The sequence below is a fragment of the Haloarchaeobius sp. FL176 genome, assembly GCF_024609245.1.
GTDB lineage: Archaea > Halobacteriota > Halobacteria > Halobacteriales > Natrialbaceae > Haloarchaeobius.
Map to the genome: position 1 here is coordinate 493065 of NZ_JANJYH010000002.1, position 54077 is coordinate 547141.

The window sequence follows — 54077 nt, forward strand, 5'->3', positions numbered from 1 at the left end:
ATTGGACGGCGGGCGGACGGCCGCGGTGTGTGCCGGCCCTACGTCGGCGTCGCGTCGAGGTCCAGCGTCTTCCGGAGCAGCTGGGTGAACCCCATCGAGCACAGGAAGTACCAGACGATCCACGCGGGCATCGGGCCGACCGCGCCCTGCATCCACTCGCGTTCGCCGAAGATGGGCAGCACCATGCCCTGCTCGGCCGCCACGAGGTGGCCGCCGTCGAGGATGGTCCAGTACATCCAGAGGAAGGCGGGGATGGTGAGGAGCATGATCCACGCCATCGGGCGGAAGTTCTCCTTCATCATCTCCCCCTGGTCGCCGAGGGCGTCCATCTTCTCGTCCTGGATGCGGTCGAGCGCAGCGTCGTCACCGCGCTCCTTGGCGGCCTCCTCGCGCTCGGTGATATCCTGCATCTTCTGTTGAATCTGCTTGACCTTGCTCCGGTCGACCATGTTCGCCTGCAGGAGCGTCGAGTAGAGGCCGGTGATGAGTGCCAGCGAGAGGATGACCGCGTAGAACGGAAGCACGTCGTTGAGTGGCTCGAAGACGACGTTGATGGTGCTCCCGACAGCGTTGCGGATCGGGTTGTAGTAGTAGCCGGCCATCATGCCGAGCGCGACGACCGCCGCGAGCTTGTCGCGGGTGTGCCAGCCCGAGCTCTCGCTGTCGACCTCGATGCTCTCGCTGGCGACGGTGATGTCGTCCTCGAGTACGTCGGTGACGGCGTCCGGGTCGACGACCACGAAGCCGTCCTCCTGCTCGCGGAGGATCGCACTCTGGATGAGTCGTCCCCAGCGGCCGCTGTCCATGCCGTCCTCGTCTTTGACGTCCTTCCACTCGACCTCGCCGTCCCCGTCGTCGGAGGCGTCCATGACGACCTGGAGCGCCTCCGACGTCCCGGGGTTGTCCGAGAGGAAGTCCTGTATGTCTTCTGCCGTCCAGGCCATATGAGAGCCTCTAGGCAGTCGTGGGATAAGAGTCTTTTACTCTGTGACTGCCTCGATGGCGGCCTTCACGTCGCTCCAGACCTCGTTCGGGGCCTGTTCGCCGTCGACGGCGACGAACTCGTCGGTGCCCTCGTAGTACTCGACGACCGGGAGCGTGTTCTCCTCGAACACGTCGAGGCGGTTCTCGGCGGCCTCCTCCGTGTCGTCCTCGCGCTGGACGAGCTCGCCGCCGCACTCGTCACAGACGCCCGGCTCCTCGGGCTGGCTGTACTTCACGTGGAAGTTCGCGCCGCAGTCATCGCAGACGCGGCGGCCCGTGAGCCGGTCGATCAGCTCCGAGCGGTCGACGTCGAGGTAGAGAACGAGGTCGAGGTCGGTCATGTCCGCGAGCTCCTCGGCCTGCTCTAGGTTGCGGGGGTAGCCGTCGAGGACGTAGCCATCGGCCGAGGAGAGCGCCTCCTCGACGATGGCGTTGACGACCGCGTCGGGGACGAGGTCGCCGGCGTCCATGTACTCGCCGGGGGTGTCGTACTCGAAGTCCATGTCCGAGATATCCATCTCCTTGTTCGAGCGGAGCGCGTCGCCCGTGGTGACGTGCTCGACGCCGAACTCGTCGACGATGTTGGCGGACTGGGTTCCCTTGCCTGCGCCCGGTGCACCGAGGATGAGGATGTGCGGACTGCTCATACGTGGCTGCTCGAACCCGGCACGTAAAGAGTTAAAGAAAACGGCTGGCACGGGGGGGGGGGCGACCGCAGCGGACCGCCCGTCGGGTTGTCGAGGGGACCGACCGACGGCTCGTCGCGCGATTACTCGTCCCGGTGATGGTCAGCTCGAAGCTGGCCGAGCCCCAGTAGCCCGACAGCGAGTCCGAGACTCTCACTCGCTCGATGGCCCCACGGAGAAACCCGCAAATTCAGCAAAAAATACGCGTGAACGATTGGTTCGATGGCTCGATGCGGTGGCGCGCGTTACTGGCCGAGCTCCTCGACGTTCACCGTGTAGCTCCCGGAGCCGGAGTAGGAGTCGACGAGGACGCCGATCTCCTGACCCGAGCTCACGTCGTCGAGCGTGATCTGCTCCTGGCTGTCCGGCGTGATGGAGCGCTTGTCGTAGTCGCTGGTCGTCGGCGTCCGACCGTCAGTCGTCACGTACAGGTCGAAGTCGGACCAGTTACCGCCCGACAGCGAGATGGTGACCTGGCACGGATTCTGCAGGTCGTTCGTCCACGTGTAGTCGTCCGAGTCGTAGTAGCCGTACAGGTAGCCGTCTGCGGAGCCGGTCGAGGACTCGTCGCCGCAGCTGCCGCCGTCCTCGGATTCGACGGTGATGGCGACGGAGTCGGTCGTGGTCGCGCCGTCGTCGTCGGTGACGGTGAGGCTGGCGCTGTAGTCGCCGGCCTCGCTGTAGGCGTGCGCGACGGTCTGGCCCGTCGCGGTCGCACCGTCGCCGAAGCTCCACTCGTAGGCGCTGATGGAGCCGTCGGCGTCACTGGAGCCGGAGCCATCGAAGGTGACCTCCTGGCCGACCGTGACAGTTGCCGCGGAGGCGTCGATGGACACCGTCGGTGCCTCGTTCTCCGGCGGGTCCGGGTCGTCGCCGCTGCCGACGAGGTTCGCTGCGTCGACGCGGCCCGCGCCCTGCTGGTTCTCCGGCAGTCCGACGTCGACGGCCGTGTTCTTCAGCTGGCTGCGCAGCTCGGTGTTCGACCAGCCGGGGTTCGCCGCGAGACCGAGTGCGGCGACACCGGCCGCTGCCGGGCACGCCATGGACGTACCGGAGATCTTGTTGTACGGCGAGTCGGTCCACGTCGAGAGGATGTTCACGCCCGGTGCGACGACGTCCTGCTTCTCGCCGTAGTTCGAGAAGCTGGCGAGGTTCTCGTTCTGGTCGATGGCACCGACCGCGATACACTCGTCGTACGCGGCGGGATAGGAGACCGAGCCCGACGAGTCGTTCCCGGAGGCACAGATGATAGTGACGCCGTTGTCCGCGGCGTAGCTGACGGCGTTTTTCATCGTGTTCGTGTAGCCGCCGCCACCCAGGCTCATGTTTACGATGTCCGCACCCTGGTCGGCGGCCCACTGGACGGCGTCCGCGATGTCGCTGGTCGAGCCGCTGCCCTGCTCGGAGAGCGCACGCCCCGACAACACCGTGGAGTTCGACATCCCGGCGATGCCGTCCCCGTTGTTCGTCGTCGCGGACGCGATGCCGGCGACGTGGGTGCCGTGGTACTCGTCGGCCATCGAGTCCGGGTACGGGTCGCCGTCGCTGTCGACGAAGTCCTTGCCCTTGTTCGACCCGAACTGACCCGTGAGGTCGGGATGGTCGTACTTCACGCCCTGATCGATCACGGCGACGGTGACGTCCTCGCTGCCGAGCGTGGTGTCCCACGCGGCGGGTGCGTTGACGAGCTGTGGCGCGTACTGGTCGCCGAAGCGCGGGTCGTTCGGCTCCGCGAGCGCGTGCAGCGTCTCGTTGAACTCGGCGTAGCGCACGTGGTCGAGCGACTCGAGGGTCTCGATGATGTCGTCGTCCGACATCGTGGTGACCTCGGGCTTCGACAGTGCCATGTAGCTGAGGTCGTCGTTCTCGTGCGTGACCGACATCCCGTCGGGGAGTCGCTCGTCGTTCGCGGTCGCCGACGCCACGTCGGTCACCGAGTACGTGTTCGTGACGCCCACGAGGATTTCGTTCGGCCGTGTGCCCGGTTCTCGCGTCGGTGTCGCGGACGACAGTCCCGCGAATGCTGCTGCCGCCCCCACGGCACCAGTTGCTTTCAGGAAGGTTCGTCGTCCCCAGTCGTCGCTGATATCGTCTGTCATGAGACAGCTCTACCGAGGACACGTTCCCTATTTAAATTTTTGTAGACTCAGATGCTAATTTTAATGCCTAGACAAATTGTATGCTGGTTGTCTGGAGTTGTTGAAAGCGCGTTCGTGCGAATCGTCACGGCTTTGAGCGGCACCGAGAGAGGGGAGGTATGGACGAGCGATTCAGGCGGCTCCTCCCGGGCACCGAGCCGCACCCCCGGGCACGCGTCGGACTGTTCGTCGACGGGCCGAACGTGCTCCGCGACGAGTTCGACGTCGACCTCGACGACGTGCGGACGGCCGCGACGGACGTGGGCGACCTCACGGTGGCACGGCTGTACCTCGACGAGCACGCGACCCCCGGCCTCATCCAGGCGGCCGAGGCACGCGGCTTCGAGGTCGTCATCACCAGCGGGGACGTGGACGTGAAGCTCGCGGTCGACGCGACCGAGACCGTCGTGACGGAGGCCGTCGACACGCTGGCTATCGCGTCCCGTGACACCGACTTCAAGCCGGTCCTCGAACAGGCGGGACGCTACGGTATCCGGACGCTGGCCATCGCGCCGGGCGAACACGGCCGCTCGGACGCGCTCCGGAACGCCGCCAACGACGACATCGTCATCGAGGAGTAGCGCCGCTGTCGGGGGGACGAACGGGAAAAAGGAGGCTGGGATGTGGGAGCGATCCCGGCGGGTGGTCCTTACTGCCCGATCTCTTCGACGCTCACCGTGTAACTGCCGGAGCCGGAGTAGGAGTCGACGAGGATGCCGATATCCTGGCCGGCGCTGACCGCGTCCGCGATGACCTGCTCCTGGCTGTCCTGCGTGATGGAGCGCTTGTCGTAGTCGCTGGTCGTCGGCGTCCGACCGTCAAGCGTGACGTACAGGTCGAAGTCGGCGTTGCTCGGCCCGGTCAGCGAGACGGTGACCTGGCACGGGTTGTCGAGGCTGGTCGTGTACGTGTACGACTTGGAGTCCCAGTAGCCCGACAACGAGCTATCGGCGGAGCCGCCCGTGGACGTGTCGCCACAGTTGCCGCCGCCGTCCTCGGATTCGACGGTGATGGCGACGGAGTCGGTCGTGGTCGCGCCGTCGTCGTCGGTGACGGTGAGGCTGGCGCTGTAGTCGCCCGCGGCGCTGTACGTGTGAGCGACGGTCTGACCAGTCGCAGTCGTGCCGTCACCGAAGCTCCATTCGTAGGAACTGATGGAGCCGTCGGCGTCACTGGAGCCGGAGCCGTCGAAGGTGACCTCCTGGCCGACCGTGACGGTCGCCGAAGAGGCGTCGATAGAGACTGTCGGCGCGGTGTTGCCGTCACCACCACCGCCGACGATGTTGAGCGCATCGACGCGGCCCGCGCCCTGCTCCTGCTCGGAGAGGCCGATGTCGACGGCCGTGTTCTTCAGCTTGCTCCGGAGCTGGGTCGCGTTGAGGCCGGGCTCGACTGCCTTGCCCAGCGCTGCGACGCCGGAGGCCGCCGGACACGCCATCGACGTGCCGGAGATCTTGTTGTACGGCGAGTCGTTCCAGGTCGAGAGCACGTCGACACCGGGTGCGGCGACGTCGAGGTTCGGGCCGTACTGCGAGAAGTTTGCGAGGTTCTCGTTGCTGTCGACCGCGGAGACCGCCACACACTCGTCGTACGCCGCGGGGTACGACACCGAGCTGGAGCCGTCGTTCCCGGCCGCACAGATCGGGAGGGTACCGTTGTTGACTGCGTAGGAGACGGCGTTTTTCATCGTGTTCGTGTAGCCGCCGCCACCGAGGCTCATGTTGATGATGTCCGCGCCCTGGTCGGTCGCGTACTCGACGGCGTCCGCGATGTCGGCGGTGGAGCCGCTGCCGCCACCGAGTGCGCGGCAGGCGAGCAGCGTCGAGTCCGACATCCCGGCGACGCCGGTCCCGTTGTCGGTGGTCGCGGACGCGATGCCAGCGACGTGGGTGCCGTGGTTCTCGCCGCTGGGTGCGATTGGGTCGCCGTCGCCGCCAGCGAAGTCGCTCCCCTTGTTCGAGCCGAAACGGCTCTGGAGATCGGGGTGCGTGTAGTCGACACCGGTGTCGACGATGGCCACCGTCACGCCCTCGCTGCCGAACGTGGTGTCCCACGCCGACGGCGCACGCACCTGCTGTGGTGCGTACTGCTGGGCGAACTTGGGGTCGTTCGGCTGGGCGAACGCGTGGTGCGTCGTGTTCTGTTCCACATAGCGGACGCCCGACTGGCGCTCGATCCGCGAGGAGACGGCGTCCATCGTCGAGGGTCCGTCACTGCGGACCTCGACGGCGATGTAGCCGAGGTTGTCGTTCTCGTGGACGATGTTCGCGTCCGAGGGTAGGTCTCGCTCGACCTTCCGCTGGACGGATGCCATGCTTGTCGAAGACGAGATGCCGACGAGGAGCTCGTTCTCCTTCGCACCCGGCTCGCGACCAGGGGTAGCCTGTGTGAGGCCCGCGAAGGCGGCCGCGCTCGCTGCGACACCGGTCGTCTTCAGGAAGGTACGTCTGTTCGTACCGCGTGGGGTATCATCTGCCATGCCCACCAATAGCAATTACCGCTGACCATTTATATTTTGGCAACGCGGAACTCAATTAATCGGCAGTGAACAAGATCAGTTGCCAGCCCCGCTTCCCGGGTGCTTCTCGGCTGCTGAGACCCACCGGTCCAGCGCGCAACAAGACGGGAGATAGTATTTACTTACGCGTTCACGCACACAGGTGAGGCCAGAGCCATGGACGACCTCGACACCCCCGTTCTCGACAATCACATGCACCTCGACCCGGACCACGGCCGCGGGATGGCGGCTGTCGACGACTTCGCACGGCTGGGTGGCACCCACCTGCTCGTCGTCAACAAGCCGTCCTGGCATCTGGGCGACCTGCCAGCCGACCGCGAGTCGTTCCGGCACGTGTTCGAGACCACCCTCGGTGCGGTCGCGGCCGCGACCGAGCGCCTCGACGGGCGCGCGTGGCCCGTCCTCGGCGTCCACCCCGGACTCGTCTCTCATCTGGTCGACGACGGCCACACACCCGCGGAGGCACGTGACCTGATGCAGGCGGGGCTCGACCTCGCCGCGGAGTACGTCGCCGACGGCCCGGCTCTCGCGCTGAAGTCCGGCCGCCCGCACTACGACGTCGACGACGCCGTCTGGGCGGCCTCGAACGAGGTCATGCGCCACGCGTTCTCGCTCGGGGCCGAGGTCGACTGCGCCGTCCAACTCCACACCGAGGCGAGCGACGACCTCACCGAGGTCGCCGAGTGGGCCGAAGACGAGGGTCTGGACCGCTCGCAGGTCGTCAAGCACTACGCGGGCGGCGAGCTCGCGGGGCCCGTCCCGAGCGTCATGAGCGAGAAGGACCGCCTCGAGGTCGCCGCCGCCTCGGACGCCGCGTTCCTCATGGAGACGGACTTCGTCGACGACCCCGACAGACCCGGTGCGGTGCTCGGCCCGAAGACGGTGCCACGCCGCGTCCGCTGGCTGCTCGAGGAGGGCCACGACGAGGCCGTCCGTCGCGCCCACGTCGAGACGCCCGAACTCGTCTACGGCATCGACACCGCCGCGACGCTGTAACCGCATGGAGGCCGCCACCTCCAACGGGGTGTCCGTGGTGTGTTCCGGCCACCACGCCGTGTCGTGTCCACGCACGGGTGTCTCGCGCCGGAACCGGTCACTGTAGAGAAAGGCATTTCACTACGCCGGGGTAGGTTGTGGTATGAGCAATCCCCCGACCGAATACTACTCGGCGGAACGCTGGCAGAACTGGATCGACCGGGTCGAAGCGGAGGACATCGACGCCGAAGACGAGGAGTCGATGCGCGTGTTCGACCTCATGCAGGACGACGCCGCTATCGCCGTCGCGAAGATCGTCTCCGCGGCCGACGACGGCGAACTCGACGAGGAGTCGGCCTCCGAGAAGATCAACGAGATCGGCGACATCGTCTTCACCGAGCCCGAGTTCGACGACGAGGATAAGCTGTTCCTCGTCGGCAGCGTTCAGGAGAGCCTGAGCATCGTCCTCCACGCTGCGATGGAGTACATCCACGCCGGTGTCGCCGACGAGGCTGCCATCCCGGAGTACGTCTCCGCCGCCGCCGAGGCCGAGGACGAGGAGGACATCGAGAGCGCTCGCGGCTATCTGGTGAAGGCGGGGACGCTCATCATCGACGGTGAAGAGCTCTCGCCCGAGCTCGGCGAGGAGCTCGAGTACGGCCCGGTCGCGCAGTGGCTCAACGGTCTCGCCAGCCTCCAGTCCGCGATGGAGGATCCCGAGGTCGTCGAGGAGGACGAGGACGCCGAGTAATCGGGGGTTATCCCTTCGGTAATTCGGTCATAAGGGTTTTACTCGCGCCAATCGAATCTGTGCGTAGAATGGAGTTTCTCGACGACGAGCGGGGGGTGAGCGTCCAGGTGGGCGCAGTGATTCTGCTCGCATTCGTCGTCATCGCGATCTCGACCTACCAGGTGCAGGTCGTCCCGAACCAGAACGAGGAGGTCGAGGTCAACCACAACCGCGAGGTCCAGGAACGCATGCAGGACCTCCGCGACACCGTCGGTACGGTGCCGGCGCGGGGTGTCGGCGGCTCGGTCGCCGTCCCGCTCGGCACGCGCTACCCGGCTCGGAGCATCTTCGTGAACCCACCGCCACCGACGGGCCTGTTGCAAACCGTCGGGACGACGAACGGGTCGGTCGGGTTCACCGTCGACAACGCCTCGGCACTCGACGGCGAAACTGCGGACTACTGGAACGGCACCGCTCGCTCCTTCTCGACCGGTGCCATCGTCTACGAACCGCGCTACAACGTCTACCAGAGCGCGCCGACGACGGTGTACGAGAACTCGCTGGCGTACAACCGCTTCCGGACCGCGAACATCACGCTGACACAGCAGGACGTGTTCGACGGGAACCGCATCACGCTCACCGCGCTCGACGGCGAGGTCCGGCAGGAAGGCCGGACTGCATCACTGACAGTCCGGTCGGCGACGAACGAACCACGCACCGTCACCGTCGAGGGCAACGCCAGCGACCCAGTCACGGTGACGATTCCGACCACGCTGTCTGACGACGAGTGGGAACGCATTCTCGAAGAATCGGGCCAGTACGACCAGGCACGGACGGACCCGAACGCGAACGTCACTGACGTCGATCTGGTCCGTCAGCTCAGCACCGACGGGGCCGTCCCGCTCTTTCTCGTCACCTTCGAGCTCGAACCCGGGACCTACCGCCTGCGACTCGCGAAAGCCGGCGTCGGGACCGGAGTCACACCCGTCGACGGCGGCTCCTACCTGACCACGCCCGAGAGTACGTCTCGAAGCGTCCCGGCCGGTGGGAGCGAGACGCTCACCGTCGAGGTCCGCGACCAGTTCAACGGCGCACAGAGCGGCGTGGAGGTCGCGGCGAGCGTCGACGGTGACGGCTCGCTCCAGGGCGGCGGCACGGAACGGACCGGCGACGACGGTCGCGCACGGTTCACGTACGACGCTCCCTCCAGCAGCAGCTCCGCGACCGTGACGGTGAACCTCTCGACGGGTGCGAACCGCTCCCAGCAGGTCGAGTTCGACCTCACGGTGACCGCGAGCGGGGGCGGGGGCAGTGGGAACGGCGCGTACAACGTCACGTGGCACGACCCCGAAAACCGGACCGCCTCCGGTACCGCGACGGTCAATTGCTCGCCGCGTGGCCAGTGCACCATTCAGGGCAACGGCGAGTCCGCCGTCGACCTCCCGATGGTCATGTTCACCGACCCCGTCGCCGACGGTGCCAGCGTCACCTACTCCGTGAGCAACAGCACGGTCGGGAACTTCTCGCCGACCAGCGGGACGACGAACAGCACCGGAGAGGACCAGACGACGCTGACAGTGAGTCAGAACGGGACGGTGACGACGTACGTGACGAGCGGTGCGGGCGGTGATCGGGTAGAGTTCACCGTTGCAGGCGTGGCAGGCGGCCCGGATTTCCAACCGGGAATCGTCTACACTACGCCATCCGATCAGTACCTCAGAAGTGTCGGACAGAACGGTGTAATTAGATCCTACGACTCCGCAGTTACTGGCTCGGTCTCTGCAGTCGGAGCGATGGAAGTCGACTTCGATGGCGATGGGAGAGAAGAGATTCCCTTCGTCGATGAGAACAGTAATCTCAAATTAATCGACATTGAGGGGGAGACACAGACTCTCATCGGCGGGTCGACTTTCGGACCGGGTTACACCCAGACCAGATTAGGCGTAGGGACCTACCGTGGTACCGGCCCATACGTCTTCTTTGTCGACGGCAATAACGAACTCCGTACCGTCGACAGTGCAGGAAACTTGGGAACAGTTTATCGAGATCCGACCAAAAACAATCCAAAGCCGATTACGGTTGCAAGCGTTGGGGGGACAGGTGACATAGATGGTGATGGACAGAACGAAATCACAGTCGTTGGGAGTAACAACGACAAACTCGGATGGGTTGATCCGAACGGCCAAGAGAACCAGCTTCAGGAACGTAATACCAAACCGACATCGGCGAACTCGATAAGCGATCCTGCGGATTTCATCGGGGCTGATGGGACCGTTGAGTTCGTCGTCAGAAAGGGAGCGAACAGCGTGTACACGGTGAACGCCACCGACGGTTTCTCGTTCACTACTGCTAATTCCTCCATTGCAGACGGTCCCCCGCTTGCGACAGTCGACATAGTTGGAGCTGCAACCGAAGAAGTGATTTACATCGACCAGAGCGGTTACCTCCGGTATATTACTGCGTCCGGAACCGAAGGCTACGTTCGAGATGATGATGGGAACCGAATCGGGGTAAATCAAGGTACCAGTGGGGTGGCATGACGTGGATAAAGTTCGGTCTCACAGGAGTACCGGCCCCGACCGCTCCCAATCGACCGTCGTTGCGGTCGTCCTCCTCTTCGGCTTTCTCATCCTCGCGGTGACGGCGTGGCAGGTGAGCGTCGTCCCCGCACAGAACGAGGAGGTCGAGTACGGTCACAATCAGGAGGTCCACGAACAGATGCAGGAGCTCCGCAGCCGGATGGTCTCGGCGAGCGCCGGTGGGCGGGGCGGCAGCGTCGCCATCCCGCTGGGGACGACGTACCCGGACCGGACGATCTACCGGAACCCGCAGCCGCCGGTCGGCCAGCTGCGGACGGTCTCGGGAGGTGGCGTAGTCACGATGAACGTGTCCAACGCGACGCCGGTCGACGGCGAGACGGCCGACTTCTGGGGGACCGAGCTGAGCTACGACACCGCGCTGGTCACCTACCGGCCGGGGTACCACGAGTACGAGGGCGCGCCGAGGACCGTGCTGGACAACACGCTCCTGTACGACCGGTACGACTCGACCACCCTGGTCCGTTCGCCGCAGTCGCTCGTCGATGGGAAGCGGCTCTCGTTGCTGGTCGCGTCGGGGAACGTGAGCGAGACGCGGTCCGGCGTCACCGCCGACCTCTCGCTCCAGGTGACGCCGACGAGCAGTTCGACGAACACCGTCCGGGTCGAGAACGACTCCGGGCCGGTGACCCTGACGGTGACCTCCTACCGGTCTGCCGAGTTCTGGAACGAGACGCTGGCCGCGGACGGCCAGCTCGAGAAGGACGGCGGCTACGTCGCGGGCGTGGTGAACGGGAGCACGCTCACCGCGCCCGACGGCGAGCCGCTCCACCGGGTCGGTATCACGCTCGTCGCGAACGAGACGTACACGGTGCAGACGACGCAGGTCAACCTCGGGACGGCGTCGGAGCCAGACCCGAGTCCCCCCGAGCCGGCGTACGTGACCGTCGTCGATGGGAGTGGGGGAACGGTTGAGGCCGGCTCGTCGCGAGAGTTCACAATCGAGGTCCGCGACCGGTACAACAACCCGGTTCCGGGCTCGACGGTGAACCTCTCGGTCGACGGCAGCCGGGGCGACCTGACGGTCGACGGGACCTCCAAGGGCGAGTTCGACGACCTGGTGGTCGGCGACGACGGTCGGGTGACGGTCCGGTACGACGCGCCGGACTCGGTGACGACGGCGACCGACGTGACGGTGAACGTGAGCCTCGACGCGGACCCCCAGAGTGGCTTCGACCCGAGCGCACCGCTGAACGCGACGGTCGAGACGACCGTCACCCCCGGGGGCGGTGGCAGCGGTAGCGGCGGCGGGAGTGGTGGTGTGTACACCGTCGAGTGGGACCGCAACAGCACGGTCACGGTCGACAGGACGGCCTCCCCGACGCGGAACTTCACCGCCCGCATCGTCGAGGGGCTGGCGAACCAGCCGGTCGAGTTCAGCGTGAACGACACGGGCGTCGCGACCATCACGAGCGCCGACGGGCAGACCAACACCTCGGGTGCGGCCGACGCGGCGTTCGACTTCCAGAGCGACGGCACCTTCCTCGCGTACGTCACGAGCGGGGGCAGCGGCGACCGACTGGTCGTCGAGGTCGTCAGCGGCGCGCTCTCGCCGCTCGTCTGGCAGACCGCCGCGGACTGGGACGCCGCGACGAGCGAGGAGGGCGTCGTCCACGCTGACCGCGGCGACCACGACGCGGGTGCGGTCCAGTTGGGCTATCCGACCAGTGGGTCGGGGCTCGTACTGTACTATCCGTTCGACGAGAATACCGGCTCGACGGCCGCCGACGCAAGTGGGGGCAACGACGGGACCGTCGACGGCGCGACACAGGGCGTTCCGGGCGTGTTGAACACCTCGGCGTACAGCTTCGATGGCCTCGACAACTCGGTGCAGGCCCCGACGGACCTCTCGTCGTCACTCGGCGACAGTGGGACGGTGTCGGCCTGGATCAAGACCACTCAGAGTGGAGACGACACGATGTGGCAGGCTCCGGGCATCACCGGCGTCGAGAGCAACGGCGACGGGAACGACGTGTTCTACGGCTGGATCGACGCCTCGGGCAACATCGGTGTCCAGGCCGGTGACAACGAGAGTGCGCAGAGCACTACGGAGATCAACGACGGCACCTGGCACCACGTCGTGCTCGTCCGGAACGCGAACACCGGTGAGACGCGGGTGTACGTCGACGGAGTGCTGGAAGACACCGCGACATCCGACAAGGGGGCGAAGACGAGTTCGTTCTCGGGTATCGGCGTCATCGAGGACACCGGCAGCTCGCCGGAGTACCTCGACGGTCGGCTCGACGACGTACGCCTCTACGACCGTGCGCTCACCAACGCCGAGGCGCTGGCGCTGTACGAGACGACCCGGAACGGCAGCATCACGACCGCCGAGAAGACTACCCCGGTCACGGTCGACCCGCGCACCATCCGGCTGGAGAACGTCACTGCCGACGTGCCTCCGGGAACGAGCCTCACCACCTACGTCGAGTCGGACCCCGAGGACGACGGGACGTGGAACCGGAGCGACCCGGTCTCAATCGTCGACGGACAGCAGTCCTACGCTGTCGGCGACGGGAACTTCGGCACGTCGAGTGACCGGTTCCGCGTCGTCGTCGAACTCAACACGACCGCGCCGGCACAGAGCCCGTGTCTCGCCGGGCTGACCCTCGAACCCGACGGGGCGAGCGGCGTGGCCGTCGTTGGCGACTGCCCAACGTACGACGGCGGAGGCACGCAGCCGACCGCGTCGTTCACCGCAACGCCGTCGAGCCCGACCACGGGTGACACGCTCTCGGTCGACGGGTCCGGCTCCACGGACGTCGATGGCTCGGTCAGCAGCTACGAGTGGACGTTCGGTGACGGCACCACCGCGACCGGTGCGACGGCGAGTCACTCCTACAGCCAGCCCGGCACGTACACGGTCACGCTCACGGTCACCGACGGCGACGGCCTGACCGACACCACGACCCGTACGGTGACGGTCCGCCCCGCCGCGCTGCTGACCGCCGTCCAGCCGAACCCCGACGCGCTTGGCGATAGCGACGGCGAGTTCATCGCCGTCGAGGTCGACGGCCCGCTCAACACGACGGACTGGGTCGTCCGCGACGACGAGAACGGGACTGGCGAGACGAGCGCCGAGTTCCCGGCGACGACGAACGGCACGGTCTGGTTCGTCCGGAACACCACCGCGTTCGAGAACCAGTGGTCCGTCCCGGCGGACGTGACGCTCGTTGAGTTCGACCCCGGTAAAACCGGAGTGCTTGCGAATACAGCCGGCGAGCCGCTGGAACTCGTCAACACCTCCAGCGGGCGGGTGCTCGACGAGTTCGCCTACGGCTCCGCGAGCACGAGCAACGGCTGGAGCTACACCTACAGCAACACGACCGCCGTCGCGGTCCGCGACAGCAACGGGAGCGGTTGGTACGTCGACACGGACGACCCGAGCGACTGGTCGGACGTCGCCGAGACGGCGTTCTTCGACCCCGCACCGAACGCGTCGTTCGACTACGCGCCGGAGACTGTCCACTCGAACGAGTCGGCTACCTTCGACGGATCCGGGAGTACGGTCGCCGGCGCCGGGAGTTACGAGTGGGAGTTCGGTGACGGGACGACCGCGACAGGTCAGAGCGTCAGTCACAGCTTCGACTCTCCCGGTACCTACACGGTGTCGCTCACCGTCACCGACGCCAACGGCGCGACGGATACCACGACCCGTACCGTGAACGTCGGTGGGCCGGTCAGAGACGGCGACGCTGAGACGCTGACCGGTGGTACGGCCGACTCCGTCGTCACGCTCTCGCTCGCGAACAACGCCTCGACCGACTTCGACGTGACTGGCATTAGCGTGGAAGCGACGGGTAACTCGACGCAGTTGCGGGAGCCGTGCTACACGCTCGGCGGGGGCTACGAAGCGAGAGAAGTCATGATCGACCAGAACTTCAGCAACGGGTTCACCGACCCGAACGACGGGTACGCAGCGCAGTTCGAGATCGATTTAATCGGGTGCCTCTCCGACGGGTTCACCCACGGAAATAAAATCAACGAGACCAGCGCATCCGACTGGAACACCCCGGTCGTCCCGGCTGGGCAGAACACGAGCGTCTTGCTCGTCGAGTTCCAGGATGGATTTGACAATCCGGTCAGCATGGCCGGGGAAGAGGTCACTGTCACCGTCACCGTCGAGTACGCCGACGGGACCACCGATACGGAGACGTTTACCTACACCCTCTGATTTTCGACGACCGTCGAAATATTCATCGACACCCACAAATACCAGGTCGACTGAGTGTGGCCTATGACAGCAGTCGGTATCGACGCGGTCGAAGTCTGGACTGGAAACCTGAAACTCGACCTGGCGGAGACGTTCGCTCCGGAGAAGGGCGACGACCCGGAGAAGTACACGAAAGGTCTCGGCCTCCGAGCGTCCTCGTTCCCCGACTCCTACGAGGACATCGTGACGATGGGGGCGAACGCGGCGAAGCGCCTGATGGACCGGAAGGGGCTAACGCCCGACGACATCGGCCGCATCGACGTGGCCACCGAGTCGAGCTTCGACAACTCCAAGCCGATCTCGACGTACATCGCGGGCTGTCTCGAGCAGGTGTACGACGGGGACTTCCACCACGCGAACAAGGGCGAGCGGAAGTTCGCCTGCATCGCGGGCACCCAGAGCGTCGACGACGCGTACAACTGGATCCGCGCGGGCCGGAACCGCGGCCGGAGCGCTATCGTCGTCGCGACCGACACGGCGCTGTACGCTCGCGGCGACGCGGGCGAGGCGACCCAGGGTGCGGGTGCGGTCGCGCTGCTCATCAGCGAGGACCCAGACCTCGTCGAGATCTCGACCCATCAGGGCTACGGGAGCGCCGACGAGACGGACTTCCTGAAGCCGAACCAGCAGTTCCCGAGCGTCGACGGCAAGCGCTCCGTGCAGGTGTACCTCGCCCGGATGCGCGAGGCGCTGGAGGACTACGAGAGCGTCGCCGGCGACGTACACATCGACGACTTCGTCTACGCGCCGTTCCACACGCCGTTCCCGGGGATGGTCCGGAAGGCGGCCGCACTCGCCTACCGTCACGTCACCCGCGACACGGGCGTCGAGGAGGAACTCGCGGAGGGCATCGGCCGCCAGCCCCGTCGCGAGAGCTTCGACGACGACGCCCAGTACGAGGAGGCCGTCCGCGAGTACATGGACGCGCTGAAGGAGACCGGGCGGTACCAGGACTGGTACGCGGCGGCGGTCGACCCGACGCTCTCGATCGCGCGCGACGTCGGCAACTGGTACACCGCGTCGGTCCACCTGGCGCGGGTCTCCGCCCTGAAGACCGCGCTGGAGGCCGACCGTGACGTCACCGGCGAGTCGATGCTCGTCGCGTCTTACGGCTCGGGCGCGCAGGCGGAGATCCACGGCGAGACCGTTCAGGACGGTTGGGCGGAGGAGATAGCCGCACTGAACATCGACGAACAGGTCGCCGACCGGTACGACCTCTCGTGGGCGGAGTACGAGGAGGTCCACGACCGACACAACCACGACATGGACTCAGAACTGGAGGAGTTCACCGCGCCCGAAGCGGAGTTCGTCTTCGACGGCTGGGGCCGGATGGGCGAGCGGAAGTACACGTACGTCGAGTGAGCGAACGAGTGCGGCCGGTCGCGGTGGTGGCGGCCGGTCGCGTCAGCAGGGAACCCAGTCGGAACCGGTGGAGGCTGTCTGCGGGCGGTGGAGTCGGAGCCGGCCGGGGGTGGGCAGGGGATGGGCAGGGGCCGGCACCGACTTCGGGTGGGGTCGATGGATGGCGACGGTGGGTTGCGGGGTGGGCGGCCGTCGCCACTCTATCCTGTGGCCGGGACACATAAAAATCGGACCGCAGGTTTTCTGACTCGGAAACAGTGGTCCGAGCGGAGCTACGGCAGCGACGCGAGCGACTCCAGCATCTCCTCGGTCGAGGCGTTCGTCACGGCCAGCGAGAAGCCGTCGGCGCGCGCGAGCTTCGGCGCGTGCTCCCAGAGGTCCGCTTCCTCGATGCCGTGGAGGATGACGGCGTTCGGGGTGGGGGTGACGACGCGCATCGCGACCAGCGGCGATTCGCCACGGGTGATCTCGGTGAACACGAGCGCCCGCGAGGTCGACTGGCCGTAGAGACGGTAGAACTCCTCGGAGGAGAGACGCGTGATGGCCGCGATGGAGTCGATGACGGTGTGGCCGGAGACGCTGGTCGCGTGGCCCGACTGCACCTCGGTCGCGTCGATGGCGTCGTACAGCCGGGAGAGGGAGACGGTCGTCGGGTACTCCCGCAGGTCGCGGACGATGTCGCTCTCGAAGCCCGCGGAGAGCACGCGGGCGTACTGGCGGATGTGGTCGCCGCCGCGCGACTCGTCGATGGTCAGCAGTGCCTCGACGATGCGGCTCACGACGCCGATGCCGGGGTTCTCGCGTCGGCCGCTCTCGTAGTCCGAGATGACCGAGGACGAGACGTCCAGTTCGGCCGCGAGGTTCGTCTGGGAGACGTCGAAGTCGGTGCGCCACTTCCGCAGGGTCGAGCCGGGGTCTTCCGAGAGTGTGACCTCGCCGGCGATCTTCGTCGCCAGCTGTCGGCGTGGGCTGTCGCTCATCGTCCGGTGGTGGCGGACGCGGCGCAAAAACGTATCGAAAGCCCCCTTCGACAGGTGACGAACCCGAAGGGTTTTGCTCCGAGCGACGATGCCTCCCGTATGCCCTCGACAGTCGTTCACGTGGCACTCGCCGGAATCGTCGGGTGTGCCCTCCTCGGTCGCGCGTTCTCCTGGCGCGCGCTGCTCGCGGTGGTCGGCCTGACGGTGCTCGTCGACCTGGACGTGTTCGTCGGGTTCGTCGTCGTCGGCGCGCACCGCGCGGCGTTCCACTCGCTACTGTTCCTCGCCGCCATCGGCGTCGTACTGCTCGCCGACCGCTCGCGCGGCGACGACTCCAGCCTCCGGAACCGGTTCGGCCCCACCGCTCACCGCGTCGGCGCCGTCGCGGTCGTCGCCGCCCTCTTCGGTGCCATCGGCCCGGACCTGATGACCAACGGCGCGAACCTGTTCTGGCCCGTCCACGACCAGTTCTACGCGTTCAACGGCGAGATGTACCTCTCGGACCGGAAGGGGTTCGTCCAGACGTTCGTCGAACTCGAGAGCGAAGAGCCCGCGAAGTCGGTCTCGCGCGGCTCCACGCAGGAGACACAGTACCACACGGGCGTGGACACGAACCCGGACCGTTCGGGCGACGCCGACGTGCAGGAGCGCGTGTTCCCGCTCGCAGACAGCGGCGAGCAGCTCCTGCTCGTCGTCACCGGGGCGTTCGTGATGGCGAGCCGGCTGTTCGACGAGTACGCGAACTGAGGCGGTCCCCGCCGACCGCGACCCGGACGACTGAAGCCGACCGCCGACGAAGCCGGCTCATGGTCAGATCATACGACGCCGAGACGGACGAGGCGGCGCTCTGGCAGGCAAAGCGCGCGTTCGAACTCGGTCTCGGCTCCGGTACCGGCGGCGACGACAAGGAGGCGAAGTACGAGGGCAAGCTCACCGCGGCGTACCGGGAGTCGTGGTTCGAGTGGGTGGACCGCTGCGTCGCGGCCGACGAGCGCTGCGTCCTCGTCGAACCCGGTGACGGGAGTGGCGACGGTGCGGACGCGCTTGCGGGCTACGTGTTCGTCCTCCCCGAGCGACTCGCTCACGTCTGGGACGCGGCGGTGCTGAACGAGCTGTGGGTCGACCCGGACCACCGCGGCACGGGCGTCGCGGACGACCTCATGAGCGAAGCGGTCGCCTTCGCGCGGTCGCAGGACCTGCCGCTCGACCGGCTGGTGCTCGACGTGGACCGCGAGAACGAGCGGGCACAGGCGTTCTACGAGCGACACGGCTTCTCGCACTGGGGCGAGATGGTCGCCCGCGAGCTTTAATCCTGCAGGAGGTACGCGCCGGCGCCGCCGAGCCCGCCGAACACGACCGGGTAGACGACCCCGAGGAAGGCGACGGTCCAGACGAGGGGGATGGTGAGGCTGTACTCGCCGGAGAACCAGAGCACCTCGACGGTCTCGGAATGGGCGAACAGGAACGTGCCCACGAGGGCGAACAGGACATACCCCACGAGGGTGAGTGCGCCGGCTGCGACCGCGTTCGCGATGTCGGTCGTCACGTCGCCGACCGAGACGCTTGCGAACCCGGCGAGCAGCAGGAACGCCGGCGGCACGACGAACGCGGCGGTGATGAGGCCACCGCCGGCCGCGTCGATGAGGTTCACCGAGGAGCTACCGGCCGGGCTGGTGTACGTCACGTCCACGAGGTTGGCGTTGTACAGCGCCATCCCGGCGGCCTTCCACGATGGGACGTTGTCGCTGACGAGCGCGACGAACGCCTCGCTACTGTTGTCCGGCTCCGGCAGGTTCGTCTGGGTCCACAGCAGGAACGTCAGCAGGTAGCTCGTCACGAACGCGACCGCGCCGGCTCCTGCACTGATGACGGCCGAGCGCAGGTCGACGCCGGTCTCGTTCGCCCGCGCGCCTCCGAGATTCGTGTTCGGTTCCATGACAGGAGTGGATTCTGGCCCAGATGGTAAAAATATGCGGCAAACACACGGTGGGTTGCTTCGGTTGCGTTAGCTGTATCACATTTCGTTCAACTATTGTAGGGGTCGCTTTCAAGTACTGGCTCCACGAACCGAATCCGACAGTCGTCGGGAACTGGTGGGTGTCGCTCCGTCGCGGACTCGGTCACGGGCGGCTGGTCCCAGCGCACGGTCAGGGCTGGCCCGTCACGTCGAGGTCGGCCTCGCTGGCTTCGTACTCCTCGCGGGTGATGCTGTACCGATGTTGCGTGACCGGTTCGCCCGCTTTCAGCGCCCAGTTGCGCAGGGTGCCCTCCTTCTGCCCGCCGAAGCGTTCGACGTACCGCTCGATGGCCCGTCGGGAGTTCTCGTTCCCCCCGACGTGCTCGACGGCGACGACCTCTAAGTCGAGACGTTCGAACGCGAGCGCGACGAACGCGGCGGCGCGCTCGCCGGAGTAGCCCCGACCCCAGAACGGCTTGCGGAGCCAGGTCCCGAGCGTGCCGGTCCGGCGATCCCAGTCGATGCCCATGCCCGCGCCGCCAGCGAGCACGAGGTCAGTGTCGGCGTACGGTCCGCAGGGCGTGGGGCCGTCGATGCCGGCGGGTGCGTCGGCCGGGTCGACGTAGAGCTGGTACGAGGCGTTCTCGTCCGATTCGAGCCCGTCACGGGTCGTCTCGAGGAACTCCAGGGTCTCCTTCGGGTGGGCGTGCGGGTCCCACGTGAGGTGTTCGGTCACCGCCTCGATGTCGGTCCCGTCCGAGCAGACCCGGTAGTACTCCAGCGGCTCCATCACTTCCGGGGTCGAGGGCAGCATGGTCAGGCGGTCGGTGTCGATGCGTCGCGGGAGCAGTCCCGCCCAGTCGGTGAACGTAATCGTCATGGCTGAATCTTGTTGTGCGTAGTGGTCGGTCGTTCGTGTTGGTCGGTCGTGTGGCGGTCGTCGTTCGAGTGCGGAAGTTAGTCCTCCACGTCCTGAAACGTGTGGTCGCGGTCGGGGTCGCTCGCCTGGTACTCCGCACGGCTGATGCTGTAGCGGACGGTGTCGACCGGCTCGCCGTCGAGCGTGATCTGGTTCCGGATGGTCCCCTCGCGCCGGCCGCCGAACCGCTCGACGTACTTCTCGACGGCCCGCCGGGAGTTCTCGTTGGCGTCGAGGTGGGTGACCGTCACCACGTCGAGGTCGAGCCGGTCGAACGCCAGCGAGACGAGCGCGGCGGCGCGCTCGCCGGAGTACCCCCGGCCCCAGAACGGCTTGCGGAGGCCGAAGGCGAAGTACGCGCTCCGGTGCTCCCAGTCGGCGAGCAGCTCGGCTTCGCCCGCCGGGGGTCCGGCCTCGTGGGCGTCGCCCGCTCGGCTGTCCGAGGCACGTCCCGCCTCGCTCGCCCCGGCCTCGCCTGCTTTCGGCCGGACGACGTAGGTCGCACCGATACCGTCCACCCAGCGCTCGTGGCGGCGGCCGAGCAGCTCCGCCGTGTCGTGTGGGTGCTCGTGGGGCGAGAGCGGGATGTACTCGAACCCCTCGGCGTCGACGGCGTCAGTCGAGAGGTGGCGGTACCGCTCGAACAGGTCCGCGTCGGCGGGGGACTCGTGTTCGAGGACCAGCCGCTCGGTCTCGATGCGGTCGGGGAACAGCTCACTCATCGACGGTCAGCTCGACGATGGCGTCGGCGGCCGCGTACTCCTCGTGGCTGATGCTCCAGCGGTGGAGGTCCCGTGGCTCGCCGTCGAGTGTGAGCCAGTTCCGCAGCAGTCCCTCGTACGTGCCGCCCCAGCGGTCGACGTACTTCTCGATGGCCCGCTTCGAGTTCTCGTTCCCGGCCACACAGCCCGTGCCGACGAGTTCGAGGTCGAGCCGGTCGAACGTCAGCGCGACAAGGGCGTCCGCCCGTTCGCCGGAGTAGCCCCGTCCCCAGAACGGCTCGCGGAGCCAGACGCCGAAGCGGGCCGTCCGGCGGTCCCACAGCGGGATGAGGCTCGCGACGCCGGCGAACTCGCCGGCACGGTCCTCGTCACCGGCCGGATACATCGCCCAGTTCGCACGGCTCCCTTCGTCCCAGCGCTCCGCGGACTCGGCCAGGTAGTCGGCGGTCTCCTTCGGGGTGTGGTGCTGGCCCGCCGAGATGAACCGGCCGACCTCGGCGAACTCGTCGGTGCTCGTGTACTCGTACAGCTCGAACGCCCCCATCGACTCGTCGAGGCGTTCGTACCGCAGTCGCTCGGTCTCGAACGCGGCGGGGAACAGGCCCATGCGCCTGCATCGTCCAGCCAGCTAAAAACGGTTCGCCAGGGATGTGTCTTCTTCACACTCTCCGTGGTGCTCCTCAGACCCGTTCGCGGAGGTCCCGCGCCGCCCGCTCCGCCGCGTTCGCCACGCGGGGCGAGCCCGCGCAGTCGCGGACCCACGAGAGGTAGTCGCGGTCGGAGTCGACGCCGACCGCACCGAGGGCAAGGGCGGCCTCCCGGACCGTGCGGTCGGGCTGTCGGGAGGGGTCCGCGAGGTCGCGCACTGCCCGACGGAGGTCACCCCGGTCCCTGCCTACGTCCAGGCCACCCGCCAGACAGTACGCGAGCGCGACGGTCGCGGCATCGGCGTCCGGCCCCTCACCGCCGGCGAACTGCCGGAGCCGGCCGAGCGCGTCGCCGACGAGGCCCGAGTCGTGGCGGGCCAGCACGCCGAGGGCGACGACCGCCCGGAACCGCGCGTCGGGGTCGTCGTCGCCGAGGTGTGCGCGAACCGCGTCGGCGACCGGCGCGACGGCGTCCGGCTCGTCGCGGGCGAGCTCCGTCAGCGCGAACAGCGCCCGGGCCCGGTTCCCGAAGGACTCCTCGTCGAGCATCGCCGTCAGGCGCTCGATGGCCGGTGGGGGCCCGCTGCCCCCGACGACCCGGTCGAGCAGCCCGCCGCCGTCGTCGTCCCCGTCCGCGACGAGGGCGGCCGCAGTCGGCGGGTCCTCCGCGGCCACGCCGACCGCAGTCGCGGCGCAGCGACGGACCCCGGCGTGGTCGTCGTCGAGCAGTTCGACGAGTCGGGTGCGGGTCTCGGCGTCGACCGTCGCCAGCCCGGCCAGCGCGGTGACGGCGGCCGTCGCCGGCCCCTCGTCGGCGAACGGGTCGGCGCGCAACCGGTCGAGCACGTCGAACAGCGCCGCGCGGGCCGGCTCCACGCGCTCTGGTTCCTCCCTGGCGACCCGTGCGAGTGCGGCTGCCGCGGCGGTCGGGTCGTCGTCGGTCTCCAGCCGGTCGACGCAGTCGGCCACGTCGATGGTGTCGAGGTCCGGCTCCGTCTCGGTCTCGCGCTCGACCGCCCGTCGGTAGAGCGCCCGCCGGTGGGGGTTGCAGATCTCGTAGTAGGTCCCGCCGACCTGGTCGACCGCGGCCGCCGTACAGCTGCCACAGCCGTCGGCGGTCCGCCGTGCGGTCGCCCGTAGCCCGGCGTCGTCGAGGAAGGTACCGGCACCGTCGTCCGGTTCGAGTCCGGCCCCCGCCGCGCCGTAGGCGAGGAACAGTCGCGTCAGGTCCGCGAGCTCGTCGGCGTCGGCCGGATGCGGCACCATCGTCGCCTCGGCGTCGGCCCACGAGAGCGTCGAGAGCAGGTCGCCGAGCGAGCGCACGTCCGAGGCGTCCGCCTCGCGGATGTCGACGCCGTAGCGCCGGAAGAACGCCGCGTAGTCGGCGGCGTCGATGGCGTGACGCGCGCCGCGGCGGCTCGCGACCGCGGGCTCCGCGTCGAACGCGACGAAGACGCTGTCGGGAAGCGCGAAGAACAGTGGCTCGTCCATACGTTCCGGTCCGCGTCCGGGCGTATAAGTTCGGCCCTGGGCCGCCGTCCGTCGCGCTGGCCCTGCCCCGGGAGCCGTCCCGTGCCGGCGGCTCTCGGCCTCAGGTCACGAACAGCTCGTCCGTCGCCCGCCCGCAGGCGTCCCGCAGCGCGTCGGTCCGCGCGCAGTCGGCCACCCAGTCGACGTGCTCGGCGTCGCCGGGGCCGCCGAGGTGCCCGAGCGCGAACGTCGCCTCCCTGACGACCCGGTGCGGCCGCCGCGTCGGGTCGGCGAACGTCCGCACGAGCGCGGTGAGGTCGTCCAGCTCGGACCCCACTTCCTGACCCGCGGCTGCGAGGACGCCGAGCCCGATGACGCCGGCGGCCGCGACGTGGCTCTCCTCGTCGGCGAGCCGTGCGAAGTCGGGCCGCCAGTCCGCCCCCCGTTCCGGGTCGGCGCGTGCGAGATTCGCGAGCGTGACCCCCGCGAGAAAGCGGATGCGCGGGCTCTCGTCCTCGGTCGCCGCACGGACCGAGTCCGCGTAGGGCTCGACCTGCGCGGGGTGGCTCCGCGCGAACTCCCGCAGCGCCGACAGCGCCTGCGTGCGACAGCGGGCCGAATCCGCCCCGAGCATCGACCCGAGCCGCCTGACGACGGGCGGGCGGCGCTCGGCGGCCGACCCCCCGAGGCTCTCCTCGTCCACGTCGAGCAACGCCTCGGGGCGCTCCCACGCGAGCGCGGCGATGGCGGCCGCGCTCGCCCCGCGGATGCTCTCGTCGTCGTCGCCCAGCCCCGCGACGAGCTGCTGGCGGACCGTCGAGTCGATGGTCCCGAGGTGGGTCAGCGCCGTCGTCACCGCCCGCAGGAAGTCCACACTGACGATGTGAGCCCCGCGCTGGGCCTCGAACGCGTCGACGAGCACGCCCGACACGGGCCGCAGCCGGTGTGGGTCGTCTGCCCCGATTTCGGCCAGCCGGTTCGCCGCGTCGGTCGGCAGCGCCTCCTCGCGCAGCCGGTCCGCGAGGTCGAACGCCTCCTCGTGTGCGGGTGGATCTGGCTCCTGGCGGGTCGCATCGACGTACTCGCGGTACACCTCGCGGTGGTGCTCCTCGCAGAGCCGGTAGCACGTCGCCGACCCGGTCGTCACCGTCAGCGCGCGCGCCTCGCACGCCTCGCACTCGTCGACGAGGTCGACCGCCCGCTCGCGCGACGCCTCGTGCCGCCAGTAGCCGGGTCGCCGCGTCGGCCGCATCGCACCCCCCGAACGGGCGTATGCCTGCACCACCCGCGTCAGGTCCGCGAGTTCGTCAGCGTCGGCGGGCCGCTCGAACCGGGCGAACGAGGGCTGCCAGGTGACCCCGCCGAGGCGGTTCGCCAGTCCCGTCAGCGCACTCCCGTCTAGCTCGCGGTCCACGTTCGTCCCGAGTACCCCGCGCAGGAACGGCCCGTACGCCGCGCGGAACGCGTCCGCGCTGGCGACCCCGGCCGCCTCGACCGGCGGGTCGAACGACACGGCCACGGTCGCCGGGAGGTCCCAGCCGGTGTCGAAAGCCATGCGCCACGTTTCGCCCGCCAGCGCTTAATATCTACGTCAGACGGGATGGGGAGTCGGCGGCGACGGGAGTGAGCGCCGTCGAGAGCTGGTTGCGCTCCGCGTTCCGGTGGCGAACCTCGGCCGGTACCCACTCGTCCCGCAACGCCCGCGGGTCCGTGATCATCGGTCGAGCGTTCGTCCGGGAGGACGGTAAGTCGACGGAGACTGGTGTGAAAGTGGTCCGGGATGGGACCGACCGACAAGGATAAGTCGCTGAACCGCCCTCTTTCGGTAGCTTCGACGGGGAGACATGACCCAGGCGTACCGTTTCGAGGACGTCCTCACCGACGCCGTGCTCTCGCGCCATCGCGACCTGCTGGTCGCGGGGCCGAGCCGTGAGACGGTCCGGCCGGTCCCGACCCGCATCCTCGCGGAGGCTGCCGAACCGGGCGACGGCGCGGCGCTGGTGACGACCCGGGACGCCGCCCGCACGGTCCTCGACCGGGTCGTCCGTGACGTGCCCAGCCTCGACCGCGAGCGTCTCGGCGTCGTCGACTGCACGCCCACTCACGACGTGGTCCGGGCGAACCCGCGCGAACGGCACTGGAGCGTGCCGTCGCCGACGGACCTGACCGGGGGGAGCATGGCCATCAACGAGTGTCTGGAGACGCTGCGAGACGCTGGCGCCGACCGTCGCCACCTCCTGTTCGACTCGTTGTCGACCCTGCTGCTCTCGGCCGACGCCGAGACCGTGTTCCGCTACGCCCACCAGGTGCTCCTGTCCGGCGGCGCGACCGGGCTGTCGCTCTTTCCAGTGTACACGAACGTCACCGACGGCACCGACTTCGAGCGGCTGAAGCACCTGTTCGACGGGATGGTGCGGGTTCGCCGCCGCGGGGGCGGCCGCGAGGTCCGGTTCGTCGGGATGGACGGGACGCCGGCTGGCTGGGTCAGACTGGACCAGGCCGAGTGATCAGTGTTCCCGCTTCGTGCCGGGATTCGACACCGCGCCGTTGGCCGCCGAGCCGAAGTCGCGGCCGTACTTCGCGAGCACGCCGGAGGTGTAGGCGGGTTCGGGCTCCTCGCGTGCGTCGAGCCGGTCCGCGATTTCCCCATCGCTCAGGTCCACCGAGAGCTCCCGGTTCGGGATGTCTACCGTCACCACGTCGCCGTCCTCCAACGCACCGATGGGGCCGCCGACGTAGGACTCGGGGGCGACGTGACCGACCATCGGCCCCCGGGTCGCGCCGGAGAAGCGGCCGTCCGTGAGCAGGGCGACGTCGTCCTCGTGGCCCGCGCCGACGACGGCGGCGGTGACGCCGAGCATCTCGCGCATTCCGGGGCCGCCGCGTGGCCCCTCGTTCCGGATGGCGAGCACGTCGCCGCTCTCGATGCGGTCCTCCTGTACGTACTTCATCGCCGCCTCCTCGCTCTCGAACACGCGGACGGGGCCCTCGTGGTGGAAGTTGTCCTCGCCGGTGACCTTCAGCACCGCGCCGTCGGGTGCGAGGTTCCCGGTGAGAATCTTGATCGCCCCCTCCTCGTGGAGCGGCTCGTCGGTCGTGTAGAGGAAGTCCGCCTCGACCTCGTCTTCGGGGGGCAACTCGCCCTCAGCCTCGAGGTGGGCCAGCTCCTCGGCGATGGTCCGACCCGTGATGGTGGCGGCGTCGCCGTGGAGGTAGCCGCCCTCGAGCAGCCGCCGGAGCACGACGGGCACGCCGCCGAGCTCGTGCAGGTCGTTCATGACGCGGGTGCCGCCGGGCTGGAGGTCGGCGATCTTCGGCGTCCGGTGGCTGATCTCGTCGAACTCCTCGATAGCGAGGTCGATGCCGGCCTCGGCGGCCAGCGCGAGCAGGTGGAGCACCGCGTTCGTGGAGCCGCCGATGGCGACCTGGAGCGCGATGGCGTTCTCGAAGCTCTCCTTCGAGAGGATGTCCGAGGGCCGGCGGTCCGCCTCGACTGCCTCCAGCGCGAGTTCCCCTGCGCGGTGGGCGACCTCGTAGCGGGACTCCTCCTCCGCGGGCGGGCTGGCCGAACCGAGTGGTGCCATCCCGAGTGCCTCGGAGATGGACGCCATCGTGTTCGCGGTGAACATCCCGCCGCAGGAGCCCGCGCCGGGGCAGGCGTTGCGCTCCAGATCGTCCAGTTCGTCCTCGGTCATGTCGCCCGAGGCGACCGCGCCGACGCCCTCGAACACGTTCTGGACGGTGACCTCGCGGCCGTCGTGCTCGCCGGGCATGATGGAGCCGCCGTACAGGAAGACGCTCGGCAGGTCGGTGCGGATGGACGCCATCAGCATCCCGGGCAGGTTCTTGTCACAGCCCGCGACGGTGACGAGCGCGTCGACGCGCTCGCCGAACGCGACCAGCTCGACGCTGTCCGCGATGACCTCGCGGGAGACGAGCGAGGCGCGCATCCCCTCGGTCCCCATCGAGATGGCGTCGGAGATGGTGATGGTGCCGAACTCGATGGGCATCCCCTCGGCGGCCTCCACGCCTTCGATGGCGGACGCGGCCACGTCGTCGAGGTGGACGTTGCAGGGCGTCACGTCCGCGGCCGGGTTCGCGATACCGACCATCGGTGCGGAGAGGTCGGTGTCGTCGTAGCCCATCGCGCGGAACATCGCCCGGTGTGGTGCCCGTTCCGGTCCCTCGGTGACCTCGCGGCTCCGGAGGCCCTCGGACTTCTCGGGTCGGTCGTTCATGGTGGGAGGTAGCCACGCGACGGCTTAAGTCCCGTCGCTGGGACAGATGTTGCTGCCGACCCCGACTGCTGGCTTCTTTGACGGTCACGGCGCACCGTTCGGGCCCCTACCGACGGCTGAGGGGAGTCGGGGCGCCGTCGCGGCCGTTCGCCCCGACACCGGCACCCCCGCGTACCGCCGCCCCGGCGCTGTTGGCCTTTCAAAAGCTTCTTGCGCGGACGCGGCAGACGAGACGACATGGATCCCGAGGTCGCCGTCGCCCACTACCCGGAAGGTGCCGGCCACGCCACGCGGATGCTCGCCGTGGCGAAGGCGCTCGAAGACCGCGGCGCGACCGTCCGCCTCGCCGGCGGCGGCCCCGGGAAGCGGTTCGTCGAACTCAACGGCTACGAGGAGTACGTCCCCGCGGTCGTCGACTACATCGGCGACTACCAGGACGGCGGGAACCTCCTCCGGGTCATCACCCACAGCGTCCCGATGAGCGGCAAGCGGGTCTACGACTACGTGCAGTGGCTCCGCCGGACCGAGCCCGACGCGCTCGTCACCGACGACATGTTCGCCGCGATGGCCGCCACGCTGACCGACACCTCGCTGCACGTGCTGACCCACAACTCGCCGCACTTCTACGACGCCGCCGTCGAGGAGTGGTTCACCTGGCTGCTGACCAAACACCAGCTCTACGAGTGCGAGCAGTTCCTCTACCCGGCGGTCTGGCCCGCCTGCGACGACGACCCCGACGGCGTCACGCACGTCCCGCCCGTCGCGCTGGAGTGCGACGACGACCGCACGGTCGATCCCTTCGACGTGCTCGTCGTCCCGAGCCACTACTCGAACTCCCTCGACGACCTCGTCACGGGCCTCCGCGACGACGGCCACAACGTCACCCGCGTCGGCGGCGACGACTGGGAGCCGGTGCCCGCGATGCTACCCCACCTCGAAGCCGCCGACGTGGTGGTCTGCTCGGGCTACTCGACGGTGATGGAGGCCGCCGTCGCCGGCACGCCCTGCATCATCTGGCCGTTCACCGACGAGCAACGGGGAGTCGGCCGCGTCATCCAGGAGGCCGGCGTCACCGGCTTCCAGATCGAGCACTCGGTGCCGCACATCCGCCGCGCCGTCGCGAACCCCCCGGACCCGCCCAGCTTCGAGAACGGGGCGGGGGTGGCCGCGGACGCCATCGTCGACGGGCTGTAGATCGGTGACCTCGACAGCCGGTGACGACTTCTCACCGAGCAAGCGAGCGGCGCGCGGCTGGCGAGCGGCCGGGGGGTTTCGATGTGTTGACAGGCCCCTATCGACAGCCGAACCACCTGTTCTCTCAATCGACACCGGACACCGTTGCCACCGCCGTAACCGGTTCCCCAACACGCCCCAAGAGGACGACGATGGCAACGGTCGGCGTCGGCGCGCGCCTGCATTTCGGGTTCCAGAACCTCTCGCTGGCGCACGCCCGGCTCTACGGCGGGCTGGGCGTCGCGCTCGCGGAGCCGCGGGTGCGGGTCACGGCGACGCGGGCCGAGAGCGTAGACTGTGCGGACGAGACGGTTCGCCGGTACGTCGAGCGCGCAACCGCGGTGCTCGACGTACCCGGGGCGACCGTCTCAGTGGCGGAGTCGCTGCCGCGGCACGTCGGCCTCGGGAGTGGCACCCAGCTCGCGCTGGCGACGCTCGCGGCCGTCGCGCACGCCTACGACCGGGAGCCACGGGTCCGCGAGCGTGCTCCGGAACTCGGCAGGGGCGGGCGCTCGGGCGTCGGCGTCGCCGCCTTCGAGGACGGCGGGTTCGTCGTCGACGGCGGGCACCCGACGGCACGGTTCACGACCGACCCGCCCGCGCCCGGCGAGTGGACCGTCCCGCCCGTCGTCGCGCGGCACGAGCTACCCACCGACTGGCGGTTCGTGCTCGCGGTTCCCGACGCGACCCGCGGGCGCAACGGCGACCGCGAGGAGGAGAGCATGCGGGCGGTCGTCGAACGCGCCGACCCCGGTATCGCCGACGAGGTCGCTGGCGTCGTGAACCGACGGCTCCTGCCCGCCGCTGCGGAGGGCCGGCTCGACGACTTCGGGGCCGCCGTCGCCGCCGTCGGCCGCCTCAACGGTGCGTGGTACGCCGACGAGCAGGGCGGCGTGTTCCGGCCGCCGGTCGGCACCGTCGTCGACGAGCTCGCCGGCCACCCGGCGGTCACCGGCGTCGGACAGTCCTCGTGGGGACCGACGGTGTACGGGCTGACCGACGTGGACCGGCAGGACGCCGCCGCCACGGCCGCCGAGGACGCGCTCCGGGCGGCCGACGTGGACGGCGAGGTGCGCGTCGTCGCGCCCGCGAGCCGCGGCGCGCGCGTCGAGTGACCCGGCCGCGGCGGGGGACGACGCGGCTTCGACAGGTCCAAGACGAGTCCACGCACACTCCGATGCAATGCGCTTCTTCGACCGACTCGCGGCCCGCATCGACGACCGGGACACGGTCGTCTCCGTCGGGCTGGACCCCGACCCGGACCGCATCCCCGAGTTCCTCGCCGACCACGACCTGCCGCGCTGGGCGTTCAACCGCCGCATCATCGACGCGACCCACGAGCACGCCGCCTGCTTCAAGCCGAACGCGGCGTTCTACGAGGACGCCGACGGCTGGCGCGCCCTCGAGGAGACCGTCGCCTACGCCCACGGCAAGGACGTACCGGTGCTGCTGGACGCCAAGCGCGCCGACATCGGCAACACGACGCGGCAGTACGCGAACATCCTGGACCTCGTCGACGGCATCACCGTCAACCCCTACCTCGGGCGGGACTCGCTCGCCCCGTTCCTCGCTCACGAGGAGGCCGGCGTGTTCGTCCTCGCCCGCACGTCGAACCCCGGCGGCTCCGACTTCCAGGACCTCGAACTCACGACGGGCGAACCCCTCTACGAGCGAGTCGCGACCCGCGCCTCGGAGTGGAACGAGCACGGCAACGTCGGGCTGGTCGTCGGCGCGACCACGCCCGACGAGTTAGAGGCCGTCCGCGAGCGCGTCCCCCACCTCCCGTTCCTCGTCCCCGGCGTCGGGGCACAGGGTGGTGACGCCGAGGCCGCGGTCGAGCACGGGCTGACAGCACTGCCGGAGGGCACCGAGTCCACGGCACGCGGCGTCGAGGTCGGGCTCGTCAACTCCTCGCGGGGTATCATCTTCGCCGGCGAGAACGCTCGCGGCGAGGACGAGTTCTTCGCCGCCGCGGGCGACGCCGCCCGGCGGCTCAAGCGCCGGCTGAACCAGCACCGCTAGTACTGGTACGTGTCGCCGTCGCGGCTCCCCGGGTCCGCCCGCGACGCACAGTCGAGGCACATCCCGTGCTCGCGCTCGTAGTGCCGGTCACAGACCATCGCGCCACAGCGGTTGCACCGGTGGGACGCCCGGGCGTCCTCGCAGATCTGGCAGAGGGTCTCGACGCTCATGAGAGCGTGTAGCACGCCGCGTGCCTTGAGTGTGTCCGGGCGCTGCCGTTGCGGCTGCCCACACTCCGTGTTCTCCGGAGTCCACACGGCTCGTCGAACGACGATGCGGTGGGGACAGGAGCGAGCCGCGGCGTCGAGCCATCGGACAGACCACCGAGAGATATTAGGTCGGCTAGTCCCTACCCCCGATTCGTGCGAGACTCACCGCTGTTGTTCGGTCTGGCGGCGGTGTTCGCGGGCCTGACGACGGTGCTGCTGGTCGTCGCCATCGTCACCCGCGAGCTGTTCGTCCTCGGGATCGCGGCCCCGTTAGCCGTGACCACCTACCTGTTCTGGTTCCAGGCGAGTGGGAAGCTGCGCGAGCGCGTCGACGCGGGCACGTACCGCGACGCGTTCGGACAACGGCGACGGGCGGCCGAGCAGAAGGCGGCGGAGGGACCACGCGGTCCGCGCAGCCGGTTCGGGCGGGAGGCACGTCGGGCGGCGGAGGAGCGTCGCCGCCGTGCGCGGGCCGCGGCGGCCGGTGCGGGGCCGGGCGGCCGGCGGCAACGGGGCCAGCGCGAGCGTCGGCGCGCCCCCCGGACGACCGACGGACCGACCCGGAGCGAGGCACTGGACCGGCTGGACCTCGAATCGGGTGCCGACCAGGCCGACGTTCGCGCGGCGTACCGCGAGAAGGTCAAGGAGGTCCACCCGGACACGACCGGCGGCGACGAGGAGGCGTTCAAACAGGTGACGGCGGCGTACGACCGCCTCTCCGAGGAGTGACGCATGCGGAGCGGGTTGCTGGATTCCGCGTCGCCGGGGTGTGAGTTTTTCAGGTCGGGAGCCGATTGAGGAGGTATGGTTTCCGAGACGGTCGACCGGCGGCGGAGTCGAACCGCCGTAGTGATCGCCGTCGTGCTCACCGGAATCGTCTACCTCGAGTTCTGGGACGGGACGGTGCCGCCGTTCCCGGGACCGGGGACGCTCGTGCTCGCGGTCGGCGTCGGCATGGCGGCGGCGGTGCTCCAGCTGGCGTTCGAGGACGCGCTCGAGCCGCCGACGGTGCTCGACAACACGCTGGCGTTCCTCCTGCTGCTCGGGGCCGCGATCGCCGTCGGCCTCTGGCTGTTCCCCCGGGGGCTGCCGGTCGCCGCGGAGGTCGGAATGCTCGCGTGGTTCTGGGCGACCGCCGTCGGTCGGCTCGCGCTATTTTACGGGAAGCGGGACTGAGTCGTTCTCCCGTGAGTTACCGTGTGAACAATACCCAAAACACGCGAAGGCTTTTCCGTTCTGTATGCTAACGCGACACCATGAGCCCCGACAGGGCCGTGCTGGAACGGGCCCTCGAACGCGGCGAGCAGGAAGGCGGGAACGTCGAATTCAAGGAACGGCTCAGCAAGGAGGTCCACCTCACGGACGGCCGACGCGAGAGCCTGGCGGCACAGCTCCGTCACCGCGTCCTCTCCGGCGACGGGGAGGCGCTGTACGTCGTCGGCGTCACGGACGAGGGTGGCCTCGCGGGCATCGAGCCCGACACCTTCTCCGAGTCCATGGACGTGCTGAGTCTGCTGGCCGAGGAGGCCGGCGCACACATCGACGACGTCCAGACGTGGGGCGTCGGCGAGGACGACGAGCGCGGCATCGTCGGCGTCGCGGCGGTCCGCGAAGGGGCCGTCCTCGAGACGGACGACACGCACATCGTCGTCGGCACCGCCGGCCACGTCGACCACGGTAAGTCGACGCTGGTCGGCTCGCTGGTCACCGGCCAGTCCGACGACGGCGACGGCTCCACGCGGGGCTACCTCGACGTGAAGCCCCACGAGGTCGAACGCGGGCTCTCCGCGGACCTCTCGTACGCCGTCTACGGCTTCGACGACGAGTCGGGGCCGGTCCACATGGACAACCCCCACCGCAAGCAGGACCGCGCCCGCGTCGTGGAGGAGGCCGACCGGCTCGTCTCCTTCGTCGACACGGTCGGGCACGAGCCGTGGCTCCGGACCACCATCCGGGGGCTGGTCGGGCAGAAGCTCGACTACGGCCTCCTGACGGTCGCCGCCGACGACGGGCCGACGAAGACCACCCGCGAGCACCTCGGCGTGCTGCTCGCGACCGAGCTCCCGACGATGGTCGCCATCACGAAGGCCGACCTCGTCGACGAGGAGCGCCTGCGCGAGGTCGAGCGCGAGGTCGAGCGTCTGCTGCGGGAGGTCGACAAGACGCCGCTGCGGGTCGCGCGCCACGGGGTCGACGCCGCCGTCGAGGAAATCGGCGAGACGGTCGTCCCCATCGTCACGACCAGCGCGGTGACGATGGACGGACTGGACACCTTCGACGAGCTGTTCGAGCGGCTCCCCAAGACCGCCGGCGACGACGGCGACTTCCGGATGTACGTGGACCGCACCTATTCGGTGACCGGCGTCGGCGCGGTCGCCTCCGGCACCATCATGGCCGGCGAGGTCGAGGCCGGTGACGAGCTCCTGCTCGGGCCGATGCCCGACGGCGACTGGCGCGAGGTCGAGGTGCGGTCAATCGAGATGCACTACCACCGCGTCGACGAGGCACGCGCGGGCCGCATCGTCGGTATCGCGCTCAAGGGCGTCAGCGAGTCGGAGATCTCGCGCGGAATGGCGCTCGTCCCCCGTGAGAGCGACCCTGCCACGGTTCGGGAGTTCGAGGCCGACGTGATGGTGCTCAACCACCCGACGCGCATCGACGACGGCTACGAGCCGGTCGTCCACGTCGAGACCATCAGCGAGGCCGCCGTCTTCCACCCGGCGGACGGCCAGCTGCTCCCCGGCGACACCGGCCACGCCAGGGTCCGCTTCAAGTTCCAGCCCTACCTCGTCGAGGAGGGCCAGCGGTTCGTCTTCCGCGAGGGCCAGTCCAAGGGCGTCGGGACCGTCACCGACGTGCACCGGGAGTAGCCAGCTCCTCCACACAGGCCCGGCCGTCGCGCCGCCGGTCAGCGGTGTCGTTCCCCGGTAACGGTTTCAGACCACCGACCGTAGCCACACTCCAGATGGACTCCGACGCCCTGACGACCAGGCTCCTCACCGTCGCCACCGGGCTGGTCCTCCTCGTACTGTACCTGCTGCTCGGGGCGCTCTTCGCCGGCGTGTTCGCCGTCCTCTGGACCGGCAGCCCCGACCCCGTCTGGCTCGCCGTCGCACTCCTCCTCTCCGCGCTGGTGTTCGGCTACGCGAGCTACCGCGGCGGCACCGCCCGCATCCTCGGCGCGCTCGAAGCGACGGAGCTCCCGCGCGACCGTGCCCCCGAGCTGCACGCTCGCGTCGAACGGCTCGCCGATGCGATGGACGTCGGCGAGCCGACGCTGCTCGTCGGCCGGATGCCGATGCCCAACGCGCTCGCCATCGGCGGCCGCGCCGACGGGAGCGCCATCGTCCTCGACGCGGGGCTGTTCCGCCTGCTCACGCTGGACGAGCTGGAGACTATCGTCGCCCACGAGCTCGCTCACGTCGAGAGCCGCGACAGCCTCGTCCAGACGCTCGGCTACAGCGTCATCGAGACGTTCAGTGGCCTGCTCTTCCTCCTGTTACTGCCCGTCGGGCTGCTCGTCGTGGGGCTCCGTCGCGCAGTGCGGCTGGTGCTCGGTCGGCCGCTCGAATCGCTCTCGGAGCACGTCGAACGGGCGTACGTCGTCGTCGCCGGGGTCGTCGTCGCCTCCACGGTCGTCGCGACACTGCTGCTCCGGGCGCACTCCCGGCGGCGGGAGCTGGTCGCCGACGACCGCGCCGCCGAGGTGACCGGGCGGCCGGAAGACCTCGCCCGCGCGTTGACCCGCATCGATCGCGCCTCGAACCCCGACAGCGGGCTGCTGTCGTCGCTGTACATCCACGGCGAGGAAGACGGCGGCGTGACGCGGCTGCTCGCGACCCACCCACCGATGCGTGAGCGCGTCGAACGCCTGCTCGAACGGGCGGACGAGGCGTGGACGCCGATCGAGGTCGAGTAGCGACGCGTCGCCCCCGGTCGTGCGCCGGAGCTACCACCAGGGGGGCTCGACCAGTTCGTCCAGTCGCTCGACCGCGTACGTGGGCGTCGGCTCCGGCGTCGAGCCGTCGGCGAGCCACACCGAGCGCAGGCCGGCGGCGTGGGCTCCCCGCACGTCCGAGCTGAGGGAGTTCCCGACGTGGACCGCGCGGTCGGCGCGGGCGTCGAGCAGGTCGAGCACGCGGTGGAACGGCTCCGGGCTCGGCTTCGCGGGGGCCTCGTAGCCCGCGTGGACGACGTGTTCGAACCGGTCCGCGAACGGGAGCGTACCCAGCTTCGCGGTCTGCATCTCCGGCGCGCCGTTCGTGACGATGGCGAGCCGGTGGTCGGCCGCGAGCGCGTCGACGGCCGCGGTCGCGCCCGGCAGTGGCTCGACCGCCGTCTGGTCCCGCGTCTCGGTGTAGGCGTCGGCGACTGCGCGGCCGTCGTCGGCCGCGAGGCCGCGGTCCGCTGCCAGGTCCGCGAAGCACCGTCGGCGGAGGTCGTCGATGCTGTCGGCGCGCTCGGCGTAGTCGTCGTAGCTGGCGACGTAGTCGTCGGCGTCGAAGACGGGGTCGACCTCCGCGTGATCGAACGCGAGCGAGAGCACCTCGTCGACGCTCCGCTCGTACCGGCAGAGCGTGTCGTCGAGGTCGAAGAGGACGGTGTCGACGTCGGCGTCGGTCATTCGGTCGGTACTGGGTCGGGCTGGGTGATAAAAGACTGGACCGGACGCGAACGCGGACTCGGGTCCGCCACCGCCTCAGCCGTCCGCGGCGATCACGTATCGGTCGTCGACGCGGTCGGCCAGCCCGAGGCGAACCAGCCAGTCGAGCTCGTGCCCGACCGTCTCGGTCCAGACGTCGGTCCAGGTGTTCGGGTTCTTGTGGCGCTCCCACTCCGGGATAGCGTCCCGGACGCGCTCGAAAGTCGCTGCGGCGGTGAGCGGTTCGTCGGCGTCGCGGAGCGCAGCGAGGACCGCGTCGACGCCGAAGACGCCGTCGCGGAACGCCTCGCGCAGGAACTCGGGGTCGGGCTCGCGGCGGACGCGGCTGTAGCCGGACGGGCCGCGCTCGACGAGGCCCAGCCCGCGGAGGAACGTGAGCCAGGTGGCGGCCTCGTCGCGGGAGCGGAGGTCAGTGCGCTCGAGGATGCGGGCACAGCAGTCGTCCTGGCTGTCGGGGACCAGCGGGACCGCGCCCTGTGCGTCCTCGACGAACGTGAGGTCGTCGGGCGCGGCCGGGACGTGTTTGACCTTCACAGTCCGAACGACTCCGCCAGCACCGCCTCGTCCGTCTCCCCGTACACCGCGGTCGAGCCACCGACCACGTCGACCGTGACCTGCGCCGGCGCGAACACGCTCTCGTCGATGTCGTAGAAGTCCCAGCCGGCGTCGTCGAACACCTGTTCGAAGGGCTCGCCGTACTCCTCACGCGCCGCGGACGGAACTTCGTCGAAGCGGTCGAACTCCTCGCGGACCGTGAGGTGGACCTGCCCGCCGTAGGCCAGGGCGTCGTTCGTCCGGGCCATGGCGGCCTCTTCCGACCCGGCGATGGGGGCGACGGGCGCGGTGCCGGACGCCGAGATCACGTCCCGCGGGTCGTAGCCGAGCTCCGAGAGGCGGAACACCGCAAGCTCCGCGGCCCGGGCCGCGATGCTGACGCTGCCCGCGAGGCTGGCGGTTCGGAACCCCACGAGGAACACTGAGGAGGGGTTCGTCTCGGTCATGTCGGCGACGTGCTCGGCGACTGCCTCGCCGGGGAGCGCGTCGGACTCGATGGTCAGGGCGGTCAGGTCGAAGGCGTCGTGGTAGCCGACCTTCCGGAACACGTCCTCGGTGCCGACGAGGGCGCGAGCCGGGCCGCTGCCCAGGCCCTCGAAGTCCTCGACGCCGACCTCCCAGCCGGCCTTCTGGGAGCACAGCAGCGCGAGGTCCGGGTGGTCGGTGGCGAGGTCGACGTAGCGCAGCGGCGCGCCGGCGACTTCGTCCATACGTGTCTGGACGGTTGCCATCCCCGCCGTCTGTATCTCGGTGAGCAGCGTGCCGGCCTCGATACCGCCGTCGAAGTCGACGCCGAAGTCGAGCACCGTCGCCTCGTTCTCCAGTTCGTACGCGCCGACGTCGAGTACCTCCGCGAAGTCGATGGCCTCGTCCACGAGCTCGATGGCCATCCGGTTGAGACTCTCCATGCTCGGCCGTTGTGTGCCTCCGCGTAAAGGGTTTCAGTTCTCGCCGGAGCGCGCCTCGCGCCCAAGGTGTTCCTCGACGGCGTCGACCTTCGCGTCGGCGGTCGTCTCGACCGCGCGCTTGTCGTCGATCTTGAGGAACGTCGAGACGCGGTCGCCGTCGACGGCCTCGTGGGCGGCCTGTGCGGCGGCGAAGACCGTCGCGGCGTCGTCGGCCTCGATGGTCGTCCCCATGGGCGACGTCTCGTAGGAGACGTCGAACTCGTCGAGCGCCGCGACAGCCTCCGCCACCTCCGCAGCCATGCTCTCCTCGACGACGGGCGCGACCGAGAGGAAGGCGACGGTCGTCATTCTTCGTCGGTGAGGTGGACGGTGACCATGCCGTCGAAGTTCAGCAGGATGCGCTGGGTGAGATCGCCGAACAGCGCCTTCCCGCTGGGCGAGCGCCGCCGGCCGGCGATGAACATGTGGTCGCACTCCTGGTCCTCGGCGATATCGAGAATCGTCTCCTCCTCGTGGCCCACCGCGGCGATGACGTCGTACTCCACGTGGACGTCCGAGAGGGCGCGGCGGCCGACCTCCGCGGCGAGTCGCTTCGCCTCGGTTTCGGCCTCGTCGAGCGAGTAGCCGCCCGTCTTGCTCTCCAGTCGCGAGGACATCCGCTCGTCGTACTCCTCGTCGGGCATGACGTGGAGCAGGCGTAGCTCCGCTCCTGTTCCGGCCGCAACCTCGCCCGCTTCGTGTACGAGTTCCCGAGTCGTCGCTGACTTGTTCCGGATGACTACGAGTATGCGTTCCATGGCTGACCTGTTCACGAGGCAGTTTAAAAATGGTTGTCGGTGTCAGTCGACCACACCCATGTCAGTTATACGCACGCAACGTGCCCACGAGGGCTGTCGGCAGACGGACCCGCCTCCTACAGCCGTCGCTCGACCGCACGGTACGTCGCCGCGAACGTCGTCGGTCCGTGGATGACCTCGCCCGCCAGCTGGAACGCGTTCAGCGTCACGTCCGTCTCCGCGCCGTCGAGGACGACCGCCCAGGTGCCGCCCTCCGGCTTCGTCCACTCGCCGTCGTGTGCCGACAGCAGCGTCTCGCCGAAGTAGCTCCCCAGTGCCAGCACCGTCGTCTCGTCGGCGTCGCTCGTCGCCGCGAGGTCGTCCGCAGCGGCGAGTGAGCCCAGCGAGCCGTCGAGGTCGGGGTGGTCCGCCGCCAGCGCCGCCGCCTGCTCGGCGAACGCGGCCGTCGGATCGGGCGCTGACTCGTCGTCGGTCGCCTGCCGCCCGTCGGACTCGGTGGTCGTTGCTTCCGTCTCGGCCGTCGCCCGTGACTCAGTCTCCGGTTCCTGCGGCCCTGCAGTGGTCGCATCCGGCCCCCCGCCGTTCGTCGCTGTGGCATCCGGTGTTCCCGTTCTGCCACGGTCGAACAGAGCCGAGAGTCGCTCGATGAAACCCATCACTTTTCTTCGGCGGCCCGAGTGGTAAAAACTTGGGTCACGGAGTGAATGTGGAATCAGCTGGTAGCGGCGCTGTACTGCGATTCGTTGGCTATCTGTGATGATGGTCGTACGGGCCACTGATGATGGTACGGACCGACCGCCGATTCTCCCCCACTCGAGCGTGGCCGGAATCCGTCTCGACCACGAACGGGCTGAGTGTCACACGACCACACGATTAATACCACAACCAGACATGGGCACGCACATGGACGAGGTTCTCATCACTGGTGCGTTCGGCCGCGTCGGGACAGCGGTTATCGAGCATCTATCGGAACAGTACTCCTTCGACTACCTCGACCGTTCCGAGAGTGCGAATCACGACTCGATCACGGCCAACATCGCCGAGCTAGACGAGATTCGACCGGCGTTCGACGGTCAGGATGCGGTGGTCCACCTCGCGGCCGACCCCGCCACGGAGGCGAGCTGGGACTCGGTGCTTCGAAACAACATCGTCGGCACCTACAACTGCCTTGAGGCCGCCAGGCAGGCCGAGCTGGAGAGCGTAGTGTTCGCCTCGTCGAACCACGTCGTCGGCCAGTACGAAACCGAGTTGGCCCCCGAACTGTACGAGGCGGGCCACGGTGTCGTCCTCGACCATCGAACCGCTCCCCGCCCCGATTCGTTCTACGGGACATCGAAACTGTTCGGAGAAGGGCTCGGACGACAGTACGTCGAGACGTTCGACTACCCGAAACGGTTCTACGCGCTCCGAATCGCGAGCGTCCGTCCACCCGAGTACGACCACCCCTACGGTGACGCCGAGCGTGGCGTCGCGGTCGGCGAGTTCGACCGGGAGAGTGCCGCCTACCGTCGAGCTGTCGAGCGGATGAAGGCGACCTGGCACTCGCGGCGGGACCTCGCTCAGCTCGTCGACTGCTGTCTGTCCGACGAGTCGGTGACGTTCGACGTGTTCTACGGTGTGAGTGACAACGCGACCCGCTGGTTCGACCTGGAGCATGCACGCTCCGTCCTCGGGTATCGCCCCGAAGACAGGGCCGACGACTGGAGCGAGCCACCGTAACCCATGTCGTCACCGCCTGACCCCCCTGCGGACGACGAGGACGGGGACATACTCCGAGACGTCTACGAGCAGTACTGGTTGCACGCCCGCCACGTCGAGAATCAGGTCTGGTCGTATACGCGCATGTGGGCACTCGTCCTCACTGGTATCTTCACCATCGTCGGGACCGACCTCCCGGACGACGCGAAGGCAGCGGCCGCCCTGTTCGGAGCGTTGCTCTCCTTGCTCGGGTTCTTCGTCGTGTACTCACTTCGGGTCCCGTTCCTCGCGTTCGCGCTCCGAACAGAGGCGCTCGCAATCCGGGAGTTCGGGCTCGACCCGGGCTACCGGCGGTTCTTCGAGAACGGACTCGACTTCCGTGACGAGAAGGGAATAGACATCCCGGAGATACTGATGCTGGTGTACGGCACCGTCGCCGCTGGGATGGTCTTCTTCGCCACGTACACGTGGCTGGGGTTCGTCGCCGCACTCGGCACCGCGTTCGCCGTCGCGGTGGTGTTGTTCCTGCTCTACCTGACCCGGATTCGACCCAAGTTCACCGAGGAGAAGCGGAAGACGTACGACCAGTTCGAGGAGTGACTCCGGTCCCATCTCGACCCGGGGTCGCCTGAACCGTAGTCGAATGTAGCCGCTCCGCTCGTCGCGTGTCGGGGGTGAGGGCACTACGCTGGCTGGGACTCGAACCACGGCGGACATGCTCGCTTCGCTGCTCGTGGGTCCCCGATTCAAACCCCATCGAGAATTTTGGAATTTCGAACGACTCGCTACGCTCGTCGTCGTGAAGTTCCAGAAGTGCGCTGGCTGGGATTTGAACCCAGGTTGTGACCATGGCAAGGTCACGTGATACCACTACACTACCAGCGCCCGTTCGCATTCTGAACAACTGGAGGAATAAATAAAAGGCTTCCGAATCGGTCGGCCTTCGGCAGAGAGAACCACACGACGGAAGCGGGGGATTGTATACTACTCTGCCGCCTGCACGCGTGAGGGAGCCGCAGACTGTGCGGAACTGGGCGTCGTGTCAACGCGAAACACCCATCTTCGGGCGTGTGGAGCCGTCACAACCGAGAAAACAATCCGGCACCCTTTTATCCGATACCGGAATAACATCGGCACAGTCTAGTGACGAGGCGTCGAAGCGTCACGGCATGACAGTCAGCGTACTCGTGCCGTCGTCCCTCGTCCGGGAAGCCGAGGACAAACGCGAGGCTACTCGCAAACTCGGTTACGTCGCCCGCGCGGCGACGGTGTTCCGGGCAAATCACCTCGTCGTCTTCGACGACGAAGACGGCGAACGCAGATGGGGCGGCGGGTTCGTAAGCACGGTACTCGCCTACGCGGCAACGCCCCCGTACCTCCGAAAGGAAGCGTGGGGGCAGCGAGGCGAACTGGAGTACGCGGGGGTCCTGCCGCCGCTCCGCGCCACGTCACAGACCGGCTCCGAATCGAACGGTTCGGGGTCGTTAAGACAGGGAATCGTGACCGAGGTCGGACCTGACAGGCGCGTACGGGTCAATTGCGGCTTGCAACACCCGATCTCCCTCGTGACGCCCCCGGAAATGGGCGAACTCACGGAGGGGGAGCGCGTGACCGTCAGGGTCTCTTCGCGACGTCCGGTCCGTGCACGGCTGATCGACGACCCCCTCCCGGGGCTATCGGTCGAACGCATGGACCTGCAGGCGGCGCTCGGCCGTGAGGACGCCGGGTTCCGTATCGCGACATCGCGCCACGGTGAAGCGCTCACCGTGGGGCGACTCGCGGGCCTGGCCGGACGTGTCGAGGCCGATGGAGCGACCATCGCCTTCGGCGCGCCCGAGAGAGGGCTGCCTGCGATACTCGGATTCCCCGAGGCCGATGTACCGGCCGGCGGGGACGAGGACGCCACCGAACCCATCGGCGGGTTCGACCTTTGGCTCAACTCGATTCCGAACCAGGGCAGTGAGGTCGTTCGCACCGAAGAAGCGGTGTTCGCGACGCTCGGACTGCTCACGCTCACAGAGTGATACGATGCCACAACCAAGCAGACCACGCAAAGGTTCGCTCGGATTCGGCCCGCGACAGCGCGCCTCTTCGGAGGTTCCGCGCTTCTCGAGCTGGCCGGACGACGACGGACAGCCGACGCTGCAGGGATTCGCCGGCTACAAGGCCGGTATGACCCACGTGGTGATGATCAACGACGAGTCCAACTCCCCCCGCGAAGGGATGGAGGAGACCGTCCCAGTCACCATCGTGGAGACACCGCCCATGCGGGCGGTTGCCCTGCGAGCGTACGAGGACACGCCGTACGGAAAGCGTCCGCTCACGGAGGTCTGGACCGACGAGTTCCACGACGAACTCGACCGCGTCCTCGACCTGCCGAAAGACGCAGACGACAACACCGACGAGCTCCACGAGGCGCTCGAAGCCGGTGACGTCGACGAGGTTCGGGCCATCACGCACACGGTCCCCTCCGACGTCTCCGGTGTGCCGAAGAAGAAGCCCGACGTGATGGAGACCCGCATCGGCGGGGCCTCCATTCAGGAACGGGTCGACTTCGGCCTCGAACTCGTCGAGGACGGCGGCGTCCACGAGATGAACGACACCTTCCGCGCCGGTGAGTACACCGACGTCTCCGGCGTTACGAAGGGCAAGGGCACCCAGGGCCCCGTCAAGCGCTGGGGCGTCCAGAAACGAAAGGGCAAACACGCCCGCCAGGGATGGCGCCGACGCATCGGTAACCTCGGCCCGTGGAACCCGAGCCGCGTTCGCTCGACGGTTCCCCAGCAGGGTCAGACCGGTTACCACCAGCGCACGGAGCTGAACAAGCGCCTCATCGACATCGGCGACGCGGAGGATGTCGACGACGTGAACGTCGACGGCGGCTTCGTCAACTACGGCGAGGTCAGCGGTCCGTTCACGCTCGTGAAGGGTTCGCTCCCGGGTCCGGACCAGCGTCTGCTGCGCTTCCGCCCGGCCATCCGACCGAACGACCAGCCGCGCCTCGACCCCGAGGTACGGTTCGTCTCCACAGCATCGAACCAGGGATAAACCATGCAGGCAACCATCTACGACCTGGACGGCGAGGAGACAGGCACGCTCGACCTACCGGAGGTCTTCGAGAGCCGGTACCGACCGGACCTCATCCGACGTGCCGTCCGCGCCGCACAGGCCAACCGGAAACAGGAGTACGGTGCCGACGAGTACGCCGGCATGCGTACCTCCGCTGAATCGTTCGGCTCCGGCCGCGGCATGGCACACGTGCCGCGATCGAACGGCCAGGCTGCCCGCGTCCCCCAGGCGGTCGGGGGTCGCAAGGCACACCCGCCGAAGGCCGAGAAGAAGCAGGGCGAGGACGTCAACACCAAGGAGCGCAAGCAGGCGTTCCGCAGTGCACTGGCCGCGACCGTCGACGCAGAGCGCGTCGCCGAGCGCGGACACGAGTTCGACGAGGACCTCGCGCTGCCCGTCGTCGTCTCCGACGACTTCGAGGAGCTGCTGAAGACCCAGGAGGTCGTCAGCTTCCTCGAGGGCCTCGGTGCCCACGACGACGTCGAGCGCGCCGACGAGGGGCGCTCCATCCGTGCTGGCCGTGGGACGACCCGTGGCCGCAAGTACAAGCAGCCGAAGTCGCTGCTCTTCGTCACCTCCAGCGAGACCGGCCCGTCGAAGGCCGCACGTAACCTCGCCGGTGCCGACGTGGCGACAGCCTCGAACGTCAACGTCGAGGACCTCGCACCCGGCGCGCACCCGGGCCGACTGACCGTGTTCACCGAGTCCGCCGTCGCGGAGGTGGCCGACCGATGAGCTCGATCATCAAGTTCCCGCTCGTGACGGAGAAAGCGATGAACGACATGGACTTCGAGAACAAGCTCCAGTTCGTCGTCACGATGGACGCGACCAAGCCGGAGATCCGCGACGCCGTCGAGTCACAGTTCGACGTCGGCGTCGAGAAGGTCAACACGCAGAACACGATGAACGGCAACAAGAAGGCAGTCGTCCGCCTCACCGAGGATGACGACGCCCAAGAAGTCGCCTCGCGAATCGGGGTGTTCTGACACATGGGACGCAGAATCCAGGGTCAGCGCCGTGGCCGCGGTGGGTCGACGTTCCGTGCCCCCAGCCACCGATACAAAGCTGACCTCCAGCACAAACAGACCGAGGACTCGGACGTCGTCAGCGGCACCATCGTCGATATCGAGCACGACCCCGCCCGGTCCGCACCGGTCGTGGCGGTCGAGTTCGAGGACGGCGACCGACGCCTCGTGCTCGCGCCCGAGGGCGTCACCGTCGGCGACGAACTGCAGGTCGGTGTCTCCGCCGAGATCGCACCCGGCAACACGCTCCCGCTCGCCGAGATCCCCGAGGGGGTCCCGGTGTGCAACATCGAGCGCCAGCCCGGTGACGGCGGCAAGTTCGCCCGCGCGTCGGGCACCAGCGCCGACCTCATCACCCACGACCGGAAAGTGACGGTCGTCCAGCTGCCCAGCGGCGAGATGAAGCGCCTCGACCCGCAGTGCCGCGCCACCATCGGCGTGGTCGCTGGCGGTGGGCGCACGGAGAAGCCGTTCGTGAAGGCAGGCAACAAGTACCACAAGATGAAAGCGCGCGGCACCAAGTGGCCGAACGTCCGTGGCGTGGCGATGAACGCCGTCGACCACCCGTTCGGTGGCGGTGGCCGCCAGCACCCCGGCCGACCGAAGTCCGTCTCGCGGGACGCACCGCCGGGACGGAAGGTCGGTGACATCGCCTCCCGGAAGACCGGTCGAGGTAGCAAAAAATGAGTTCCGAGTACCGAACCGGCCGTGAAGGTGAGGAGTTCACCTACCGCGGTCACACGCTCGACGAGTTGCAGGAGATGAGCATCGACGACGTCGCGGAACTGCTCCCCGCTCGCCAGCGGCGAAGTATCGAGCGCGGCCTCTCCGTGGAGAAGGAGAAACTCCTCGAGAAGGCCCGCGGTAAGACCGAAGAGGAGACGGCCAACGACCCGATCCGGACGCACCTGCGAGACGTGCCGGTGCTCCCGGAGTTCGTCGGCCTGACGTTCGCCGTCTACACCGGCCAGGAGTTCGAGCGCGTCCAGGTAGAGCCCGAGATGATCGGCCACTACCTCGGCGAGTTCCAGCTCACACGCTCGTCCGTCACGCACGGACAGGCCGGTATCGGCGCGACCCGCTCCTCGAAGTTCGTGCCACTGAAGTGAGGTGAACAGAATGGGAATCAACTACAGCGTCGACGCGGACCCGGACACGACGGCCAAGGCCATGCTCCGGGAGCGTCACATGAGCCACAAGCACAGCAAGGCCGTCGCTCGCGCCATCAAAGGCAAGACCGTCGAGGAGGCCCGAGAGTATCTCGAGGCCGTCGTCGAGGGCGAGCGTTCGGTCCCGTTCAAGCAGCACAACAGCGGCGTCGGCCACCGCAGCGACATCGACGGCTGGGACGCGGGTCGCTACCCGGAGAAGGTCTCCAAGGCCTTCATCACCCTGCTCGGTAACGTCGTGAACAACGCGGACCAGCAGGGCTTCGACGGCGAGACGATGGAGATCGTCCACGTCGCCGCCCACAAGGTCGGCGAGTCGCCCGGCCGAAAGCCCCGCGCGATGGGGCGTGCCTCGGCGTGGAACACGCCGCAGGTCGACGTCGAACTCATCGTGGAGGAGGTCGAGAACTAATGGCAGACGAACACCAGTTCATCGAAGACGGACTGCAGAAGTCCCAGATTGACGAGTTCTTCGCAGAAGAGCTCGGTCGCGCGGGCTACGGCGGCATGGAAGTCGCCAAGACCCCGATGGGCACACAGATCGTGCTCAAGGCCGAGAAGCCCGGGATGGTCATCGGCAAGGGCGGCGAGAACATCCGGAAGGTCACCACCACGCTCGAGGAGCGCTTCGACCTGGACGACCCGCAGATCGACGTGCAGGAGGTCGACGAACCCGACCTCAACGCACGCATCGTCGCGGACCGTCTCGCGAACGCCCTCGAACGCGGCTGGTACTTCCGCAAGGCAGGCCACACCACCCTCGAGCGCATCATGGACGCCGGCGCACTCGGCGCCGAGATCGTCCTCTCGGGGAAGGTCACTGGTGCCCGCTCGCGCGTCGAGAAGTTCAACGACGGCTACATCAAGCACAACGGCGAGCCCGCCGAGACCATCGTCGACGAGGGTCAGGGCGTCGCCGTGATGAAGCTCGGTACCATCGGCGTGACGGTGAAGATCATCCCGCCGAAGGCCGAGCTGCCGGACGACTTCGAGATCTACGAGGACGCGGACGTCGAGGAGCTCGCACCGGAGGCCGTCGAGGCCAACGAGTCCGTCGAGGAGCTGCTCGAGGAGCCCGAGGAGGGCGAGCTCGAGGAGCTGCAGGCGGAGGCCGCCGAGGCCGACTCCGAGGACGAGGACAGCGAAGTCGAGGAGGAAGTCGTCGAGGAGGTCGTCGACGAGACGCCCGAGGAGTTCGACGACGAGGAAGTCGAGGTCCCCAGCGACGACGACGTCGCAGAGGAGCTCGACGAGCTCGACGAGGCTGTCGAGGAAGAGGCCGCCGCGATGGTCGAGGAGATGGACGCCGCGGACGACGAGGAGGAGGAGTAACCGATGGCGATTCTCCGACCCAGCGAGATTCGAGACCTCACCGCGCGTGAGCGCGAGGAAGAGCTCGACGAACTCGAGACGGAACTGCTGAACGCGAAGGCCGTGCAGGCCGCCGGTGGTGCCCCGGAGAACCCGGGTCGCATCGGCGAGCTCCGCAAGACCATCGCGCGTATCAAGACGATTCAGCAGGAAGAAGGCGACTTCGAGGACGACGAATAATGGCGCTGACACCCGAGACACTGCCCCGACACGAACTCAACGGCCACTGGGTGACCGTGGTCGACGCGGCGAACCCCGACCTCGTCGGGATAGCCGGGCGTGTGGTCGTCGAGACGACGAACACGCTCCACGTCGACCCGGCCCCGGCCGGTTCGGCCGAGGGAGACACTCGGGTGCGCCAGGTGCCAAAGCGCGGTACCACGTTCGAGTTTCGGCTCACAGATGAAACCGCCGACCCCGCGAAGGGGTCGGGGACCGCTTCCGAACCGGACCACCCTGCCGGCGAGGATGCGGCCTACGTTACGGTGGATGGAGCCAGACTGCTCTCACGACCCGCACTGCGCACCGAAACGACAGGTGATTCGAAATGGCGATAGGACTTGACGTAACCAAACCTCCGGAACCTGAAGACCCGGAGACATACGACTACGAGAAGTGTCCGTTCTACGGTGACCTCTCCGTTCGAGGGCAGACCCTCGAAGGCGAGGTCGTCTCGACGGACATGGCAAAGACCGTGGTCGTCGAGCGGGAGTACGACGTTCACGTACCGAAATACGACCGGTACATGAAGCGTCGATCGCGCGTTCCGGCACACGTGCCGGGCGTGCTCGAGCCCGAAGTCGGCGATACGGTCCGAATAGCAGAGTGCCGACCACTGTCGAAGACGAAATCGCACGTGGTCGTCGAAATAACCGATTCCGAAGGAGGTGACGCCTGATGGAGGCCCTGAAAGCCGACGTCACGCAGGGCCTCGAGAAAGGGTCGCTGATTCACTGTTCTGACAACAGCGGTGCCCGGCAGCTGAAGATCATCTCGGTCTCCGGCTACCACGGTACCAAGAATCGGCACCCCAAGGCTGGCATCGGCGACAAGGTGACCGTCTCGGTGACCAAGGGGACGCCCGAAGAGCGTCGCCAGGTCAAGGAGGCAGTCATCATCCGCCAGCGCAAGCCCATCCGCCGTCCCGACGGCACGCGCGTGAAGTTCGAAGACAACGCGGCCGTCCTCGTCAACGAGAACGAGGAACCGCAGGGCTCGGAGATCAAGGGCCCCATCGCGCGTGAGGTCGCAGAGCGCTTCGGAAGCGTCGCATCCACGGCTACGATGATAGTATGACACGACAACCACGCAAACAGCGCAACCAGACCGAGCACGCGCCCCTGCACCAGAAGGGCAAGCAGCTCAACGCGACGCTGTCGGAGGACCTCCGCGAGGAGTACGACCGGCGTCGTGCCCGCATCAACGCGGGCGACACGGTCGAGGTCATGCGCGGCGACTTCGCGGGCGAAGAGGGCGAGGTCCTCGACGTCGACGTGAAGGCCGGCACGATCTCCGTGGAGGAGGTCACGCTCGAGACCGCCGACGGCGAGGAAGTGCCGCGGCGGCTGGAGCCGTCGAACGTCCGTCTCACGGAGCTGGACCTCGAGGACGAGGTGCGGGTCGCGCGGCTGGAAGGTGATGACGAATGACCAAGCACCAGAAGCGACTCTCCGTTCCGAACTCCTGGCCGGTCGAGCGAAAGACGAACACGTTCACGGTGAAGGCCGACTCCGGCCCGCACGGCGAGGCCGGCGTTCCGCTGGTCATCCTCATGCGGGACGTGCTCGGCTACGTCGACTCGAAGAAGGAGGCCCGCTACGCGCTCAACCAGGACACCGTCCTGATCAACGGCGTCGCGGTCTCCGACGAACAGCGCCCCATCGGCATGTTCGACATCGTCGCGTTCACCGAGCGTGGCGAGTACTACCGCGTCTTCCCCGACGAGGGTGGTCGGCTCTCGCTGACCCCCATCGACGAGGCCGACGCGGGCTCGAAGCTGGGCAAGATCGTCGGCAAGCGCCAGGTCAGTGGCGGCGAGACGCAGCTCACGCTGCACGACGGTCAGACCCTCCAGCTCGAGGACGCCGCCGACTACGGCGGGAACGACTCGCTCGTCGTCTCCAACGAGGGGACCGAGATCGTCGCCCACTTCCCGTACGAGGAGGGCGCGCTCGTCACGGCCGTCGCCGGCAGCCACGCCGGCGAGGTCGGCGAGGTCGAGGACATCGACGTCACGCCCGGCTCGGGCTCGAACACGGTCACCGTCACGCAGGACGACGGCCAGTTCGAGACCGTCGAGGAGTACGTCGTCGTCATCGACGAGAACTTCGTCGGGGGTGACGACTGATGTCGGAAGCCGAGTTCCACGAGATGCGTGAGCCCACCATCGAGAAGGTCGTCGTCCACATGGGCGTCGGCGAGGGTGGCCGCGAGCTCGCGAACGCGGAGGACATCATCGAGGCGGTCACGAGTCAGGAGTCCGTCCGGACCAAGGCCAATTCGACGATGCCGGACTTCGGCATCCGTCAGGGCGACCCTATCGGCACGAAGGTCACACTTCGCGGCGAGGACGCCCACGAGTTCCTCGAGACGGCACTGGCGCTCGCAGACGTTGCCGAGAGCCAGTTCGACGAGACCGGCAACTTCAGCTTCGGCATCGAGGAGCACACGGACTTCCCGTCCCAGGAGTACGACCCGAACGTCGGGATCTTCGGGCTGGACGTCACGGTCAACCTCGTCCGGCCGGGCTACCGCGTCACGAAGCGCGACAAGCGGTCCCAGCAGATCCCGTCGAAACACCGCCTCGACGCGGAGGACGCAGTGACCTTCGTCGAGGCCAACTTCGACGTCGAGGTGACACGATGAGCGAAAGCGAAGAACTAGACACCGGCGAGCACGCCGCAAAGCGAACCGGTCAGATGGAGGAGTGCCAGCGCTGTGGCCGCAAGCAGGGCCTCGTAGGCAAGTACGATATCTGGCTGTGTCGGCAGTGCTTCCGAGAGATTGCCCGCGACATGGGCTTCAAGAAGTACCGATAACAATGACAGGTAACGACCCATTCAGCAACGCGCTCTCCGGCATCGACAACGCCGAGGGCGTCGGGCATCTCACGCACACGGTATCGCCCGCCTCGAACGAGATCGGGAGCGTGCTCGAGGTCTTCTACGACCGCGGGTACATCGACGGCTTCGAGTTCGTCGACGACGGCAAGTCCGGTCACTTCGAGGTCGAACTGAAAGGTGCGATTAACGAATGCGGCCCCGTCAAACCGCGCTACTCCGTCGCGTCCGACGAGTTCGAGACGTGGGAGAAGCGGTTCCTGCCGGCACGCGACTACGGTGCGCTCATCGTGACGACCAGCCAGGGCGTCATGAGCCACTACGAGGCGCGCGAGCAGGGAGTCGGTGGCCAGGTTATCGCATACGTGTACTAAGACAATGCGAGTAGAACTGGACATTCCGGACGACGTAACAGCCGAGATGGACCATCTCGACCTCACGGTCGAGGGTCCGAACGGGTCGGTCACACGCCGACTCTGGTTCCCCGACATCACCGTGAGCGTCGAGGGCGACCAGGTCGTCGTCGAGTCCGACGCATCCGACGCGAAGACGAACGCAACCGTCGGCACCTTCGAGAGTCACATCACCAACATGTTCCACGGTGTGACCGACGGATGGGAGTACGAGATGGAGGTCTTCTACTCTCACTTCCCGATGAAGGTGCAGGCCGACGGCGGCGAAGTCGTCATCGAGAACTTCCTCGGCGAGAAGGCACCGCGACGAACGAACATCCACGGCGACACCGACGTGCAGGTCGACGGCGAGGAGCTGACCCTCTCCGGCGCTGACAAGGAAGCCGTCGGACAGACCGCCGCCGACATCGAGCAGTTGACCCGCGTCAGCGGGAAGGACACTCGCGTGTTCCAGGACGGCGTCTACATCACGAAAAAGCCCGCCAAGGGAGGTGCCTAACGCATGGCAGACGACCCACAGGAACTCGAAGACATCAGCGGTGTCGGCGAGTCCAAGGCCGAGGCGCTCCGCGCCGCCGGCTACGAGACCGTCGAAGACGTGAAGGCCGCGTCGCAGTCCGATCTCTCGGACGTCGAGGGTATCGGGAACGCGCTCGCCGCCCGTATCAAGGCCGACGTCGGTGACCTCGAAGTCAGCGAGGACACCGAGGCCGAGATCGAGGGCGACGAGGAAGACGAGGGCGAGGCCGAGGAGGAGGTAGAGACCGAACTCCAGCCCCGCGGCCTCGCCGACAAGACGCCTGAGCTCTCCGACGAGCACCAGCGGCTGCTCGACCAGCGACGAAAGGTCGGCAAGCCCGCGTTCAGGCGGCAGGACTACCACAAGAAGAAGCGTACGCCCGAGGCGTGGCGGCGCCCCACCGGCGGCCTCTCGAAGCAGCGACGTGCTGTCAAGGGCAAGGGCCCGAAGGTCGAGGCCGGCTTCCGGACCCCGAAGGCGGTGCGCGGCAAGCACCCCTCGGGCTTCGAGGAGGTCTACGTGCACAACGTGGACGACCTCGAGGGTGTCGACGGTGACACGGAAGCGGTCCGCATCGCCTCCAAGGTCGGCGGTCGCAAGCGCGAGCGCATCGAGGAGCGTGCGGAGGAGAACGGCATTCGCGTGCTGAACCCGACCTACGTCGAAGTCGAGGTGGATTCGGATGACTGATCTGTCCGCCCAGAAGCGACTGGCCGCGGACGTCCTCGACGTCGGGCAGAACCGCGTCTGGTTCGATCCGGACGAGCAGTCCGACATCTCGGAGGCGATCACCCGAGAGGACATCCGCGAGCTGGTCGACGACGGTACGATCCGAGCGGAAGAGAAGCGCGGTAACTCCAAGGGTCGCTCCCGCGAGCGGAAGGCCAAGCGCGCCTACGGGCACCAGAAGGGGCCCGGCAAGCGCCGCGGCAAGAAGGGCGGGCGCTCCGACCCGAAGAAGGAGTGGCAGAACCGCATCAGAGCGCAGCGAAAGAAGCTCCACGAACTCCGTGCTGAGGGCGAGATCGATCGCACCCAGTACCGCGAGCTCTACAACAAGGCCCGCGGTGGCGAGTTCCGGAGCGTCCAGTACCTGCTGAACTACATCGAAAACAACTACGGTGACCAATAATGGCGACAGGACCACGATATAAGGTTCCGATGCGTCGTCGCCGCGAGGTCCGGACGGACTACCATCAGAGGTTGCGCCTGCTGAAATCCGGCAAGCCACGGCTCGTCGCTCGAAAGAGCAACAAGCACGCCACGGCGCAGCTGATAGTCCCCGGTACCCAGGGCGACGAGACACTCGCGAGTGCGACCTCTGAGGACCTGGCGGACTTCGGCTGGGAGGCGCCCACGGGCAACCTGCCCGCGGCGTACCTGACCGGACTCCTCGCAGGCAAGCGCGCACTCGACGCAGGCGTCGAGGAAGCGGTACTCGACATCGGCCTCAACACGGCGACACCCGGTTCGAAGGTGTTCGCGGTACAGGAGGGCGCAATCGACGCCGGCCTCGACATCCCGCACAACGACGACGTACTGGCCGAGTGGCCACGGAACCGCGGCGAGCACATCGCCGAGTACGCTGAGCAACTCGACGAGCCGCTCTACAGCGGTGACTTCGACGCAACAGACCTTCCCGAGCACTTCGACGAAGTGCGCGAGACCCTGATGGAGCGATAACATGAGCGGCAACAACTACAACGACGGATGGGAACCCGTCACACGGCTCGGTAAGAAGGTACAGGAGGGCGAAATCGACACGATGGAAGCCGCCCTCAACTCCGGTCTCCCGCTGAAGGAGCCGGAGGTAACTGACCAGCTCCTGCCGGGGCTGGAGGACGAGGTGCTGGACATCAACATGGTCCAGCGGATGACCGACTCCGGTCGACGGGTGAAGTTCCGCTGCGTCGTCGCCATCGGTAACCGCGACGGCTACGTCGGCTACGCCGAGGGGCGTGACGACCAGGTCGGGGCCGCCATCCAGAAGGCGATCGGCATCGCCAAGCTGAACATCATCGACGTGCCCCGTGGCTCGGGCTCCTGGGAGGACCGGAGCACGAAGCCGCACTCGCTGACCCACCGCACGTCGGGCAAGGCTGGCTCGGTCAAGGTCGAACTCATCCCCGCCCCGCTCGGGCTGGGGCTCGCGGCATCCGACACCGTCCGCAAGGTGCTGGAGCTCGCGGGCATCGAGGACGCCTGGACCAAGAGCTACGGCAACACGCGCACCACGGTCAACTTCGCGAAGGCGACGTTCAACGCACTGGAGAACGCCTCGCAGTCCCGTCGCGCGCGTCTCCAGTCCGCAGAGGAGGTGGCCGAGTGATGCAGGCAGTCGTCCAGCTCCGCGGCGAGGTCGACCGCTCCGGCGACATCGACGACACGCTGACGATGCTCAACATCGAGCGCGTCAACCACGCGACGCTCGTGCCGGAGACCGACAGCTACCGCGGCATGCTCACGAAGGTCAACGACTACGTCGCGATGGGCGAGCCCAGCCAGGACGTACTGGCGGCCGTGCTCGCCACGCGTGGCGAGGTCGAGGCCACCGGCGAGGCACTCACGGACGAGTGGGTCGCCGAGGAGACCGACTACGGCAGCATCGACGAGCTCGCCGAGGCACTGCTGGCCGAGGAGACGACCCTCGCGGACGAGGGTCTCTCGCCGGTCCTGCGCCTGCACCCCCCGCGCAAGGGGCACGAGGGCATCAAGCACCCGACGAAGGAGGGTGGCGAACTCGGTAAGCACACGACCGAGGAGATCGACAAGCTCCTCGAGGCAATGCGATAACAATGACGAGCAAGAAACGACGCCAGCGCGGCTCGCGCACGCACAGCGGCGGCAGCCACAAGAACCGTCGTGGCGCCGGCCACCGTGGCGGCCGCGGCCGTGCTGGCCGCGACAAGCACGAGTTCCACAACTACGAACCGCTCGGCAAGCACGGGTTCAAGCGCCCGCAGGACGTCCGCGACGACGTCGTCGAGATCAACGTCCAGAAGCTCGACGAGGATGCGGTCCTCTACGCGGCAGAGGACCTCGCCGAGCAGGACGGTGACACGTACGTCATCGACGCCCGCGACGTGGTCGACGATGGCTACGACGCCGACGTCGTGAAGGTGCTGGGCGGCGGCCAGGTCCGCAACGAGCTGGCCGTCACCGCCGACGCCTTCAGCGCGAGCGCCCGCGGCCTCATCGAGGAGGCCGGTGGCGAAGCCGTCCTCTCCGAGCGCGCCGAGGAAGAGGACGACGCCGACGACGCCGACGCGGCCGAGGAGTAGTCCGTCGACGCCGCCCGACGCCTTTCTCTCGCGTACTCGGCCGGCGAGTGACATCGCCGCCGATGTACCGACCGACGACGAGTGGTTTCGTTCTTGGAGCGTGTTGCGGCCATGGTTTGCGAGCATCGTCTGTTCTCGCGGCCGGTATCGCCAAGCCAACTCCAGTCACATCGGCGCCTGCAAAGCGAAGTACATACAAGCATCCACCCGGTTTGTCCCGGTATATGGGTTGGAAAGAAGCCGCCGAACCGGTCCTTACCAGGATGCCCTCGGTCCAGCGACCGGAGGGTCACGTCCCCTTCAAGCGGAAGCTGGGCTGGACCGGCGGCATACTGGTACTGTACTTCTTCCTCACGACGATCACTGTCTACGGAACACAGCCTGTCGGCACCGGCGGAGGCGACGCGTTCGGACAGTTCCGGTCGATTCTGGCCGGTGCGAACCGCTCGATACTGCACCTCGGTATCGGGCCGATAGTCACCGCGAGCATTGTCCTGCAGTTGCTCGGCGGTGCGAACCTCCTCGGCCTCGACACGGACGACCCCCGTGACCAGATCCTCTACCAGGGGCTCCAGAAGGTGCTGGTGCTGGTGATGACGCTGCTCACCGCGGTCCCGATGGTCTTCCTCTCGTCGGGGATTCTCCCGCTAGACGGCGGTGGACAGGCCGGCTCGGGAGCGGTGGGCACGATGGCCGGATTCGTCGGCGCTGGGAACGCCACGTTGGCGCTCCAGTTCGTCATCCTCGCCCAGATCTTCGTCGGCGGCCTCCTCATCCTGTTCATGGACGAGATCGTGAGCAAGTGGGGCGTCGGCTCCGGTATCGGGCTGTTCATCATCGCGGGTGTGAGCCAGCGGCTCGTCACCGGGTTCATCGCCATGTTCCGCGACTGGTTCCGCATCGCGACCGGTGGCACGAGCATCAACGTGTTCACCCAGTCGGGTCTCAC

62 protein-coding genes, 1 tRNA gene and 1 pseudogene (1 of these 64 only partly in view) are annotated in these 54077 nt (G+C 67.9%); 43 read left to right on the forward strand and 21 right to left on the reverse strand.

Annotation, left to right across the window (positions count from 1 at the left end; translation table 11 throughout):
• Window positions 1–38: 38 nt before the first annotated feature.
• The 3 genes from NO978_RS05735 to NO978_RS05745 all read right to left on the reverse strand — a co-directional run bounded on the left by NO978_RS05735 (window position 39) and on the right by NO978_RS05745 (window position 3769).
• A complete protein-coding gene (locus NO978_RS05735) occupies window positions 39–944 on the reverse strand; it encodes a DUF106 domain-containing protein (RefSeq protein ID WP_257298577.1) in 906 nt (301 codons plus the stop codon).
• Window positions 945–980: 36 nt separating this feature from the next.
• Window positions 981–1631: an adenylate kinase gene (locus tag NO978_RS05740; RefSeq protein WP_257298578.1), complete on the reverse strand. Its 651-nt coding sequence runs from the start codon at window positions 1629–1631 to the stop codon at window positions 981–983.
• A gap of 284 nt (window positions 1632–1915) precedes the next feature.
• On the reverse strand, window positions 1916–3769 hold the full coding sequence (locus NO978_RS05745) for a S8 family serine peptidase (RefSeq protein ID WP_257298579.1): 1854 nt from the start codon (window positions 3767–3769) through the stop codon (window positions 1916–1918).
• A gap of 158 nt (window positions 3770–3927) precedes the next feature.
• Here NO978_RS05745 and NO978_RS05750 point away from each other — a divergent pair, with 158 nt between their 5' ends.
• Window positions 3928–4389, forward strand: a complete 462-nt coding sequence (locus NO978_RS05750; RefSeq protein WP_257298580.1) for an NYN domain-containing protein — start codon at window positions 3928–3930, stop codon at window positions 4387–4389.
• A 68-nt stretch (window positions 4390–4457) separates the two neighbouring features.
• On the opposite strand, the gene NO978_RS05755 is transcribed toward NO978_RS05750, so the two are convergent.
• Window positions 4458–6287, reverse strand: coding sequence for a S8 family serine peptidase (locus NO978_RS05755; RefSeq protein WP_257298581.1), 1830 nt, complete (start codon window positions 6285–6287; stop codon window positions 4458–4460).
• 195 nt (window positions 6288–6482) lie between these two features.
• On the opposite strand from NO978_RS05755, the gene NO978_RS05760 reads away from it, so the two are divergent.
• The 5 genes from NO978_RS05760 to hmgB all read left to right on the forward strand — a co-directional run bounded on the left by NO978_RS05760 (window position 6483) and on the right by hmgB (window position 16203).
• Window positions 6483–7322, forward strand: a complete 840-nt coding sequence (locus tag NO978_RS05760; RefSeq protein WP_257298582.1) for a TatD family hydrolase — start codon at window positions 6483–6485, stop codon at window positions 7320–7322.
• Between the two features lie 142 nt (window positions 7323–7464).
• Window positions 7465–8052, forward strand: coding sequence for a DUF2150 family protein (locus NO978_RS05765; protein WP_257298583.1), 588 nt, complete (start codon window positions 7465–7467; stop codon window positions 8050–8052).
• A 68-nt stretch (window positions 8053–8120) separates the two neighbouring features.
• Window positions 8121–10571 (forward strand): hypothetical protein, encoded by a 2451-nt coding sequence (locus NO978_RS05770; RefSeq protein WP_257298584.1) that lies wholly within the window; start codon window positions 8121–8123, stop codon window positions 10569–10571.
• Between the two features lies 1 nt (window position 10572).
• Window positions 10573–14802, forward strand: coding sequence for a PKD domain-containing protein (locus NO978_RS05775; protein ID WP_257298585.1), 4230 nt, complete (start codon window positions 10573–10575; stop codon window positions 14800–14802).
• Between the two features lie 63 nt (window positions 14803–14865).
• Window positions 14866–16203, forward strand: coding sequence for a hydroxymethylglutaryl-CoA synthase (gene hmgB / locus NO978_RS05780; protein ID WP_257298586.1), 1338 nt, complete (start codon window positions 14866–14868; stop codon window positions 16201–16203).
• Between the two features lie 272 nt (window positions 16204–16475).
• Here hmgB and NO978_RS05785 read toward each other — a convergent pair whose 3' ends face one another.
• A complete protein-coding gene (locus NO978_RS05785; protein WP_257298587.1) occupies window positions 16476–17183 on the reverse strand; it encodes a helix-turn-helix domain-containing protein in 708 nt (235 codons plus the stop codon).
• A 99-nt stretch (window positions 17184–17282) separates the two neighbouring features.
• Between NO978_RS05785 and NO978_RS05790 the strand changes: the two genes are divergently transcribed.
• The gene (locus NO978_RS05790; RefSeq protein ID WP_257298588.1) at window positions 17283–17930 is read left to right on the forward strand and encodes a metal-dependent hydrolase; all 648 of its coding nucleotides are present in this window, start codon (window positions 17283–17285) and stop codon (window positions 17928–17930) included.
• 59 nt (window positions 17931–17989) lie between these two features.
• Complete coding sequence (locus NO978_RS05795) at window positions 17990–18493, forward strand: N-acetyltransferase (RefSeq protein WP_257298589.1); 504 nt, start codon at window positions 17990–17992, stop codon at window positions 18491–18493.
• On the opposite strand, the gene NO978_RS05800 is transcribed toward NO978_RS05795, so the two are convergent.
• The 7 genes from NO978_RS05800 to NO978_RS05830 all read right to left on the reverse strand — a co-directional run bounded on the left by NO978_RS05800 (window position 18490) and on the right by NO978_RS05830 (window position 24616).
• Window positions 18490–19119 (reverse strand): hypothetical protein, encoded by a 630-nt coding sequence (locus tag NO978_RS05800; protein ID WP_257298590.1) that lies wholly within the window; start codon window positions 19117–19119, stop codon window positions 18490–18492. The genes NO978_RS05795 and NO978_RS05800 overlap by 4 nt on opposite strands.
• Window positions 19120–19330: 211 nt before the next feature.
• Entirely contained in the window at window positions 19331–20020 is a 690-nt protein-coding gene (locus NO978_RS05805) for a GNAT family N-acetyltransferase (RefSeq protein ID WP_257298591.1), read from the reverse strand.
• A gap of 77 nt (window positions 20021–20097) precedes the next feature.
• Window positions 20098–20781 carry a GNAT family N-acetyltransferase gene (locus tag NO978_RS05810; protein ID WP_257298592.1) on the reverse strand — a complete coding sequence of 228 codons (684 nt, stop codon included), beginning with the start codon at window positions 20779–20781 and terminating at the stop codon, window positions 20098–20100.
• A complete protein-coding gene (locus tag NO978_RS05815) occupies window positions 20774–21388 on the reverse strand; it encodes a GNAT family N-acetyltransferase (RefSeq protein WP_257298593.1) in 615 nt (204 codons plus the stop codon). Before NO978_RS05815 ends, NO978_RS05810 begins: the two co-directional genes overlap by 8 nt.
• Window positions 21389–21461: 73 nt before the next feature.
• The gene (locus NO978_RS05820; protein WP_257298594.1) at window positions 21462–22919 is read right to left on the reverse strand and encodes a hypothetical protein; all 1458 of its coding nucleotides are present in this window, start codon (window positions 22917–22919) and stop codon (window positions 21462–21464) included.
• A 100-nt stretch (window positions 22920–23019) separates the two neighbouring features.
• Window positions 23020–24453, reverse strand: a complete 1434-nt coding sequence (locus NO978_RS05825; protein ID WP_257298595.1) for a hypothetical protein — start codon at window positions 24451–24453, stop codon at window positions 23020–23022.
• Window positions 24454–24484: 31 nt separating this feature from the next.
• Complete coding sequence (locus NO978_RS05830; protein ID WP_257298596.1) at window positions 24485–24616, reverse strand: hypothetical protein; 132 nt, start codon at window positions 24614–24616, stop codon at window positions 24485–24487.
• A gap of 126 nt (window positions 24617–24742) precedes the next feature.
• Between NO978_RS05830 and NO978_RS05835 the strand changes: the two genes are divergently transcribed.
• A complete protein-coding gene (locus NO978_RS05835; protein ID WP_257298597.1) occupies window positions 24743–25405 on the forward strand; it encodes a hypothetical protein in 663 nt (220 codons plus the stop codon).
• Here the strand turns inward: NO978_RS05835 and ilvD are convergent, their stop codons facing one another.
• Window positions 25406–27136 carry a dihydroxy-acid dehydratase gene (gene ilvD, locus NO978_RS05840; RefSeq protein WP_257298598.1) on the reverse strand — a complete coding sequence of 577 codons (1731 nt, stop codon included), beginning with the start codon at window positions 27134–27136 and terminating at the stop codon, window positions 25406–25408.
• A gap of 237 nt (window positions 27137–27373) precedes the next feature.
• Between ilvD and NO978_RS05845 the strand changes: the two genes are divergently transcribed.
• The 3 genes from NO978_RS05845 to pyrF all read left to right on the forward strand — a co-directional run bounded on the left by NO978_RS05845 (window position 27374) and on the right by pyrF (window position 30391).
• Window positions 27374–28330, forward strand: a complete 957-nt coding sequence (locus NO978_RS05845; RefSeq protein WP_257298599.1) for a glycosyltransferase — start codon at window positions 27374–27376, stop codon at window positions 28328–28330.
• Window positions 28331–28521: 191 nt separating this feature from the next.
• Window positions 28522–29484, forward strand: a complete 963-nt coding sequence (locus NO978_RS05850; RefSeq protein WP_257298600.1) for a beta-ribofuranosylaminobenzene 5'-phosphate synthase family protein — start codon at window positions 28522–28524, stop codon at window positions 29482–29484.
• 67 nt (window positions 29485–29551) lie between these two features.
• Window positions 29552–30391, forward strand: coding sequence for an orotidine-5'-phosphate decarboxylase (gene pyrF, locus NO978_RS05855; RefSeq protein ID WP_257298601.1), 840 nt, complete (start codon window positions 29552–29554; stop codon window positions 30389–30391).
• On the opposite strand, the gene NO978_RS05860 is transcribed toward pyrF, so the two are convergent.
• Window positions 30388–30561 carry a hypothetical protein gene (locus NO978_RS05860; RefSeq protein WP_257298602.1) on the reverse strand — a complete coding sequence of 58 codons (174 nt, stop codon included), beginning with the start codon at window positions 30559–30561 and terminating at the stop codon, window positions 30388–30390. The two genes, pyrF and NO978_RS05860, sit on opposite strands and share 4 nt — an antisense overlap.
• Before the next feature lie 192 nt (window positions 30562–30753).
• Here NO978_RS05860 and NO978_RS05865 point away from each other — a divergent pair, with 192 nt between their 5' ends.
• From NO978_RS05865 to NO978_RS05880, 4 genes are all read left to right on the forward strand, one after another.
• On the forward strand, window positions 30754–31329 hold the full coding sequence (locus NO978_RS05865; RefSeq protein ID WP_257298603.1) for a J domain-containing protein: 576 nt from the start codon (window positions 30754–30756) through the stop codon (window positions 31327–31329).
• Between the two features lie 75 nt (window positions 31330–31404).
• The gene (locus tag NO978_RS05870; protein WP_257298604.1) at window positions 31405–31776 is read left to right on the forward strand and encodes a hypothetical protein; all 372 of its coding nucleotides are present in this window, start codon (window positions 31405–31407) and stop codon (window positions 31774–31776) included.
• Between the two features lie 80 nt (window positions 31777–31856).
• Window positions 31857–33470, forward strand: a complete 1614-nt coding sequence (locus tag NO978_RS05875) for a GTPBP1 family GTP-binding protein (RefSeq protein ID WP_257298605.1) — start codon at window positions 31857–31859, stop codon at window positions 33468–33470.
• A 95-nt stretch (window positions 33471–33565) separates the two neighbouring features.
• Window positions 33566–34519 (forward strand): M48 family metallopeptidase, encoded by a 954-nt coding sequence (locus tag NO978_RS05880; RefSeq protein WP_257298606.1) that lies wholly within the window; start codon window positions 33566–33568, stop codon window positions 34517–34519.
• 30 nt (window positions 34520–34549) lie between these two features.
• On the opposite strand, the gene NO978_RS05885 is transcribed toward NO978_RS05880, so the two are convergent.
• From NO978_RS05885 to NO978_RS05910, 6 genes are all read right to left on the reverse strand, one after another.
• A complete protein-coding gene (locus NO978_RS05885) occupies window positions 34550–35224 on the reverse strand; it encodes an HAD family hydrolase (RefSeq protein ID WP_257298607.1) in 675 nt (224 codons plus the stop codon).
• Window positions 35225–35299: 75 nt separating this feature from the next.
• A complete protein-coding gene (locus NO978_RS05890; protein WP_257298608.1) occupies window positions 35300–35797 on the reverse strand; it encodes a hypothetical protein in 498 nt (165 codons plus the stop codon).
• The gene (gene mch / locus NO978_RS05895) at window positions 35794–36726 is read right to left on the reverse strand and encodes a methenyltetrahydromethanopterin cyclohydrolase (protein WP_257298609.1); all 933 of its coding nucleotides are present in this window, start codon (window positions 36724–36726) and stop codon (window positions 35794–35796) included. The genes NO978_RS05890 and mch overlap by 4 nt, the downstream gene beginning before the upstream one ends.
• A 33-nt stretch (window positions 36727–36759) precedes the next feature.
• On the reverse strand, window positions 36760–37074 hold the full coding sequence (locus tag NO978_RS05900; RefSeq protein WP_257298610.1) for an MTH1187 family thiamine-binding protein: 315 nt from the start codon (window positions 37072–37074) through the stop codon (window positions 36760–36762).
• Window positions 37071–37523: a universal stress protein gene (locus NO978_RS05905; RefSeq protein ID WP_257298611.1), complete on the reverse strand. Its 453-nt coding sequence runs from the start codon at window positions 37521–37523 to the stop codon at window positions 37071–37073. The genes NO978_RS05900 and NO978_RS05905 overlap by 4 nt, the downstream gene beginning before the upstream one ends.
• A gap of 116 nt (window positions 37524–37639) precedes the next feature.
• On the reverse strand, window positions 37640–38179 hold the full coding sequence (locus tag NO978_RS05910; RefSeq protein ID WP_257298612.1) for a hypothetical protein: 540 nt from the start codon (window positions 38177–38179) through the stop codon (window positions 37640–37642).
• Window positions 38180–38426: 247 nt separating this feature from the next.
• On the opposite strand from NO978_RS05910, the gene NO978_RS05915 reads away from it, so the two are divergent.
• On the forward strand, window positions 38427–39242 hold the full coding sequence (locus tag NO978_RS05915) for an NAD(P)-dependent oxidoreductase (protein WP_257298613.1): 816 nt from the start codon (window positions 38427–38429) through the stop codon (window positions 39240–39242).
• A gap of 3 nt (window positions 39243–39245) precedes the next feature.
• The gene (locus NO978_RS05920; RefSeq protein ID WP_257298614.1) at window positions 39246–39821 is read left to right on the forward strand and encodes a hypothetical protein; all 576 of its coding nucleotides are present in this window, start codon (window positions 39246–39248) and stop codon (window positions 39819–39821) included.
• Between the two features lie 214 nt (window positions 39822–40035).
• On the opposite strand, the gene NO978_RS05925 is transcribed toward NO978_RS05920, so the two are convergent.
• Window positions 40036–40106: transfer RNA gene (locus tag NO978_RS05925), tRNA-Gly, on the reverse strand.
• Window positions 40107–40390: 284 nt separating this feature from the next.
• On the opposite strand from NO978_RS05925, the gene NO978_RS05930 reads away from it, so the two are divergent.
• The 25 genes and pseudogenes from NO978_RS05930 to secY form a co-directional block, all read left to right on the forward strand.
• Window positions 40391–41245, forward strand: coding sequence for an RNA methyltransferase (locus NO978_RS05930; RefSeq protein ID WP_257298615.1), 855 nt, complete (start codon window positions 40391–40393; stop codon window positions 41243–41245).
• Between the two features lie 4 nt (window positions 41246–41249).
• A complete protein-coding gene (locus NO978_RS05935; RefSeq protein WP_257298616.1) occupies window positions 41250–42269 on the forward strand; it encodes a 50S ribosomal protein L3 in 1020 nt (339 codons plus the stop codon).
• Window positions 42270–42272: 3 nt separating this feature from the next.
• Entirely contained in the window at window positions 42273–43025 is a 753-nt protein-coding gene (rpl4p, locus tag NO978_RS05940) for a 50S ribosomal protein L4 (protein WP_257298617.1), read from the forward strand.
• On the forward strand, window positions 43022–43276 hold the full coding sequence (locus tag NO978_RS05945) for a 50S ribosomal protein L23 (protein WP_257298618.1): 255 nt from the start codon (window positions 43022–43024) through the stop codon (window positions 43274–43276). The genes rpl4p and NO978_RS05945 overlap by 4 nt, the downstream gene beginning before the upstream one ends.
• Window positions 43277–43279: 3 nt before the next feature.
• Window positions 43280–44002, forward strand: a complete 723-nt coding sequence (locus NO978_RS05950) for a 50S ribosomal protein L2 (RefSeq protein WP_257298619.1) — start codon at window positions 43280–43282, stop codon at window positions 44000–44002.
• On the forward strand, window positions 43999–44424 hold the full coding sequence (locus tag NO978_RS05955; protein WP_257298620.1) for a 30S ribosomal protein S19: 426 nt from the start codon (window positions 43999–44001) through the stop codon (window positions 44422–44424). Before NO978_RS05950 ends, NO978_RS05955 begins: the two co-directional genes overlap by 4 nt.
• 10 nt (window positions 44425–44434) lie before the next feature.
• Entirely contained in the window at window positions 44435–44896 is a 462-nt protein-coding gene (locus tag NO978_RS05960; protein ID WP_257298621.1) for a 50S ribosomal protein L22, read from the forward strand.
• Entirely contained in the window at window positions 44896–45816 is a 921-nt protein-coding gene (locus tag NO978_RS05965; RefSeq protein ID WP_257298622.1) for a 30S ribosomal protein S3, read from the forward strand. The genes NO978_RS05960 and NO978_RS05965 overlap by 1 nt, the downstream gene beginning before the upstream one ends.
• A 3-nt stretch (window positions 45817–45819) precedes the next feature.
• Entirely contained in the window at window positions 45820–46035 is a 216-nt protein-coding gene (gene rpmC, locus NO978_RS05970; RefSeq protein WP_089735834.1) for a 50S ribosomal protein L29, read from the forward strand.
• The gene (locus NO978_RS05975; RefSeq protein ID WP_303647196.1) at window positions 46035–46412 is read left to right on the forward strand and encodes a ribonuclease P protein component 1; all 378 of its coding nucleotides are present in this window, start codon (window positions 46035–46037) and stop codon (window positions 46410–46412) included. Before rpmC ends, NO978_RS05975 begins: the two co-directional genes overlap by 1 nt.
• Window positions 46403–46729, forward strand: a pseudogene (locus NO978_RS05980) (30S ribosomal protein S17); the annotation flags it as partial. The gene NO978_RS05975 and the pseudogene NO978_RS05980, both read left to right, overlap by 10 nt.
• A 23-nt stretch (window positions 46730–46752) precedes the next feature.
• Complete coding sequence (locus NO978_RS05985) at window positions 46753–47151, forward strand: 50S ribosomal protein L14 (RefSeq protein ID WP_089735840.1); 399 nt, start codon at window positions 46753–46755, stop codon at window positions 47149–47151.
• Complete coding sequence (gene rplX, locus NO978_RS05990; protein WP_257298624.1) at window positions 47148–47504, forward strand: 50S ribosomal protein L24; 357 nt, start codon at window positions 47148–47150, stop codon at window positions 47502–47504. Before NO978_RS05985 ends, rplX begins: the two co-directional genes overlap by 4 nt.
• Window positions 47501–48202, forward strand: coding sequence for a 30S ribosomal protein S4e (locus NO978_RS05995; RefSeq protein ID WP_257298625.1), 702 nt, complete (start codon window positions 47501–47503; stop codon window positions 48200–48202). The genes rplX and NO978_RS05995 overlap by 4 nt, the downstream gene beginning before the upstream one ends.
• Window positions 48202–48720: a 50S ribosomal protein L5 gene (locus NO978_RS06000; RefSeq protein WP_303647197.1), complete on the forward strand. Its 519-nt coding sequence runs from the start codon at window positions 48202–48204 to the stop codon at window positions 48718–48720. Before NO978_RS05995 ends, NO978_RS06000 begins: the two co-directional genes overlap by 1 nt.
• A complete protein-coding gene (locus NO978_RS06005) occupies window positions 48717–48893 on the forward strand; it encodes a 30S ribosomal protein S14 (RefSeq protein WP_256297180.1) in 177 nt (58 codons plus the stop codon). The genes NO978_RS06000 and NO978_RS06005 overlap by 4 nt, the downstream gene beginning before the upstream one ends.
• A gap of 2 nt (window positions 48894–48895) precedes the next feature.
• Window positions 48896–49288 (forward strand): 30S ribosomal protein S8, encoded by a 393-nt coding sequence (locus NO978_RS06010; protein ID WP_089735850.1) that lies wholly within the window; start codon window positions 48896–48898, stop codon window positions 49286–49288.
• A 4-nt stretch (window positions 49289–49292) separates the two neighbouring features.
• On the forward strand, window positions 49293–49826 hold the full coding sequence (locus tag NO978_RS06015) for a 50S ribosomal protein L6 (RefSeq protein WP_257298626.1): 534 nt from the start codon (window positions 49293–49295) through the stop codon (window positions 49824–49826).
• A gap of 3 nt (window positions 49827–49829) precedes the next feature.
• Complete coding sequence (locus NO978_RS06020) at window positions 49830–50537, forward strand: 50S ribosomal protein L32e (protein WP_257298627.1); 708 nt, start codon at window positions 49830–49832, stop codon at window positions 50535–50537.
• Complete coding sequence (locus tag NO978_RS06025; RefSeq protein ID WP_257298628.1) at window positions 50530–50979, forward strand: 50S ribosomal protein L19e; 450 nt, start codon at window positions 50530–50532, stop codon at window positions 50977–50979. Before NO978_RS06020 ends, NO978_RS06025 begins: the two co-directional genes overlap by 8 nt.
• Window positions 50979–51530 (forward strand): 50S ribosomal protein L18, encoded by a 552-nt coding sequence (locus NO978_RS06030; protein ID WP_089735857.1) that lies wholly within the window; start codon window positions 50979–50981, stop codon window positions 51528–51530. The genes NO978_RS06025 and NO978_RS06030 overlap by 1 nt, the downstream gene beginning before the upstream one ends.
• A gap of 1 nt (window position 51531) precedes the next feature.
• Complete coding sequence (locus NO978_RS06035; protein ID WP_257298629.1) at window positions 51532–52176, forward strand: 30S ribosomal protein S5; 645 nt, start codon at window positions 51532–51534, stop codon at window positions 52174–52176.
• Window positions 52176–52640, forward strand: a complete 465-nt coding sequence (gene rpmD / locus NO978_RS06040) for a 50S ribosomal protein L30 (RefSeq protein WP_257298630.1) — start codon at window positions 52176–52178, stop codon at window positions 52638–52640. The genes NO978_RS06035 and rpmD overlap by 1 nt, the downstream gene beginning before the upstream one ends.
• A gap of 2 nt (window positions 52641–52642) precedes the next feature.
• Window positions 52643–53128, forward strand: coding sequence for an uL15m family ribosomal protein (locus tag NO978_RS06045; RefSeq protein ID WP_257298631.1), 486 nt, complete (start codon window positions 52643–52645; stop codon window positions 53126–53128).
• 224 nt (window positions 53129–53352) lie between these two features.
• Window positions 53353–54077, forward strand: the beginning of a protein-coding gene (gene secY / locus NO978_RS06050) for a preprotein translocase subunit SecY (RefSeq protein WP_257298632.1). 775 nt of this gene lie beyond the right edge of the window; 725 of the gene's 1500 nt are visible here — the first part of the coding sequence; its start codon is at window positions 53353–53355; the stop codon falls past the right edge of the window.

Bases quoted from the DNA above. Each gene is read 5' to 3' on its own strand.
- NO978_RS05995 (WP_257298625.1), top strand. From the start codon at position 47,501: ATGACCAAGCACCAGAAGCGACTCTCCGTTCCGAACTCCTGGCCGGTC.
- NO978_RS05745 (WP_257298579.1), bottom strand. From the start codon at position 3,769: ATGACAGACGATATCAGCGACGACTGGGGACGACGAACCTTCCTGAAA.
- NO978_RS05835 (WP_257298597.1), top strand. From the start codon at position 24,743: ATGACCCAGGCGTACCGTTTCGAGGACGTCCTCACCGACGCCGTGCTC.
- rpmD (WP_257298630.1), top strand. From the start codon at position 52,176: ATGCAGGCAGTCGTCCAGCTCCGCGGCGAGGTCGACCGCTCCGGCGAC.
- NO978_RS05770 (WP_257298584.1), top strand. From the start codon at position 8,121: ATGGAGTTTCTCGACGACGAGCGGGGGGTGAGCGTCCAGGTGGGCGCA.
- NO978_RS05950 (WP_257298619.1), top strand. From the start codon at position 43,280: ATGGGACGCAGAATCCAGGGTCAGCGCCGTGGCCGCGGTGGGTCGACG.
- rplX (WP_257298624.1), top strand. From the start codon at position 47,148: ATGACACGACAACCACGCAAACAGCGCAACCAGACCGAGCACGCGCCC.
- NO978_RS05830 (WP_257298596.1), bottom strand. From the start codon at position 24,616: ATGATCACGGACCCGCGGGCGTTGCGGGACGAGTGGGTACCGGCCGAG.
- NO978_RS05740 (WP_257298578.1), bottom strand. From the start codon at position 1,631: ATGAGCAGTCCGCACATCCTCATCCTCGGTGCACCGGGCGCAGGCAAG.
- NO978_RS05815 (WP_257298593.1), bottom strand. From the start codon at position 21,388: ATGGGCCTGTTCCCCGCCGCGTTCGAGACCGAGCGACTGCGGTACGAA.
- NO978_RS05760 (WP_257298582.1), top strand. From the start codon at position 6,483: ATGGACGACCTCGACACCCCCGTTCTCGACAATCACATGCACCTCGAC.
- NO978_RS05845 (WP_257298599.1), top strand. From the start codon at position 27,374: ATGGATCCCGAGGTCGCCGTCGCCCACTACCCGGAAGGTGCCGGCCAC.
- NO978_RS05825 (WP_257298595.1), bottom strand. From the start codon at position 24,453: ATGGCTTTCGACACCGGCTGGGACCTCCCGGCGACCGTGGCCGTGTCG.
- NO978_RS05885 (WP_257298607.1), bottom strand. From the start codon at position 35,224: ATGACCGACGCCGACGTCGACACCGTCCTCTTCGACCTCGACGACACG.
- NO978_RS05905 (WP_257298611.1), bottom strand. From the start codon at position 37,523: ATGGAACGCATACTCGTAGTCATCCGGAACAAGTCAGCGACGACTCGG.
- NO978_RS05985 (WP_089735840.1), top strand. From the start codon at position 46,753: ATGGAGGCCCTGAAAGCCGACGTCACGCAGGGCCTCGAGAAAGGGTCG.
- NO978_RS05910 (WP_257298612.1), bottom strand. From the start codon at position 38,179: ATGGGTTTCATCGAGCGACTCTCGGCTCTGTTCGACCGTGGCAGAACG.
- NO978_RS06025 (WP_257298628.1), top strand. From the start codon at position 50,530: ATGACTGATCTGTCCGCCCAGAAGCGACTGGCCGCGGACGTCCTCGAC.
- NO978_RS06020 (WP_257298627.1), top strand. From the start codon at position 49,830: ATGGCAGACGACCCACAGGAACTCGAAGACATCAGCGGTGTCGGCGAG.
- NO978_RS05960 (WP_257298621.1), top strand. From the start codon at position 44,435: ATGGGAATCAACTACAGCGTCGACGCGGACCCGGACACGACGGCCAAG.
- NO978_RS05920 (WP_257298614.1), top strand. From the start codon at position 39,246: ATGTCGTCACCGCCTGACCCCCCTGCGGACGACGAGGACGGGGACATA.
- rpl4p (WP_257298617.1), top strand. From the start codon at position 42,273: ATGCAGGCAACCATCTACGACCTGGACGGCGAGGAGACAGGCACGCTC.
- NO978_RS05790 (WP_257298588.1), top strand. From the start codon at position 17,283: ATGCCCTCGACAGTCGTTCACGTGGCACTCGCCGGAATCGTCGGGTGT.
- NO978_RS05975 (WP_303647196.1), top strand. From the start codon at position 46,035: ATGGCGCTGACACCCGAGACACTGCCCCGACACGAACTCAACGGCCAC.
- ilvD (WP_257298598.1), bottom strand. From the start codon at position 27,136: ATGAACGACCGACCCGAGAAGTCCGAGGGCCTCCGGAGCCGCGAGGTC.
- pyrF (WP_257298601.1), top strand. From the start codon at position 29,552: ATGCGCTTCTTCGACCGACTCGCGGCCCGCATCGACGACCGGGACACG.
- NO978_RS05930 (WP_257298615.1), top strand. From the start codon at position 40,391: ATGACAGTCAGCGTACTCGTGCCGTCGTCCCTCGTCCGGGAAGCCGAG.
- NO978_RS05820 (WP_257298594.1), bottom strand. From the start codon at position 22,919: ATGGACGAGCCACTGTTCTTCGCGCTTCCCGACAGCGTCTTCGTCGCG.
- NO978_RS06035 (WP_257298629.1), top strand. From the start codon at position 51,532: ATGAGCGGCAACAACTACAACGACGGATGGGAACCCGTCACACGGCTC.
- NO978_RS06045 (WP_257298631.1), top strand. From the start codon at position 52,643: ATGACGAGCAAGAAACGACGCCAGCGCGGCTCGCGCACGCACAGCGGC.
- NO978_RS05875 (WP_257298605.1), top strand. From the start codon at position 31,857: ATGAGCCCCGACAGGGCCGTGCTGGAACGGGCCCTCGAACGCGGCGAG.
- NO978_RS05965 (WP_257298622.1), top strand. From the start codon at position 44,896: ATGGCAGACGAACACCAGTTCATCGAAGACGGACTGCAGAAGTCCCAG.
- NO978_RS05755 (WP_257298581.1), bottom strand. From the start codon at position 6,287: ATGGCAGATGATACCCCACGCGGTACGAACAGACGTACCTTCCTGAAG.
- NO978_RS05935 (WP_257298616.1), top strand. From the start codon at position 41,250: ATGCCACAACCAAGCAGACCACGCAAAGGTTCGCTCGGATTCGGCCCG.
- NO978_RS05945 (WP_257298618.1), top strand. From the start codon at position 43,022: ATGAGCTCGATCATCAAGTTCCCGCTCGTGACGGAGAAAGCGATGAAC.
- NO978_RS06000 (WP_303647197.1), top strand. From the start codon at position 48,202: ATGTCGGAAGCCGAGTTCCACGAGATGCGTGAGCCCACCATCGAGAAG.
- NO978_RS05870 (WP_257298604.1), top strand. From the start codon at position 31,405: ATGGTTTCCGAGACGGTCGACCGGCGGCGGAGTCGAACCGCCGTAGTG.
- NO978_RS06030 (WP_089735857.1), top strand. From the start codon at position 50,979: ATGGCGACAGGACCACGATATAAGGTTCCGATGCGTCGTCGCCGCGAG.
- NO978_RS05765 (WP_257298583.1), top strand. From the start codon at position 7,465: ATGAGCAATCCCCCGACCGAATACTACTCGGCGGAACGCTGGCAGAAC.
- NO978_RS05955 (WP_257298620.1), top strand. From the start codon at position 43,999: ATGAGTTCCGAGTACCGAACCGGCCGTGAAGGTGAGGAGTTCACCTAC.
- NO978_RS06015 (WP_257298626.1), top strand. From the start codon at position 49,293: ATGCGAGTAGAACTGGACATTCCGGACGACGTAACAGCCGAGATGGAC.
- NO978_RS05915 (WP_257298613.1), top strand. From the start codon at position 38,427: ATGGACGAGGTTCTCATCACTGGTGCGTTCGGCCGCGTCGGGACAGCG.
- NO978_RS05805 (WP_257298591.1), bottom strand. From the start codon at position 20,020: ATGACGATTACGTTCACCGACTGGGCGGGACTGCTCCCGCGACGCATC.
- hmgB (WP_257298586.1), top strand. From the start codon at position 14,866: ATGACAGCAGTCGGTATCGACGCGGTCGAAGTCTGGACTGGAAACCTG.
- NO978_RS05750 (WP_257298580.1), top strand. From the start codon at position 3,928: ATGGACGAGCGATTCAGGCGGCTCCTCCCGGGCACCGAGCCGCACCCC.
- NO978_RS05735 (WP_257298577.1), bottom strand. From the start codon at position 944: ATGGCCTGGACGGCAGAAGACATACAGGACTTCCTCTCGGACAACCCC.
- mch (WP_257298609.1), bottom strand. From the start codon at position 36,726: ATGGAGAGTCTCAACCGGATGGCCATCGAGCTCGTGGACGAGGCCATC.
- NO978_RS06010 (WP_089735850.1), top strand. From the start codon at position 48,896: ATGACAGGTAACGACCCATTCAGCAACGCGCTCTCCGGCATCGACAAC.
- NO978_RS06005 (WP_256297180.1), top strand. From the start codon at position 48,717: ATGAGCGAAAGCGAAGAACTAGACACCGGCGAGCACGCCGCAAAGCGA.
- NO978_RS05900 (WP_257298610.1), bottom strand. From the start codon at position 37,074: ATGACGACCGTCGCCTTCCTCTCGGTCGCGCCCGTCGTCGAGGAGAGC.
- NO978_RS05785 (WP_257298587.1), bottom strand. From the start codon at position 17,183: ATGAGCGACAGCCCACGCCGACAGCTGGCGACGAAGATCGCCGGCGAG.
- NO978_RS05800 (WP_257298590.1), bottom strand. From the start codon at position 19,119: ATGGAACCGAACACGAATCTCGGAGGCGCGCGGGCGAACGAGACCGGC.
- NO978_RS05850 (WP_257298600.1), top strand. From the start codon at position 28,522: ATGGCAACGGTCGGCGTCGGCGCGCGCCTGCATTTCGGGTTCCAGAAC.
- NO978_RS05880 (WP_257298606.1), top strand. From the start codon at position 33,566: ATGGACTCCGACGCCCTGACGACCAGGCTCCTCACCGTCGCCACCGGG.
- NO978_RS05795 (WP_257298589.1), top strand. From the start codon at position 17,990: ATGGTCAGATCATACGACGCCGAGACGGACGAGGCGGCGCTCTGGCAG.
- rpmC (WP_089735834.1), top strand. From the start codon at position 45,820: ATGGCGATTCTCCGACCCAGCGAGATTCGAGACCTCACCGCGCGTGAG.
- NO978_RS05810 (WP_257298592.1), bottom strand. From the start codon at position 20,781: ATGAGTGAGCTGTTCCCCGACCGCATCGAGACCGAGCGGCTGGTCCTC.
- NO978_RS05860 (WP_257298602.1), bottom strand. From the start codon at position 30,561: ATGAGCGTCGAGACCCTCTGCCAGATCTGCGAGGACGCCCGGGCGTCC.